The sequence below is a fragment of the Candidatus Pseudomonas phytovorans genome (assembly GCA_029202525.1).
In the GTDB taxonomy this organism is placed as follows: Bacteria; Pseudomonadota; Gammaproteobacteria; order Pseudomonadales; family Pseudomonadaceae; genus Aquipseudomonas; species Aquipseudomonas phytovorans.
This window is the reverse complement of the sequence record CP119325.1, coordinates 4,895,792-4,953,462: the sequence shown is the minus strand read 5'-3', so window position 1 is coordinate 4,953,462 and position 57,671 is coordinate 4,895,792. Positions and strand designations below refer to the sequence as shown.

Below are 57,671 nucleotides of genomic sequence, written 5' to 3'. Positions count from 1 at the left end.
ATGCTCAGCTCGTAAAGTGCCATCTGTTGCCGGGCGGCTAGCACCGGCAGTCGCGCCCGTACCTGTTCGCGCAACCCCAGCAGGCGCTCACCGTCGAGGGCAGTGGCCACGCCGGCCTGATGCTGGCGTTCGCTGAGCTGCACGCTGCGGTCGAGGGTTTGCAGCGACTGCTGTGCCTGGTCAAATCGTGCGGCATAGATGCATTGGTCGAGGTAGGCGCGGCTGGTCTGGGTAACCACGTGCAGGCGCACCAGGTCCCGTGCCGCAGCACTGGCGTCGGCTTGTGCCCGGGCACGCTCGATGGCAGCGCGCACCTGGCCCCACACGTCTACCTGATAGGCCAGCTCGATGCCCGGGCTGAATTGCCATTGCGACGGCGCGTGGGTGTCGGTTGCCTCGGCCAGGGTCTGGTCATCGGCGCTCTTGCCGTAGGTCGCAGCAACGTCCACTGACGTCGATGGCCAGCGGCGTGCGTCGAATTCGCCGATACCGGCCAGCATCGCCTGCACATTGGCCTCGGCCTGTGCCAGGTCCTGGTTGTGCGCCAAGGCTTGTTGTACCCAGCGGTTGAGTTGCGGGTCCTGGAACAGTGCCCACCATTGCTCGGGCAGAGCTTGCCGGCTGACGCCAGCCGGCACGCTCGCCAGCGGGTTTGTCTGCAGCGGTGCGGGTGGCTCGGCAGGCGCCGGTTGCCGGGCACACGCCGCCAGCACGGCGAGCATGCCAAGCGCGGCGCCAAGCCGGGCAGGGAAGGGGGTGGAGTACTTTAAAGGCATCACACATGTCGCTCAAAGGTGGTGATGCGAGGTTAACGAGGGTGGGGATAACGGCGCTGTCGCAAGCGGGACAACCCTGCGCGCAACCGGGACAACCTGCGGCTCAGTCGCCGCGTACCGCGCTGTTTTGCCAGTCGCTTGGCGCGTGGCCGAGGATGCGCTTGAACATGGCGGTAAACGCGCTGGCGCTCTGGTAGCCGTGCCCCAGCGCCACGTTGAGGATTGGCTGGCCATCTGCCAGGCATTGCTGGCTGAGCATCACCCGGGCCCGGGCGCGCCACTCGCCATACGACATGCCCACCTCGCGCTGGAACAGCCGAGCTACGCTGCGTGCACTCATGTTCAGCTGTGCGCCGCATTGCTCCAGGGTCAGGTCCTGGGCCGGGTCCTGCAGGAAACGCTCGCACCAGGCGCGCAGGCGCGGGTGTTGTGGCGTGGGCACGAAGGCATCGATGCGCCTGGCCGCGGCCAACTCGCCCAGGATCAGCGCCCGTGCATGCTCGCCGTCACGCAGGTCGAGCATGCGCGACGCAGCCAGGATCAGCTCACGCAGCAAGCCGGACACCACGATCACCTGGCAACGATCAATATGCGCATCGAGCAGCAGGGTACGCATGCACACCACGCCCTGCATGCGGATGGCATGGCTGACCCCGCCCGGCACCCATAACGCATGCCCGCCGGGAATCACCCAGTTGCCACCCTCGCTACTGACCCGCATTACGCCGCTGGCGGCGTAGATCAGCTGGTCTTCGGCGTGGCAGTGGCTGGCGACTTCATCGCCGTGGTCGTAATCCATTCCCAGTGCTTGCATGCAGACATCCTCGATATTGGATTCGATTATACGGCGGTGAATCTGTATCGAGTTTGCGAAGGGTGGCCCGGGAATGGATTGCCATGAAGAAAAATGGCTGTTTTCTGGATGAATAAGGCGAATTATTGCATTGTCAAACGCGGTAGCGACTGACAGCGGTCTTTTCGGATCAGATCCAGAGATCATTCACCGCCGTGCGCTCACCCCCTTCATGCCCGGTGTTCAGGATGCCCCGTGGCTCAATCATCATCAGTTTCGCTTGGCCTTGAGCGGCGGTGCGGTGTTCGACCCCGCGTGGTACGACATAGAGTTCCCCTGGGTGAATGTGCACGCAGCCCTCCGGCAGGTCGATGCGCAACGTGCCCTCCAGCACGAGAAATGCTTCGTCGGTTTCCGGGTGCGCGTGCCAGATGAACTCGCCTTCGATACGCACCACCTTGAACTGGTAATCGTTCATTTCGGCAACGACCCTGGGGCTCCATTGTTGTTCGATCAGCGACGCTTTGTGCAGCAGGTTCACAGGCTGGGATGGGGGACGGGCTTCAGGCATGACAAATCCTCGGTTAGTGGAGTGGTCAGCCTAGCGATCAGGAGTAGCGGGATTCTTGTACGATCCTGCAAGTCAGCGGGTGAGGCGCAGGCGTTCCAGCCAGCGCAAGGGCGGTACGCCGTAGCAGCGGGTGAAGTGGCGGGTCATGTGGCTTTGGTCATGAAAGCCGGCTGCGAGGGCGGCATCGACCAGGCTGAAGCCGTCGAGGATCATGCGGCGAAAACCGTCCAGGCGGCGCAGGGTGACGAAGCGATAGGGGCTGGTGCCGTACAGCGTGCGAAAGTCGCGCGACAAACTCCAGCGCTCGCGGCCACTGGCCTGTTCGAGCATGTCCAGGGTAATACCCAGGTGCAGGTGCTCCATGATGAAAATGCGGGCACGTTCGGCGGCCTGGTAGTCCAGGCGCTTGCGACCGCGCGGCTTGCCGCCGACTGCCAGCATGGCCATTGCCAGGTCGTACAGGGCGTCCTGTTCCTCTAGTGGCTCCAGTGCGTGGTCCACGGCCTGCACCAACGCTTCGCTGGCCTGGTACAGGCGTGGGTCGCTGGACAGCCCGCCAGCGATGAAGGGCAGCGGTTGGCCCCCCAGCACGTTCTGGATCAGTGCCGGGTCGATGTAGGCCATGCGATAGCGAAAGCCTGCGTCGGTACCGGCCATGCCGTCATGCAGTTCGTCAGGGTGCAGCACCAGCGTGTTTCCCGGTATGCCGTGGCGCAGTGAACCCTTGTAGTGAAAGCTCTGCACACCGGCCAAGGTGCGGCCGATCGAATAGGTGTCATGGCGATGCGGGTCGTAGCCGTGGCTACCGAACCAGGCCTCGATACGTTCGATGCCAACCGGCTGAGCACTGCGGATCACCCAGTCGGAAGGTGGTAGCGGTTTGGCTTTGCGGTGCATCGCGGTGTGCGCCTCGCGGTCCTGCCCTGGCGGGCAGGCTCATGTGCAGCTAGGGGACCAGTGAGTGGCCATCGTACGAGTGTCGGCATCATGAATGCAGGGTGTCACTGGCCAGCCCGACGGTGGTAAGCCGCCAGATAGGTGTCCCGCGACGGCTTCAGGTGATCGCTGCACACCTGTGCCAGTCTTTCCACATTGCCCTGCTGCAAGGCTTCGATGAGCTGCCAGTGTTCTCGGCGCGCCCGCTCCAATTGCTCTGCCACCACCAGCGACGATGAGCGAACCGAATGCGCACGTTGCGCATGATCCTGTATTGCCGCCAGCAGCACCGGGTTGTCGGAAAGGCCGAACAGCAACTCATGAAAACGCATGTTGGCGCGAAAGGCTCCACGCAGGTTGCCTGACTGGACCATGGCATCGTGCGTGTGTTGGGTGGCAATCAGGACTTCCAGGGCGCTACTGGCCACCGGGAATTTGATCAGACGTACGCACTGGCACTCCAGCAGCTCACGCACGGCGTACAGGTCTTCGACCTCCTTGGCGGTATAGGCCTTCACCAGTGCGCCGACGTTGCGCTTGCGCTCCACCAGCCCCATGCGCTCCAACTCGACCAATACCTGGCGCACCACATGCCGCTTGAGGCCGAAACGTTCGAGCAGGTCATCCTCGACCAAGCGCTCACGCGGGTGCAGAAAGCCCAGGACGATCTCTTCTTCAAGAATGCGCACGGCCTCTTCCAGGCCGATGGCGGGGGTGACGGGGTCAAGCAGCTGCATGGGTCGATGCCTTGGCGTTGCGGGCTGATCAAAGCCTGAGACTGCCACAAATTGCGCTGATTCGCAGCAGTGGCTGGCGCGAGTGGGGCGATGAAGCGTGCTTGCGCAACCATCGTGATCGTGTTTTCATTCGCTCAGACGGATTATCAATAATCATGTCGATGATAAATCCAATAATGTACTGGTAGGTGAGCCATGCCTGATAAATCCCCTGTCATCAAGCCGACCGGCATCCGTAAAGGGTTAACCAATTACGGAGATACCGGCTTTGCACTCTTCCTGCGCAAGGCCTTCATCAAAGGCGCCGGCTACAGCGACGATGCTCTTGACCGCACCATCATCGGTATCGCCAATACCGGCAGCGGCTACAACCCTTGCCACGGCAACGCGCCGCAACTGATTGAGGCGGTCAAGCGTGGGGTGATGATGGAAGGAGGGCTGGCCATAGACTTCCCGACCATTTCCATCGCTGAAAGCTTTTCGCAGCCCACCAGCATGTATCTGCGCAACCTGATGGCCATGGACACCGAAGAAATGATCAGGGCCCAGCCAATGGATGCTGTGGTGCTGATCGGTGGTTGCGACAAGACCGTGCCAGCGCAGCTGATGGGCGCGGCCTCGGCCAATGTGCCGATGATCCAGCTTGTTACCGGCTCCATGCTCACCGGCGGGCACCGCGGCGAACGGGTCGGCGCGTGTACCGATTGCCGGCGTTTCTGGGGCCGCTTCCGTGGCGAGGAAATCGACGAGCAGGAAATCAACGAAGTGAACAACAAGCTGGTGGCCAGCATCGGCACCTGCTCGGTGATGGGCACCGCCAGCACCATGGCCTGCATTGGCGAAGCGCTGGGTATCGTGCTGCCCGGCGGAGCCACACCACCGGCAGTCACCAGTGACCGTATCCGCATCGCCGAGGAAAGCGGGCGGCGGGCGGTGATCATGGCGCGCAATGGCCTGACGCCAGACAAGATACTGACCGAGAAGGCGTTCGAGAACGCCCTGCGGGTTTTGCTGGCAATCGGCGGCTCGACCAACGGCATTATCCACCTCACCGCCATTGCCGGGCGCATGGGTTATGAAATCGACCTGGAAGCATTCGACCGCATGAGCCGCGAAACCCCGGTGCTGGTCGACCTCAAACCATCGGGCCAGCACTATATGGAAGACCTTCACCGCGCCGGTGGCCTGCAAACGGTGTTGCGTGAGCTGAAGCCGCAGCTGCACTTGGACACCCTGACCGTCAGTGGTCGCACGCTGGGTGAGGAACTTGAAGATTTCCCGGAATACAAGCAGGACGTGGTCCGCAGTTTCGCCAACCCGATCTACCCGGCAGGCGGTATCGCCTTCCTCAAGGGCAACCTGGCACCGAACGGTGCGATCATCAAACAGTCGGCGGCAAACCCACAGTTGATGGAGCATGAAGGTCGCGCCGTGGTCTTCGAGAACTCCGAAGACATGGCCCAACGGATTGACGACCCTGAGCTGGACGTGAATGCCGATGACGTGTTGGTGCTGAAGAACATCGGCCCAATCGGTGCCCCAGGCATGCCCGAGGCGGGTTACCTGCCCATCCCGAAGAAACTGGCCAAGGCGGGCGTCAAGGACATGGTGCGTATCTCCGACGGCCGCATGAGCGGTACTGCTGCGGGCACTATCGTGCTGCATGTCACACCCGAAGCAGCCCTTGGCGGGCCGCTGGCGCTGGTACGCAGCGGTGATCGCATTCGCCTCAGTGTGCAACACCGTAGCATCGAGTTGCTGGTCAGCGAGGCGCAGCTGCAGTCACGCCGGAATGACCTGCAGTTGCCCAAACCGGTGGATGCAGAGCGCGGCTACCGCAAGCTGTTCTACGAGCAGATCACCCAGGCGGACAAGGGCTGCGATTTCGAGTTCCTGCGGCCACCGCACATGATCGCCCGCGTGCCGGTGAAGTAAGCCCCCCGATTCGCCCCGCTGGCAGCCGGGCACGGCCGCCAGCCTGACAATAACAAGAGGTCCCCGCCATGAATGCGCGTCCCACCCGTGTTCGTTATGTCATCCTGCTGTTGCTGTTCCTGGTCACCACCATCAACTATGCCGACCGGGCGATTCTGTCTATCGTCGGCTCGTCGATGCAGAAAGAACTGGGCATCACCCCGGTGCAAATGGGCCTGCTGTTCTCGGCCTTTGCCTGGGCCTATGTGCTTGGTCAGATCCCAGGTGGCTGGTTGCTTGATCGCTTCGGCACCAAGCGTGTGTATGCCTGGAGTATCTTTCTCTGGTCCACCTTCACCATCCTGCAAGCCACTGTTGGCTGGTACAGCATCCCGGTCGCGATAGTGGTGATGTTCGTGCTGCGCTTCATGGTCGGGCTTGCCGAGTCGCCATCGTTTCCTGGTAACAGCCGTATGGCAGCCGCCTGGTTCCCTTCAGCGGAACGCGGTACCGCCGCCGGTATCTTCACCTCGGCGCAGTATTTCGCCACAGTCCTGTTCGCCCCGTTCATGGGCTGGATCGTCTACCAGTTCGGCTGGCACTACGTGTTCGTGGTGATGGGTGGGCTGGGCGTGCTAGTGACCGGTGTGTGGCTGAAAACGGTGTATGCGCCCAAGCAGCACCCGCGCATCAACGAGGCTGAACTGCGCCATATTGCTGAAGGTGGTGGTCTGATCGACATGGATCAGGCCGGCAGCAAGCAGGATACGCCGAAGCCGACCTGGGCCAGTTTCCGGCAACTGCTCACCAACCGCATGATGATGGGGGTGTTCATTGGCCAGTACTGCATCAACACGCTGTCCTACTTCTTCCTGACCTGGTTCCCTGTGTATCTGGTGCAGGAGCGCGGCATGTCGATCCTCAAGGCCGGCTTCATTGCGTCGATCCCGGCCGTGTGCGGGTTCCTCGGAGGTGTGCTGGGAGGCATCATTTCCGATGCGCTGATCCGTAAGGGGCACTCGATTACCTTTGCCCGCAAGGCGCCGCTGGTGCTGGGCATGCTGATGTCGACTTGCATGGTGGCGTGCAACTACGTCGATGCCGAATGGATGATCGTCGCGATCATGGCATTGGCTTACTTCGGCAAGGGCTTTGGTGCGATCGGCTGGGCGGTTGTGGCTGACACGGCACCCAAGCCCATCGCCGGGCTGTGCGGGGGGGTGTTCAACGCCTTCGGCAATACGGCCGGCATCACCACGCCGATCATCATTGGGCTGATCCTGCAGGCCACCGGTTCGTTCGAAACCGCATTGGTGTTCGTGGCTGCGAATGCGTTGGTTGCGATGTTCTGCTACCTGGTGATCGTCGGCAAGATTCAACGCATGGACCTCAAGCAGGATGAGGCGCGGGTGCCGTTGTCCAGCAGCATGTCCTGACCCATACGCAGGGCTGTGAATGCGCTCAGGCTTGCAGGCTTTGACTGGGCCGGGATTCTTGTCGATGCTGGAATTGAATCCGCACAACAAGAACCCGGCCCGGGAGTGCCCATGAACCGCAACGAACTGCGCAAAGCCGATATCAACCTGATGGTGGTGTTTGAAGCCCTGATGCAGGAGCGCAACCTCACCCGTGCCGCAGAAAAACTGTTCGTCGCCCAACCCACGGTCAGCGCCGCGCTGGCCAGGTTACGGGCAATGTTCAACGACCCGTTGCTGATCCGTGTGGGTAACCGCATGGAGCCCTCGGCCCGCGCCGAGGAGGTCATCAAGTACCTCACTCCGGCACTGGACGCGATGTCCACTGCCCTCAGCCTGACCCACGATTTCGACCCGCTGACCAGCAAGATGACTTTCCGCATCGGCCTTTCCGATGATGTCGAGTCGGGGCTGTTGCCACCGCTGCTACGGGCGCTGCGAGTGGAGGCGCCGAATGTAGTGGTGGTCGTGCAGCATGTCGATTATTGGCGCATTCCAGACTTGCTGGCCGCAGGCGATGTAACGGTCGGCATCAGCCAGACCAAGGGGCTACCGGCCAACGCCAAGCGCAAGGTGTTGCGCACGATGCAGGGCAGGGTAGTGCGGGCCGACAAGTCAGCCACGCCGCTGACCCTGGATGAGTTCTGCGCCCGCCCGCATGTGCAGGTTTCACCCACCGCCAATACCCAAGGTGTGGTCGATGACTGGCTGAAAGAGATTGGCCGCGAACGCAAGGTGGTGTTGTCGGTGCCACAGTTCAGTTCGTTGCCGGCGATTCTGGCCGGCACCGACCTGCTAGCCTGCTGCCCGGACTATGCCGCACACGGCATGGAGCGCTGGGGCAACCTGCAGGCCGAGCCACTGCCGTTCGACACGGCCGCGCTTGAGTTGGCCATGGTCTGGTTGAGCACCACCGATAGCGACCCCGCCGAGCGCTGGTTGCGCAGCCGCCTTGAGCAATACATGAGTGGCGAGCGTGAAGTGGCGATCGGGCTCTAGCCGCGATCGCTTCTGCTGCGCATCGCGAGGTGTGCTTACTGCTTTCCCGGATCTGCGAGGCGCAATAACGCCAGAAATGTAGTTGAGAACCGTTAGCAACAAGTGCTACCGTGCCGCCAATTCCCCCGCCGCTGTGCAGGATGCTTGGCGAATGCCGCAAGACCGCGACCCGTTGACATCGACGTTCCTGGAGAACCGCGAAGCGCTGAAAGCCTATCTGGTGCGGCACTTCGGCAATGTCACCGTGGCTGAGGACCTGACCCAGGAAACCTGGTTGCGGGTGGCCAGCCGCAAGGTGGGCGAGCGCATCGGCAACCCACGTGCGTACATCTTCCGCATTGCACGTAACCTGGGCATGGACATACGCCGCCGCGAAGCCTTGGGTATTGAGGTGCAGGCCGACCCGGTAGTGGTCGAGATGATCCCCGATGGCAAACTAGACCCGGCCCGCAGAACCGAACTGAGCCGTGAGCTGCAACGGGTCATGCAGGTGATCGATGAACTGCCACCCCGCTGCCGCGAAGTGTTCATCCTGTGCCGTATCGATGGCCTGGACCACCAGCAGGTCGCCGAGCGCCTGGGCATTTCCAAGAGCACGGTGGTCTCGCAAATGGTCAAGGCCATGCAGCGCATCGAGAAGGCAATGTCATGAAAGGCTGGTTACACTGCGCACGTTTCCACTGCCCCCTGCCCGCGCTGTCATGATGAACGACCACGATTCGCATACCCCCCTGGACCAAGCGCTTGAATGGTGCGTGCGCCTGCAGGACGCGGGTGTGACACAGGCCGAGCAGGCAGTCTTTGCGCGCTGGCTTGAGGCCGACCCAAGCCACCCGGCAGCCTGGCAGCGGGCCCAGCAGGTGTGGCGTGTTTCCGGGGTGGCGGGCCACGCCCATGTGGCTGCCAGCCCGGCACCGCGTCAGCGCAGGCCCCGGCGTTTTTCGCTTGGCTTGGCCAGTGCTGCGGCAGTGTTGGTGGCAGTTTCGGTGCTTGCCCTTTCGCCAGCCCGCTGGGCAGATTACCGCACCGAGGTCGCGCAAGTGCGCAGCTGGACGCTGGAAGACGGCTCGACCGTGCAGCTGGCGCCGCAATCTGCACTGGATGTGCGTTATGGCGCGGGTGAGCGGCGCCTTGTTCTGCACAAGGGCGAGGCCTGGTTCAAGGTGGCGCCCAACCCTTCACGCCCCTTCGTCGTTGAGGCCGCAGGGGGTGATGTGCGCGCATTGGGCACTGCGTTCGACGTACAGGTACTAGACGATGGTGCGAACGTGACGGTGACCGAACACAGCGTAAGGGTGAGCCGCGCGGGCCAGCAGGCCGAAGCGGGGGAGGGCCAGGCCGTGCACTACGGCGCTGGCGGTATCGGCGCGTTACGCAGCGTCGATCTGCGCCAGCAACTGGCCTGGCGCGAACAACGGCTGGTGTTTCGCGATGAGTCATTGGCGCAGGTGCTGCAGCGCCTGCAACCGTATGCCCGTTCTCACCTGCTGCTGACAGACAGCAACATTGCCCAGCTGCGGGTAACGGCGGCGGTGCAGGCTAGCGAGGCCGATGCCGCGCTACAGAGCCTGCAGGTCATCCTGCCGATTCGCGTGACGACCGTGGGACCATGGTTGACGCTGGTACGCCCTGAATAGCACTGATCGAAAAAAATTCAAAACCCGCGTCGTTGTGTTTTGCCGGTGGTCCGTCTTAAGTCTTGATCGCAAACAAGAATGAGTTGCGAGTACTGCCATCAGGACGGACTGGAAATTCGAATGCCCACCCCTTGCCCAACCCTCAAACCCCTGTTGCTCGCCAGTGCCATGAGCTGCGTCTGTTCGTTTTTGCTCCTGCCGCACGCCCAGGCAGCCAGCACCACACAATCGCAAAGCCGCGCCTACTCGATTGCCGCCCAGCCGCTGGAAGGCGCGATTGCGCAATGGTCGGCCACCAGCGGCATCCAGCTGTTCGCTGACGGTGCGTTGACCCGTGGCAAGACCAGCACCGCCGTGAACGGCGAGTACACCGCCAGTGGCGCGCTGCAGCAGTTGCTGGCAGGTACCGGCCTGAGCTTCGTTCTGGCCGATGGCAACCGCGCCTATCTGCAGCAACGCAACGAAAGCGAAACGGCGGTGCAGTTGGGCGCGACAACCATTCAGGGGCAGGGGTTGGGCATGGTCAGCGAGCAGACCGGGTCTTACACCACCGGTGCCATGCAGACCGCGACCAAGCTGCCGATCTCGCTGCGCGAAACCCCGCAGTCGGTGTCGGTCATCACCCGCCAGCGCATTGAAGACCAGGGCATGACGACCCTCAATGATGTGGTCAGGAACGCGCCGGGGTTGACCTTGACCCAGTGGGGGGCAGAGCGGCCACGGTTCAATTCCCGCGGGTTCGGCATCGAAAACATCATGTTCGATGGCCTGCCCGTCGCGTATGAAGAGGCGTCGTTGTCCACGGGGGCACTGGCCATGTACGACCGTGTCGAGATCGTTCGCGGAGCGGCTGGCCTAATGGAGGGGGCCGGATTGCCCTCAGGCTCGATCAACCTGATCCGCAAGCGGCCGACTGTTCAGCCACAGGTCATGCTTACCGGTAGCCTTGGCAGTTGGGACAATCGCCGTTTGGAAATCGATGCGGGCTCCTCACTCAATACCGACGGCACGCTGCGAGGTCGAACGGTATTGAGCTACCAGAACAAGAACGCTTTCACCGAAGATTCGGGCAATGAACGCACCCTGCTGTACGGCATTGTCGAAGCCGACCTGAATGACGACACCACGGTCAGCCTGGGCCTGTCTTACAGCGATGAAAATAACCCGGGTGCCGACTGGAATGGCCTGGGTACCTACCCTGACGGCAGCTTCCTGCCGGTGTCTCGCTCAGACCGCATGAGCCCATCCTGGTCCTACTGGAACAAGGAAAGCAAAACGGTATTCGCCGATATCGAGCACCGCTTCGACAATGGCTGGAAGGCCAAAGGTGCCGCCACCTACATCACCAGCGAAATGAACATGATGGGTACCTTCCTGGCCAATCCATCGGTAGATGCCAGCGGCAACCCGAGCATGTCGTTGCGTGGCGGCAAATACGATTACGAGCGCGACCAGTCCAGCATCGATGGCTACCTCTCCGGCCCCTTCGAGCTTGGTGGGCGGTCCCACACCCTCGTGGTGGGTGCCAGCCATCGTGAAAGTGACTGGGACGATCGTGGCGGCCCGTTCGTGACGAACGGCAATTATGAGCTGGCGCTGTTCAACCCCATCACCTGGGACCCGGGCTCCGTGTCCAAACCGGTCGGTGTCGACATGAGCCTGTATAACCGTCAGACCGAAGTTGAGCAGAGCGGGGTCTACAGCACGGCGCGGTTCAGCCTTGCCGAGCCGTTGACGCTCATTGTCGGGGGGCGTGTCGACTGGTACGAACAGGAAATCAAGAACGCCTCACACTTCAAGGCAACCCGTGAAGTCACCCCGTATGCCGGCCTGGTGTATGACCTCAATGATACCTACTCGGTGTATGCCAGCTGGACACGGATCTTCCAGCCGCAGAATCTGGAAACCGCGAGCGGCACCCTGCTGGAGCCGATTCAGGGCACCAACTACGAAGTCGGTCTGAAAGGCGAGCATCTTGGTGGTCGTTTGAATACCAGCGTGGCACTGTTCCAGATCGACCTGGAGAACCTGCCCGATCAGTTGCAGGCCAGCCAGTGCCAGGGTGGTACCACCCTCTGTTACGAGTCGGCAGGGGAAATTCGCAGTCGTGGTGTCGAGTTTGAAGTAACGGGGGCATTGACCGAAAACTGGCAGATGTCTGCCAGCTACACCTACAACACCGCCGAGCGCATCAAGGACACCACCTACAGCCCGATTGGTTCGTTCACCAAAGGCAAACGCTACGGCACCAACCTGCCGGCCAACTTGTTCAAGCTGACGACGAGCTACCGGTTGCCGGGTGTGATGGACCAATGGCGAGTGGGGGGCGCGGTCCGCTCTCAGAGCCAGACGTACACCCAGTACGGTGTGCAACAAGGTGGCTACACGTTATATGACATGTTCACTCGCTATGACGTGAACGAAAACCTGCAACTCAACTTCAACCTCAATAACGTGTTCGACAAGCGCTACTACTCGTCGATCAGCTCCACGACAGGCAGCAATTTCTTTGGCGAACCGCGCAACTTCCTGGCGACGGCCCGCTACAAATTCTGATGGGTCAAATCAATGGCGTACGCGTTTTCAAGGCCTCGCACAAGAATGCCAAGGCTCGCTTAAAAACCGGGTGGCACTCGGCGTAGGGCAGGTCATCAAGCGAGGCCCAGAAGAACGTGAACAGGTGGCCATGATCATCCTGTGTCTGGTGGGACCAGTGCTCGGGCAGGGTACCCTCCACCTGGCACAGGTGAAACGACCAGACCTGCCCGAGGTGTTCGGCATCCCAGCAGCCCAGGTCTTGCTTGACCGTGGCCTTGGTGATTCCTGATTCCTCGCTCAATTCACGCAAGGCGGCTGCGTCCGGCGCCTCGCCTTCTTCGATTGTGCCTTTCACCAGTTGCACGCCAGCCAGTGGGTGGCGGAACAACAGTATTTTCGCAGGCAACGTGGATGAAAGGACTACGGGGCAGGCCTTGTTCGGGTGCATGGGCGAATTCCCTGTCGGCTAACAACTGTCTTGTTAGAAATCTAAAAATCTTGCGCGATCCCTGTGGGAGCGGGCATGCCCGCGAACATCGGCGCAGCCGGTGCCAGTCACCGAGTTGGATTCTTCGCGGGCATGCCCGCTCCCACAGAGGCCGCGGCGCGTATTCGAGCGAGTAACCGAAGCCGGTTTTCAGGCCAGCTTACAACAGTGACTGGTGCGAGGCATTCAGGGTTGACTGATGGCATTTTGCTGTTATTTTTGACGCCTTTTTGACGTCAAGGAATGTTGCAAATGGACCACGTAGGATTTGCCCTCACCATTGCGTCGCTGGTCATGGGTGCGCTGTGCGGGCTGTATCGACAATACGTCATCATGCTGGTTACAGCCTTCATCCTCGGCGCGCTGGTGGCACAGGGTGAAGCTGCCCACCATTGGATGAGCACCTTGTCTGGCACCTTGTTGCCAGCACTGGTCTGGAGCGTGCCGGCCGCCCACCTGGGCTTTTTCGTCACGCGCTGGATTCCCGCACTGTTGAGCCGCACACGGCAAAAGCCTGATACGGCTACGCCTGGCCAGGACCAATGGAAAACCCTTGGTTGAGCTCAGGCTGGAGTCGCTAGGCCGTTGAAGTAGATCCAGGCCCTTGCCCGGCGGGGCAGGGACCAGGCACGGGCGTTAAAAACTGTACTTGGCACTCAGGCTGAAGCTGCGCGGCTCCCCGTAAACGTCATACGGGCTCCAGGAGTTGTTCATCGCCAGCCCCGTGTAGTACGTGCGGTCGAACAGGTTGTTGATGTTCAACTGGGTGTCGAGGTTGGCACTGACCTGGTACCCCGCCATCAGGCCGACAACGGCGTAGGCCCCTTGGTCGATATGGTAGTTGCCGTAGGTTGAAGAACTGCCTTTGTTGAAGATGCTGCTCTGGCTATAAAGGTTGCCGCCTACACGCCAGCGGTTCAGCTCGCCGGGCAGGTGCCAGGTGGTGCTGAGCTTGAACATGTGCCGCGGGATGTCGGTATCGAACAGGCGGCCTTCCTTGTTCTTGTCGGCGTCGCTCTTGTACTTGGCCTGGGCAAAGGTGTAACCGGCAGCCACTTGCCAGTCGGGGGTGATGGCACCCGCCAGCTCCAGTTCGATGCCTTTGCTGCGTACCTTGCCAGCCGCTTCGTAGCATGTGGCGCCTGCCGGCTGGCCGGTGCATACGCCAATATCATCGACTTGCGCTGCCCGGTTGAGCTGGTCGGTCATGAACAGCGTGGCGCTGGCGGTCAGGGTCTTGTCGAAGTATTCGCCCTTGATGCCCAGTTCGTAGTTTTCGCCTTCGATAGGGTCGAGGGTGCCGGCATTGGTGCTTTTCTCGGTCTGCGGTTTGAAGATGTCGGTGTAACTGGCGTAGACCGAGTGATGCTTGTCCAGGTCATAGATGACCCCGGCGTAGCGGGTCAGGTTACGCGTGATCTTCACATCGGTGACTGCATCCGGGTTGTAGTACGAAGCGCCATCACTGTAGAGCGCATCGGACTTGTACCAGTCCAGGCGCCCGCCGATGATTACCTTGAGCGAGTCGGCCAGGTTCCAGCGCGTGGTGACATACAGGCCTTCCTGGGTGGTTTTTTCATCCTGGGTGTACAGTTGCGGTACGGCGGGGCGCGAAATGGCGCTCGCATTCCAGTTCTCGATGCTGGGCCCAACCTCCTTGAACAGCGTGCCGCCAGTGACGTTGTCGCGAACCTGGCGTTTGCTTGCCCCGAGCACCAGTTCGTGTTCACGGCCCAGCATGGCGAACGGGCCACTGGCGTTGACGTCCCAGGAATACTGGTCATAGTCGTGGCGCTGGTTGAAGATGCGTTGCTGATACACGGCGTAGTGCTCCAGCACGGCGCCCGTCAGCTTGTAGTCAGACCAGCTTTTGGAGGCCGCCAGGTGCAAGCGCCAGTCGTTGGCCAGGCGGTGGTCCAGCTCGGTGAACAGGGTAGTGGTGTCGATGTCCTGATAGCCCCAGCTGTAGCCCAGGTTGGTCGAGCGCGAGACATCCAGGTGGCTGCCATCGCGGTTTACCGGCAGCCCGCCCCAGTTGGTGTTGATGTTGTCGTTCTGGTTGCTGGCGCCCACTGTCCAAGTGGTGTTCTCACCCAGGTCCAATTCGCTGATGGCATAGAACACGCTGCGTTCCTTGCCGGTGTAGTCCTGGAAGCCCTGCTTGTCCTGGTAGGCCCCGACGAAGCGGCCGCGCCAGCTGCCACTCTGGTTCAGCGGGCCGGACAGGTCCAGCTCGCTGCGGTAGTCATCCCAACTGCCGACACTGCCTTTGACGCTGCCCTGAAATTCGCGGGTGGGGCGCTTGCGCACCATGTTGATGGCTGCCGAAGGCTCGCCTGAGCCTTGCATCATGCCCGTGGCGCCACGTACCACCTCGACGCGGTCGAACGGCGCCATGTCGGCATTGGTGACCCAGTCGGAGTTGTACGTGGTGGTCAGGCCGTCGTACATCAGGTTGGTGATGGGGAAACCACGCGAGAAGAATTCGCTGTTGCTTGGGCGCGAGCCGCTGCTGCGCAGGCCCGGGGTGGCTTGCACCACCTGGTCGAGCGTGCGCAGGTCCTGGTCTTCGAGGCGCTGGCGGGTGATGACCGTCACCGCCTGAGGTGTTTCACGAATCGACAGCGGCAACTTGGTGGCGGTTTGCATGGCCCCCGTGGTGTAAGAGCCCGAGCCTTCGGTGGTGGTGCCCAGTGCCAGACTGTTGATGCTGGTGGCACCGAGCAGCACGGCACCGCCGGCTTGCCCGCCAACCAGCACGTAAACGCCATTGGTCTGGCGCACCGCCTGCAGGCCGCTGCCCGCCAGCAAGGTGGCGAAACCGCTGTCGACGTTGAAGTTACCCTTCAGCCCAGGTGAGCGACGGCCTTCGGTATTGGCACCGTCGAACGATAGCGCCACCCCGGCGGCATTGGCGAAGCGGCCCAGGGTTTCGGTCAGTGGGCCGGGTGCAATGTCGTAGGCACGGGTCTGTTCGCTGGCGACAGGCGCGGCGACGGCAGTGCCGGCGCCGATGCAAAGCGCGCCAAGACCCAGGTGTACCGCCAGGGCCAATGCCGTGTGCGAACGTTGCGTGGTGGTCATGTTTCCCTCCCCAGGAACATTGAATTGAGCGTTTGGAAGGGAAAGCCGAACGAGCCTCGGTAAAAGTGCAAGGCGCCTGAAAATATTTTCCCTGGGGCGCCGGCCCGCGGGTCAATGGACGGGTAGCACAGTCACCCAGTAGCGGGTGCGACGCAGCACTTTCACCGGGAAGGCGCTCTCCAGCGCGGTTAGCGCCAGTTCGGTATCGGTGATCGGAAACGCTCCGGAAATTTTCATCCGCGCCACTGCCGGGTCGCAGGTCAGCAACCCGGGGCGATAACGGGAAAGCTCGGCCAGCAGCTCGGCCAGTGGCGTGTCGATGGCTACCACGCTGCCTTGCACCCATGCCGCCACTGAAGCGTCGTTGGCACGCAGCGGGCCAGTTTCTCGCGCACCGAACCGTACTCGCTGGCCGGCTTCAAGGCGCACAGGCGCGTGACGCAGCGCGGTAACTTCCACGGCTTTTTCCAGCACGGCCACTTCACTGCCGCGGTCGTCGACGCTGACGGTGAACCGCGTGCCCAACGCCAGCACACGGCCGTCGCGGGTGTCGACCATGAACGGCCGGGCAGCGGCATCGCGGGCCGTGGTCACCAACACCTGGCCTCTGTGCAGCGTCAGCCGTCGTTGGCCGGCAGCGTAAGCCACATCCACGGCAGAATCGGTGTCCAGCAGCAACTGGCTGCCATCGGCCAGTTTTACCGCGCGACGTTCGCCGATGCCGGTGCGGTAGTCGGCGGTCCAGGCGTGGCGGGTTTCGCTGCGCCAGCCCAGGGTACCGAACAGGCCGCCACCCAACAGCACGGCCAGCCCGTAAAGTACCTGCCGACGGGTATGCCCTGCGCCAAGCAAAGTAGAGGAAGCCAGCCGTGCTGGCAGGCCGGCGAGGCTGGCGCTGACAGCCTCCATGCGCTGCCAGGCCATACGGTGCAACGGGTCGCTGTCATGCCAGGCCTGCCAGCGGGCTTGCTCGTTGGCGCTGGCGGTGCCTGACGACAGCTGCGCATACCAGCGCGCCGCTTCACGGATGGCCTGGCGTTGCTCGGCGGTGGGCGCGCGGCTCACGCGTGTTGTTCCCACTGCATCAGGCACACATGCTCCATGGCTTTGGCCATGTGGTTGTTTACCGTGCGCAGGGAAATGCCCAGCCGCTCAGCGATCTGCGCATAGGGCAGGCCGTCGAGTTGCGCCAGCAGGAATACTTCGCGCACCTTGGCGCCGAGGCCGGCGAGCATGCGGTCCAGCTCTACCAGGGTTTCAAACACCATCGCCTGAGCCTCGGCGCTGGGCATGTATTCGGCGGGCAGGCTTGCAAGGGCTTCCAGGTAGGCCTGTTCCAGCGAGCGACGGCGGAACAGGTCGATCATCAGGCCCTTGGCGACTTTCGAAAGATAGTGACGGGGTTCGCGTATCTCGTCGGCGCTACGGGCCTTGAGCACCTTGACGAAGGTGTCTTGCACCAGGTCCGCTGCATCGCAGTGGCTGCCCATGCGCTTGCGCAGCCAGCCGTGCAGCCAGGTGCTGTGTTCGACGTAGAGCACGCCGACAGCGGCGGAAGATGCAGGCGACTCGGCCGACATGGGTACTATCTCAAATAGGAATTGCTCTTATTATTGTTTGGCGGCAGAGGGGATGGCAACAGCTGAAGGTACATTCATGAAGGTTTGCACAGCCGGTGTAGGAGCGGCCTTGCGCCGCGATCGGGCTGCGAAGCAGCCCTGGCAATATTTGCCGTGACGCGAAGATACTGGGGCCGCTTTGCGGCCCGATCGCGACGCAAGGCCGCTCCTCCAAGAGCCAGTGCTTTTGTTTAGAAAGCGCCCTGCAAGGTCACCATGAAGTTACGCGGCTCGCCATAGAAGTTACCCCACGCCGGCGCCCCGATGGTGGCGTAGTACTTTTTGTCGAACAGGTTGTTGCCGTTGAGGGCAACCGTCCAGTTCGGGTCGATGCGGTATTGCACGCGGCCGTTCCACACGGTGTAGCCCGCCTGCTCGACACGGGTAGTGCCAGTGGTACGGAAGTTTTCGCTCTGGCTGTTCAGGCCGGCACCGACGGTGAAGCGCTCCAGGGTACCGCCCAACTGGTAGTCACCCCACACCTTGAGCATGTGCCGTGGGATAAAGCTGGAGGTGAAGGTCAGTTCGGTCGGGTCGGTCTCTTCGATGGTGCTCAGGTACTTGGTCTGGGTGTAGGTGTAGCCCGCCAGCAGCTGCAGCCGCTCGATCGGCGAGCCACTGATCTCCGCTTCGAAGCCCTGCGCGCGCACCTTGCCGCTGTCGGTGTAGCAGTAGCCGTCGCCTGACGGGCAGGCATCGTTGTAGTCGGTTTCTGCGCGGTGTTTTTCGAGGGTGCGGAACAGGTTGAACGAGGTGTTCAGCGCGCCGCCAAGCAGCTCGCCCTTGATGCCGATCTCGTAGTTGGCGCCGGTCTTGGGCTGGAGTGACTGCCGCTCGGCGTTCACCTTGTCGCTCTGCGGCTGGAAGATGTCGGCGTAGCTGGCGTAGGCAGTCCACTGGTCGTTCAGGTCGTACAGCACGGCGGCGAAGGGCGTGACCTGGCCGTTTTCCTGGCTGCGGTTGTTCACCCAGTAGTCCCAGACCTGGGTGTAGGAGTCGCTCTTGTTGCGGTACCAACTGACCCGTGCACCCAGCACCAAGGTCAGCGGCTCTGCCAGCTTCAGGCGCAGGTTGGCGTAAGTGCCGTACTGGGTGGTGGTGGAGTCGGTTGGCACACTGCCACCGCGGGTCGGGTTGACCAGATAATCGCCCTTGGACGGATGTGGGAAGTTCGAGGATGGGTTGAACGGATCCTGCTTGCCGTCCAGCAGTATGAGTGCGAAATAGTCATGGGTTTTCTGCCGGCTGGCGTTGGCGCCGACTATGAGCTCGTGCTGCAGGCCGAACGCCTCGAACTTGCCATCGATATAACTATCGAAGCCATAGTCGTCCTGGTCGTAGTCGAAACGACCGGCCCGCACGTTCATGCTGGCGGTGCTGGCGCCGACCGGGACCGTACCTTCGGAGTAGGCGTACTCGATGTCCTGGGTGTTGTGGGTGTAGATCGAGGCGAAATTCAGCGACCAGTCATCGTTGAAGCGGTGCTTGAGGTCGGCAAAGCCGGTAATGCGCTGGCTTTGCATGTCGTTCCAGCTGGCCCCCAGGCAGGTGGAACGAGACAGCTTCAGGTCGCTGCCATCGGCGTAGCGTGGCACACCGGCATAGCACGGTGTGGCGTCGACATCCTCGTAGGCCAGGCCAACGCCAACGGTGGTGTCGGCGGTAACGTCCCAGTCGATGGCGCCGTACAGTATCTGGTCCTGGCGCTTGGCCGTGTCATAGAAGTACTGGCGGTCTTGCAGCGACGCCACGGCGCGACCGCGCACGGTTCCTGACTCGTTCAGCGGGCCGCCCACATCGACCTGGCCGCGGTAGTTGTCCCAGCTGCCGGCAGACAGGGTGACGGTGGTGGTGGCCTTTTCCTGGCCACGCTTGCGTACGAAGTTGACGCCGCCGGCGGAGGATCCCGAGCCTTTCATCATGCCGGCCGCGCCCTTGAGAATCTCGACCCGGTCATAGAACGCCATGTCGCTGGAAAAGCTGTTGGCCTGCACGTAGTTGCCGCCCACGTCCAGCGGTACGCCGTCGTACTGGTACTGGCCGTCGAGGTTGAAGCCACGGGAATAGAAATACTTGCCGCCCATGGGCGAGTCATACACGGTGATGCCCGGGGTTTTGTCCAGCACCTGCTCCAGGGTGTTGAGGTTCTGGTCATCGAGCATCTTGCGAGTCATTACAGTGACAGACTGCGGGGTTTCTTTCAGCGTGTGCACGCCCTTGCCGATGGTGACGGCATGGGGAGTGTACGACTGGGTACCTTCGCTGGTTGCATCCAGCCGGTCGGCGTCGATGTTCATCGGCCCCAGTTCCATGGCCGAACCGTTGTCTGCGGACACCAGCACATAGCCGCCATTGCCCTGGCGCTGCGCCTGCAAGCCAGTGCTGCCCAGCAGGCGGACCAGCCCTTCCTCGACGCTGTAGTTACCCTCCAGTCCCGCGCTGCTCAGGTTGCGCGTTTGTGCGGTGTCGAACGAAATGGTCACGCCCGCCTGTACGCCAAACTGGGTGATGGCATTGCCCAGTGGGCCAGCGGAGATATGGTAGGCGGCCTGGCTTTGCGCCATGGCGTGGGCAGGCAGCAACAGCAGGCTCGGCGCGCTGGCCAGGGACATGCCGAACAACACCAGGCGCACGGCCTGGCTCAGCTTGGTTGCAGGGGTGGGGTGCAGATGGGGCATTACGTGATCCTTCCGTGTCATGGCAGAAAGTCGCTGTCGTCGCGGCTTGTGTCAGGGACGGGCGAGAATCGAAATCAGCAAGGTGTGGGTGAAGTTTTTCTGCGGCTGTTGCTCAGGCGGGCTCCACGCTCACCCAGTAACGGCTGAGATATTGCACCTTCACAGGCAGGGTTTTCGGCAGGTTGGCCAGCGCAATATCGGTATCGTCGATGCGGAATGCACCGGAAATGCTCATGGCACGGATTGATGCAGCGCAGCGCAGCACGCCCTGCCGGTACCGCCCCAGTTCTTCGATAAAGTCGCCCAGGTGCCAGTCGTTCACGCTCAGCATGCCCTGCAGCCAGGCTGTCGAATCGGCGGGCAGGGCATGGGCGACGGCGAAGTCGTCGCGGTCAAAACTGACCTGCTGCCCGGCTTGCAGCTGCAGCACCCGATCGGGGTGGCGCTGCGGGCGTATATCGACAGCGGCTTGCAGCACGCCCACGCGTGTCCGCTGCGCAAGCTTGCGAATGCTGAACTCGGTACTGCGGGCGAGGATGCTGCCATCTTCGGTGTGCACGATGAACGGGCGTTGTTGCGTGTCGCTGACCGGCCTAATCAGAATTTCCCCCTGATATAGCTGGATCGCCCGCACCTTGGCGTCATAGCGCACGTCCAGCGCGGTACCTGCGTTCAGCTCCAGCTGCGAGCCGTCCGCAAGCAGCATGGCGCGTCGCTCACCCGTGCCGGTGCGTTGCTGTGCCAGCAGGGCGCGATAGGGCACCTGTTCGGCCGCCAGCCAGCTGCCACCACCCATGGCCACCAGCAGGCCCAGCACTTTCAGTACGTCGCGGCGCTGCGCGTGCGCGGCGCCAAGGCTGGACAGCGCCGCCTGCGCCGGCACCATGGCCCATTGCTGTTGCAGCTTTTCTACCCGCGCCCAGGCGGCAGCGTGTTGCGGGCTGGCCTGCAGCCATTGCCGCCAGGCCTGGGTGCGCGCGTCGTTGCTGGCGCCGTCGTTGAGCTGCACATACCAGGTGGCAGCGGCTTCGAGTGTCTTGAGATCCATCAGCCTTCAACTGCCAGCAGGCAGCGGGTCATCGCCTTGATCAGGTGGTTCTTCACGGTGGTGACCGACACGCCGAAGCGCTCGGCCGCAGCAGCGTAAGTCAGGCCTTCAAGTTGAACGGCGAGGAAGATGGCGCGGGTCTTGGCGCCCAGTTCGTCGAGCAGGGTGTCTACGGCCACCAGCATTTCGATGATCGACAAGCGCACCTCCGGCGATACCTCCACCGGCTCCGGGCGCAGGGCCAGGGCTTGCAGATACGCTTTTTCGATGGTGCGGCGGCGGGCTTTGTCGATCAGCAGTGCGCGGGCGATGGCGCTGAGGTAGCTGCGCGGCTCGCGGATCGGCAACGGGTTGCGTGCCGTCATTACCCGCAGGAACGTGTCGTGCGCCAGGTCGGAGGCATCGGCAGCGTTGCCCAGGCGGGCACGCAGCCAGCCCTTGAGCCAGCTGTTGTTTTCGCTGTACAGCTGGTGCAGGGCCTGGGGATCGAGCGTCGACATGGCGTCAAGACCGCAATATTAATGGGAATTGATCGCATTGTCGCGATGAGGCTGGCTGATTGCAAGCATGGTTTGTGTCATTGGGGCCGCCTTGCGGCCCATCGCCGGCAAGCCAGCTTCCACGGGGGCGTGCAACGCTTGAGGTATGCGCTGTACCTGTGGGAGCTGGCTTGCCGGCGATGGGCTGCAAGGCAGCCCTCATTGATGCGCTGTCTAGAAACCCGCCTCCAGGCTCAGCAGGTCCTGCACCGTCTGGCGCCGACGGATCATGCGCAGCGCGCCATCCTCGATGAGGAACTCCGGCAGCAACGGCCGGCTGTTGTAGTTCGACGACATCGACGCGCCATAGGCCCCGGCATCGTGAATCACCAGCAAATCGCCCACCTGAGCCTGGGGCAGGTCTTGCGGGGTCAGCTCCTGATCATCCTGGGTGAACACGTCACCCGATTCACACAACGGCCCGGCCACTACGGTCGGCTGGCGTGGGCGGTTTACCGGATGGCCGTTGGCGTCGAGCAGGGTCATGCCGTGATAGGCGCCGTACATGGCCGGGCGCATCAGGTCGTTGAAGCCGGCGTCGATCATGACGAAGGTATTGCGCCCCACCTGCTTCACGGCGCGCACTTCGGCCACGAGGTAGCCCGACTCGGCCACCAGGAAGCGCCCGGGCTCGATCTCCATGCGCACCGGGTGGCCCAGCATCGCTTCGATTTCCTTGCGTGCCACCGCCCAGGTCTGGGCGTAACGCTGCAGGTCGACCGGCTTGTCAGTGCTGCGGTAGGGGGTAGAAAGCCCGCCGCCGATGGAGAAGGCTTCGATATCCACGCCCAGGCGGCCGATCAGTTCGATCATCGAGCGGGCCACTTGCTCCAGGTGCTGGTAATCCACGCCTGAACCAATGTGCATGTGCACGCCCACCAGGTGCAGGCCATGGACCTTGATGACCGCCAGCGCCTCGTCCAGCTCTTCATGCCAGATACCGTGCTTGCTGTTTTCGCCGCCCGTGTTGGTCTTGCGGCTGTGGCCATGGCCGAAGCCCGGGTTGATGCGGATCCACACACGGTGGCCGGGTGAGCGCTCGCCCAACTGGCGCAGCATGTCGATGGAGCCTGCGTTGACTTCGATCTTTTCTGCCACCACCCGCTCCAGGGTCGGCCGGTCCAGCGCGTCGCAGGTCAGCACTACGCCGGCCGGGTCACCTTCAACGCTGGCACCTGCGGCGAAGGCCCGCTCCATCTCGCCCAGCGAAACGGCGTCCAGCACCAGGCCATGGGCGCGCATCAGGCGCAGCACATGCAGGTTTGGGTTGGCTTTCTGGGCGAAGCGCACGGTGTCGAACACCTTCAATTGCTCGACACGTTCGGCGATGGTGCTGGCGTCATACGCCCACAGCGGCGAGCCGTGCTGGCGGACCGCCTCGGCCAACAGGGTGAAGGGTGCAGTCATGGTGGCGCTACTCGTATAAGGAAGGCCACGAGGATGCGCCAAAGCCTGAATTCAGAAAAATAGCTTTTTTTCTGCTAGCCATTCATATCTGATATGCCTTATGTCGAGCCACCAGGTGTTGCCGTGAAACTGTCCAGCCGCCACATTGAAGTGTTCCGCGCCATCATGGCTGCCGGCAGTGTCACCGGGGCAGCACGGCTGCTGTTCACCTCGCAACCCACTGTCAGCCGGGAGCTGGCGCGCCTTGAGCAGGTGACCGGGTTGAACCTGTTCGAGCGCGAGGGTGGGCGCCTGGTGGCGACAGCCCAGGCGCTGCTGTTGATCGAAGAGGTCGAGCGCGCCTACATCGGGCTGGAGCGGATTGACCGCTTTGCCCAGGCCATCCGCAATTTCGAGCAGGGCCGGCTGGCCATCACCTGCTTGCCGCTGTTCTCCCAGACTTTGCTGCCCAGGGCCTGCCAGCGTTTTCACCAGCAACACCGGGGGGTAAGCGTAAGCATCCTGGCGCAGGAATCGCCGTTGCTGGAGGAGTCGCTGGTTGCCCAGCAGCATGACCTGGGCCTGACCGAGGTCGAGCAGATACCGCGCGGTGCCTATGGCGAGTTGCTGTTCAGCGCCAACATGGTCTGCGTGCTGCCCGAGCATCACCCGTTGCAGACCAAGACCGAGCTGGAATTGAGCGATTTCCACGAGGTCGATTTCATCAACCTGGCCAGTATGGATACCTACCGCCAGCGCCTGGACCAGCACTTTCGTGCGGCGGGGGTGAACCGCCGCACGGTGATCGAAACCACCAGTGCCGCCTCGGTGTGCGCCATGGTGCGCCAAGGCCTGGGTGTCGCGATCATCAACCCGCTGAGCGGGCTGGAGGCGGCGCAGGGCGGGTTGCCGATCCGCAGGTTACGGGTGTCGGTGCCGTATCAGGTGATGCTGATCAGGCCGGATCATAGGCCCGCTTCGGCGGCGGTGGAGCCGTTTTGTGAGGCGTTGCGGGAGCAGGCCCAGGCGATGCAGGCAGCGTTAGTCTAGCACCAGGGGTTTTGCAATGCCTGGACTGGCCTCATCGCCGGCAAGCCAGCTCCCACATTGACCGCGTTGGTCTGCAGCCTTGCGCGGTAACCTGTGGGAGCTGGCTTGCCGGCGATGAGGCCGGTACAGGCAGTACAGCAACCAAGCCAGAACGCGCTGCGATTCAAATCTCGCAGACGAAGGTGCCGGTCCCGGCCAGGATGTTCTCCAGGGTTTCTTTCACTTCTTCCAGGTCACTCAGGTCGCTGGTCAGGTTGATCTCCAGCACTTCATCGCCCTTCAGCGCATCCTGGTCACCGGCCGCCACTTCAATCAGCAGTCGCTTGGCACTCAGGGTCACTTTCAGCCCGTCCAGCGTCGATGGCTCGTCATCCAGGGTCAGGTCGACGGTGTCTTCGTCCGGGTAGCGGGTAAGCAGGAACATCTGACCCTTGTCGCTGTGGCAGCACAGGGTCGCCATGTTGTCTTCCTCGTCATCGCAAGGGGTGGCGAAGAGCAGGGCAGTGTTGATTTGCATGGACAAGGCTCGGATCAAAGGAAACGGAAGGGAATTCTGACAGTCTTGCGTACAGGCATAAACGTAAAGTTACCGCCCCTTGACCGAAATTGTCGCAGCGCTGCAAGCGTTGATGACCGATCAGTCGTTAAGCTTCGCCGAGCCCTGAGCGTGCCTGCGCACGTTCAACGCCTGGTTTTACCGTCCGCCTTGCCACGGGTTGGCTATCGTTGATCCGTACACGGCGCACGCAGCGACGCTTCAACTATTACAAAGCCCAAGCGGAGTACCACAGATGGCGTTCTTCACCGCAGCCAGCAAAGCCGACTTCCAGCATCAACTGCAAGCGGCCCTGGCGCAGCACATCAGCGAACAGTCCCTGCCACAAGTGGCACTGTTCGCCGAGCAGTTCTTCGGCATCATCTCTCTGGACGAACTCACCCAGCGCAGGCTTTCCGACCTGGCCGGCTGCACCCTCTCAGCCTGGCGCATCATCGAACGTTTCGACCCTGAATACCCGCAAGTGCGGGTGTACAACCCTGATTACGAGCGCAACGGCTGGCAGTCGACCCACACCGTGGTCGAAGTGCTGCACCACGACCTGCCGTTCCTGGTGGACTCGGTGCGCACCGAGCTCAACCGCCGCGGCTACAGCATCCACACCCTGCAGACCACCGTGCTGAGCGTGCGCCGTGGCGCCAAGGGCGAGCTGCTGGAACTGCTGCCCAAGGGTACCCAGGGCGAGGGCGTGCAGCATGAGTCGCTGATGTACCTGGAGATTGACCGTTGCGCGAATGCTGCCGAACTGACCGTGCTGACCCGCGAAATCGAGCAGGTGCTGGCTGAGGTGCGGGTGGCAGTGGCCGACTTCGAACCGATGAAGGCCAAGCTGCGTGAAGTGGTGGCGCTGGTGGAACAGACCGCCTTCGGCCCTGCGCAGAACGAGAAGGGCGAGGTCAAGGCCTTCCTCGAATGGCTGCTGGACAACCACTTCACGTTCCTGGGCTACGAAGAATTCACCGTCAACAGCGGCGCCGACGGCGGCCAGATGGTCTACGACGAGCCGTCGTTCCTCGGCCTGCCGCGCCGCTTGCGCGTGGGCCTGACGGCCGAAGAGCTACGCATCGAAGACTACGCCGTGGCTTACCTCAACGAGCCGCTGCTGCTGTCGTTCGCCAAGGCCGCGCTGCCTAGCCGCGTGCACCGCCCGGCCTACCCGGACTACGTGTCGATCCGCCAGCTGGATGCCGACGGCAAAGTCATCAAGGAACACCGCTTCATGGGCCTGTACACCTCGTCGGTGTATGGCGAAAGCGTGCATGCCATTCCGTATATCCGCGTGAAGGTGGCTGAAGTCGAGCGCCGCTCCGGCTTCGATGCCAAGGCTCACCTGGGCAAGGAGCTGGCCCAGGTACTGGAAGTGCTGCCGCGCGACGACCTGTTCCAGACGCCGGTCGAGGAGCTGTTCACCACCGTCATGGCGATCGTGCAGATCCAGGAACGCAACAAGATCCGCGTGTTCCTGCGCAAGGACCCATACGGCCGCTTCTGCTACTGCCTGGCCTACGTCCCGCGGGAAATCTACTCCACCGAAGTGCGGCAGAAAATCCAGCAAGTGCTGATGGAGCGCCTGAAGGCCAGCGACTGCGAGTTCTGGACCTTCTTCTCCGAGTCGGTGCTGGCGCGTGTGCAGCTGATTTTGCGGGTCGACCCGAAAAACCGCATCGACATCGACCCGCAGCAACTGGAACGCGAAGTGGTCCAGGCCTGCCGCTCGTGGCATGACGACTACTCGGCGCTGGTGGTGGAGAACTTCGGCGAAGCCCAGGGCACCAACATCCTGGCCGATTTCCCCAAAGGCTTCCCGGCCGGCTACCGTGAGCGCTTCGCCGCGCACTCGGCGGTGGTCGACCTGCAGCATGTGCTGGGCTTGTCGGAAAGCAAGCCGCTGGCAATGAGCTTCTACCAGCCGCTGACCCAGGTGGGCGAGCGCATCCTGCACTGCAAGCTGTACCACGCCGATACGCCACTGGCGCTGTCGGACGTGCTGCCGATCCTGGAAAACCTCGGCTTGCGTGTGCTCGGCGAATTCCCGTACCGCCTGCGCCACGCCAATGGCCGCGAATACTGGATTCATGACTTCGCCTTCACCTACAGCGAAGGCCTGAGCCTGGATATCCAGCAGCTCAACGACACCCTGCAGGATGCCTTCATCCACATAGTGCGCGGCGATGCCGAGAACGACGCCTTCAACCGCCTGGTGCTCACTGCCGGCCTGCCATGGCGTGACGTGGCGCTGCTGCGCGCCTACGCCCGTTACCTGAAGCAGATCCGCCTGGGCTTCGACCTGGGCTACATTGCCAGCACCCTGAACAACCACACCGACATCGCTCGCGAGCTGACCCGGTTGTTCAAGACCCGCTTCTACCTGGCCCGCAAGCTCACCCAGGACGACCTGGACGACAAGCAGCTGCGCCTGGAACAAGCGATCCTGACCGCGCTGGACGACGTGCAGGTACTCAACGAAGACCGCATCCTGCGCCGCTACCTGGACCTGATCAAGGCCACCCTGCGCACCAACTTCTACCAGCCGGACGCCAACGGCCAGAACAAGTCGTACTTCAGCTTCAAGTTCAACCCCAAGCTGATCCCCGAACTGCCCAAGCCGGTGCCCAAGTTCGAAATCTTCGTCTATTCGCCGCGCGTCGAGGGCGTGCACCTGCGCTTTGGCAACGTCGCCCGTGGCGGCCTGCGCTGGTCTGATCGCGAGGAAGACTTCCGCACCGAAGTACTGGGCCTGGTAAAAGCCCAGCAGGTGAAGAACTCGGTCATCGTGCCGGTCGGCGCCAAGGGTGGCTTCCTGCCGCGTCGCCTGCCGCTGGGTGGCGGCCGTGACGAGATTGCTGCTGAAGGCATTGCCTGCTATCGCATCTTCATTTCCGGCCTGCTCGACATCACCGACAACCTCAAGGACGGCGGCGTAGTGCCACCGGCCAACGTGGTGCGCCACGACGATGACGACCCGTACCTGGTGGTGGCGGCCGACAAGGGCACCGCGACCTTCTCCGACATCGCCAACGGCATCGCCATCGACTACGGCTTCTGGCTGGGCGACGCCTTTGCCTCGGGCGGCTCGGCCGGTTACGACCACAAGAAGATGGGCATTACCGCACGCGGCGCCTGGGTGGGCGTGCAGCGCCACTTCCGCGAGCGCGGCATCAACGTGCAGGAAGACCCGATCACCGTCATCGGTGTGGGCGACATGGCCGGCGATGTGTTCGGCAACGGCCTGCTGATGTCCGACAAGCTGCAACTGGTGGCCGCGTTCAACCACCTGCACATCTTCATTGACCCGAACCCGGAGCCTGCGTCCAGCTTTGCCGAGCGCCAACGCCTGTTCGACCTGCCGCGTTCGGCGTGGAGCGACTACGACACCAGCATCATGTCCGAAGGCGGCGGTATTTTCCCGCGCAGTGCCAAGAGCATCGCCATCAGCCCGCAGATGAAAGAGCGCTTCGCCATCGAAGCCGACCGGCTGACCCCGACCGAGCTGCTTAACGCACTGCTCAAGGCGCCAGTCGACCTGCTGTGGAACGGCGGTATCGGTACCTACGTCAAGGCCAGCAGCGAAAGCCACGCCGATGTCGGCGACAAGGCCAACGATGCCCTGCGGGTCAACGGCAACGAACTGCGCTGCAAGGTGGTGGGCGAGGGCGGTAACCTGGGCATGACCCAGCTCGGTCGGGTCGAGTTCGGCCTGAACGGCGGCGCCACCAACACCGACTTCATCGACAACGCCGGCGGCGTGGACTGCTCCGACCACGAGGTCAACATCAAGATCCTGCTCAACGAAGTGGTGCAGGGTGGCGACATGACCGAGAAGCAGCGCAACCAGCTGCTGGGCAGCATGACCGAAGAGGTTGGCGCGCTGGTGCTGGGCAACAACTACAAGCAGACCCAGGCGCTGTCGCTGGCTGCCCGCCGCGCCCGCGAGCGGATTGCCGAATACAAGCGCCTGATGGCCGACCTGGAAGCCCGCGGCAAGCTGGACCGCGCCATAGAGTTCCTGCCGTCCGAGGAACAGCTGGTCGAGCGCCTGGCCGCCGGGCAAGGCCTGACCCGGGCCGAGTTGTCGGTGCTGATCTCGTACAGCAAGATCGACCTCAAGGAGCAGTTGCTCAAGTCGCAAGTTCCGGACGACGACTACCTGACCCGCGACATGGAAACCGCTTTCCCGCCGTCGCTGGTCAGCAAATTTGCCGAGCCCATGCGCCGCCACCGCCTGAAGCGTGAAATCGTCAGCACCCAGATCGCCAACGACCTGGTCAACAACATGGGCATCACCTTCGTCCAGCGCCTGAAGGAGTCGACCGGCATGAGCCCGGCCAACGTGGCCGGGGCCTATGTGATCGTGCGTGACATCTTCCACCTGCCGCACTGGTTCCGCCAGATCGAGGCACTGGACTATCAGGTGCCGGCAGAAGTCCAGCTGACCCTGATGGACGAGCTGATGCGCCTGGGCCGCCGGGCTACCCGCTGGTTCCTGCGCAGCCGCCGCAACGAACAGGACGCCGGGCGTGATACCGCGCACTTCGGGCCGAAGATCGCGCAACTCGGGCTCAAACTCGATGAACTGCTTGAAGGCCCGACCCGTGAACGCTGGATGGTGCGCTATCAGGGCTTTGTCGACGCCGGTGTGCCAGAACTGCTGGCGCGGATGGTGGCGGGTACCAGCCACCTGTACACCCTGCTGCCGATCATCGAAGCGGCCGACGTCACAGGCCACAACCCCGCGCAGGTGGCAAAGGCGTTCTTCGCTGTGGGCAGCTCACTGGACCTGACCTGGTACCTGCAGGAAATCAGCAACCTGCCGGTGGAAAACAACTGGCAGGCGCTGGCCCGCGAAGCGTTCCGCGACGATATCGACCTGCAACAGCGGGCGATCACCATCTCGGTCTTGCAGATGGCCGATGCGCCGGAAGACATGGACGCCCGCGTGGCGCTGTGGGCCGAGCAGCACCGGGTGATGGTGGAGCGCTGGCGCGCCATGCTCGACGACCTGCGCAATGCCACGGGTACCGACTATGCGATGTACGCGGTAGCCAACCGCGAGCTGGTCGACCTGGCCATGAGCGGGCAGGCGACGGTGGTGCCGTCCTGAGCCATGTAGTGAGGTAAAACAAAGCCCCGGCAGTGATGCCGGGGCTTTTCTTTTGTCTGTACCGGCCTCTTCGCGGGGCAAGCCCGCTCCCACAGGTGCTCCACTCCCTTCGAGTTCAGTGGAGCACCTGTGGGAGCGGGCTTGCCCCGCGAAGAGGCCGGCACAGGCTTACTTGAACCGCCGCTCCACGCCTTTTTCCACCAGAATCTTCGCCGAAATCTCTTCCACCGAAAAATGCGTGGAGTTGATGTTGGGAATGTTCTCCCTACGGAACAGGCTCTCTACCTCGCGCACTTCGAACTCGCACTGGGCAAAGCTGGAATAGCGGCTGTTGGGCTTGCGCTCATGGCGGATGGCAGTCAGGCGGTCGGGGTCGATGGTCAGGCCGAACAGCTTGTTGTGGTGCTTTTTCAGCACCGCCGGCAGCTGCAGGCGTTCCATGTCGTCCTCGGTCAGCGGGTAGTTGGCAGCACGAATGCCGAACTGCATCGCCATGTACAGGCAGGTAGGGGTCTTGCCGCAACGCGAAACGCCCACCAGGATCAGGTCGGCCTTGTCGTAGTAGTGGGTGCGTGCGCCGTCGTCGTTATCCAGGGCGAAATTCACCGCCTCGATGCGTTCCATGTAGTTGGAATTGCCACCAATCGAATGCGATTTACCGACGGAATACGACGAATGGGCGGTCAATTCCTGCTCAAGGGGGGATAAAAACGAAGAAAAGATGTCGATCATGAAACCGTTCGAAGTTGCCAGGATCTCGCGGATGTCCTGGTTCACGATGGTGTCGAAGATGATCGGGCGTACCCCGTCACGCTCGGCGGCAGCATTGATTTGCTGGACCATGGTTCGCGCTTTGTCGGGCGAATCGATGTACGGGCGGGTGAATTTGTTGAACGGAATGCTCTCGAATTGCGCGAGCAAACTCTGGCCCAGGGTTTCGGCAGTGATACCGGTGCCGTCGGAGATGAAGAACGCGGTTCGTTTCATTTGCGATCTGGGCCTTAAGCTGATGACGATTCTTGGATATGATAAGTTCGGTTTGCCGAATGCGGCTGTCGGCATTCTGCCATAATTGCAGACCCTATTTTCCAGGTACAGGCCACAAACGCCCGGCCAAGTCACCAAAGACAGGCGGGCGCCTTTTTGAGCTTTTCCAACACAGTTAGTGGAGAGATCACCTTGGTAGAGTACGTAGTTTCCCTCGATAAGCTCGGCGTCCATGATGTGGAGCATGTGGGGGGCAAGAACGCATCCCTGGGCGAGATGATCAGCAACCTTGCCGGTGCTGGTGTATCGGTGCCGGGCGGCTTTGCCACTACGGCGCAGGCGTACCGCGATTTTCTCGAACAGAGTGGTCTGAACGACAAGATTCACGCCGCGCTCGACGCGCTCGACGTGGATGACATCAATGCCCTGACCAAAACCGGCGCGCAAATCCGCCAGTGGGTCATGGAAGCCGAATTCCCGGAACGTCTGAATAGCGAAATCCGTACGGCCTTTGCCGAAATGGCTGCCGGTAACGACAACATGGCCGTGGCCGTGCGCTCTTCGGCCACCGCCGAAGACCTGCCAGACGCCTCGTTCGCCGGCCAGCAGGAAACCTTCCTCAACATCCGTGGCGTCGACAACGTGATCCGCGCGGCCAAGGAAGTGTTCGCCTCGCTGTTCAACGACCGCGCCATCGCCTATCGCGTGCACCAGGGCTTCGACCACAAGCTGGTCGCCCTGTCGGCCGGCGTGCAGCGCATGGTCCGCTCCGAAACCGGCACTGCAGGCGTGATGTTCACCCTCGACACCGAGTCGGGCTTCCGCGATGTGGTATTCATCACCGGCGCTTACGGCCTGGGCGAAACCGTGGTGCAGGGTGCGGTCAACCCTGACGAATTCTACGTGCACAAGCACACCCTGCAGGCCGGCCGCCCGGCCATCCTGCGCCGTAACCTGGGCAGCAAGGCTATCAAGATGGTCTATGGCGAAGAAGCCAAGGCTGGCCGTTCGGTGAAAACTGTCGAAGTCGACCGCGCCGAACGCGCGCGTTTCTGCCTGTCCGACGAGGAAGTCAGCGAGCTGGCCAAGCAGGCCATGATCATCGAGCAGCACTACCAGCGCCCGATGGACATCGAGTGGGCCAAAGACGGTGATGACGGCAAGCTGTACATCGTCCAGGCGCGCCCGGAAACGGTGAAAAGCCGCTCCAGCGCCAACGTCATGGAACGTTACCTGCTGAAAGAAAAAGGCACCGTCCTGGTCGAAGGCCGCGCCATCGGCCAGCGCATCGGCGCCGGCAAGGTTCGCGTGATCAAGGATGTGTCGGAAATGGACAAGGTCCAGCCCGGCGACGTGCTGGTCTCGGACATGACCGACCCGGACTGGGAGCCGGTGATGAAGCGCGCCAGCGCCATCGTCACCAACCGCGGCGGGCGTACCTGCCACGCGGCGATCATCGCCCGTGAGCTGGGTATTCCGGCCGTGGTCGGTTGCGGCAACGCCACCCAGGTGCTGAAAGACGGCCAGGGCGTGACCGTATCCTGCGCCGAAGGCGACACCGGCTTCATCTTCGAAGGCGAACTGGGCTTCGACATCAAGCAGAACTCGGTCGACGCCATGCCGGACCTGCCGTTCAAGATCATGATGAACGTCGGTAACCCGGACCGCGCCTTCGATTTCGCCCAGCTGCCCAACGCCGGTGTTGGCCTGGCGCGCCTGGAATTCATCATCAACCGCATGATCGGCGTGCACCCCAAGGCGCTGCTGAACTATGCAGGCCTGCCGGCCGACCTGAAAGACAGCGTCGACAAGCGCATCGCTGGTTACAGCGACCCGGTCGGCTTCTACGTCGAGAAACTGGTCGAGGGCATCAGCACCCTGGCAGCAGCCTTCTACCCGAAAAAGGTCATCGTGCGCCTGTCGGACTTCAAGTCCAACGAGTACGCCAACCTGATCGGCGGCAAGCTGTACGAGCCGGAAGAAGAAAACCCGATGCTGGGCTTCCGCGGTGCTTCGCGTTACATCAGCGAATCGTTCCGTGACTGCTTCGAGCTCGAGTGCCGTGCGCTGAAGCGTGTGCGCAACGAGATGGGCCTGACCAACGTCGAGATCATGGTGCCGTTCGTGCGCACCCTGGGCGAAGCCAGCCAGGTCGTCGACCTGCTTGCTGAAAACGGCCTGGCCCGCGGCGACAATGGCCTGCGCGTGATCATGATGTGCGAGCTGCCGTCCAACGCCATCCTCGCCGAAGAGTTCCTTGAGTACTTCGACGGCTTCTCGATCGGCTCCAACGACCTGACCCAGCTGACCCTGGGCCTGGACCGTGACTCGGGCATCATTGCCCACCTGTTCGACGAGCGTAACCCTGCGGTGAAAAAGCTGCTGGCCAACGCCATTGCCGCGTGCAACAAGGCCGGCAAGTACATCGGCATTTGCGGCCAGGGCCCATCGGACCACCCGGACCTGGCCAAGTGGCTGATGGAGCAGGGCATCGAAAGCGTGTCGCTGAACCCGGACTCGGTACTCGAAACCTGGTTCTTCCTGGCCGAAGGCCAGGGCGCAGCCTGACGCAGTAAAACGCGGGGGGACGTCTGGCGTGCCCCCGCCTGGTTTTTTCCAGGGCGTGTTCCAGTAATGGTTCCCGCCCTTTTTTGTGCACCAAGCAACCTTATGCATAGCAGCAGCTCATTATTCCCCGTGGCCTTGCTCAGTGCCGAGCGCCGCGGCGACCTTAGCGAAGACGTTTACCGGATCAAGGCCGGCAACAGCCCTGATCCCAGCGTCGAGCTGGCCGTGACCCGCCTGGGGCTGGCCGATCACAACCGCGCCCACGGCGTGCCGGTCATTCTCCTGCACGGCAGTTTTTCCAACCGGCGTTTCTGGTATTCGCCCAAAGGGGTAGGCCTGGGCGCCTATCTTGCCCGCGCCGGCTTCGATGTATGGATCCCGGAAATGCGCGGCCACGGCCTGTCGCCGCGTAACCAGGCCTGGAAGCACAACAGCGTGGCCGCCTATGCCCGTGATGACCTGCCGCTGATCAATGCGTTTGTGCGTGAACAGTCGGGCCAGGCGCCGCATTGGGTCGGCCATTCGCTGGGCGGTACGACCTTGGCAGCGGCGCTGGGCGGTGGTTTTCTGGCTGCCGGAGAGGTAGCCGGCGTGGCACTTTTCGGGACCCAGATCAGCCGTGTGTATTGGCCGTTGAAGGTGCCGCCGCTGACATGGGGGGCGAAGTTGCTGCTCAAGCGTTGGGGGCAGATATCCGGGCCACGCTTCAAGCGCGGGCCGGAGGATGAACCTATTGGCCTGGCGCTGGAAAGCATGCGCTGGCATGGCCTGTTCGGGCGTTTTGGCGATAAGCAGAACGACTGGTGGGCCGGGTTGGCCGAAGTGGATGTGCCGCTGCTGGCGGTGGCCGGCGCCGGGGACTTCCAGGACCCGGTGTGGGCCTGCCGCAAGTTGTTCGAGCAGCTGGGGGGTGAGCGCAAGCAGTTCCTGCGGCTGGGGCGTGAGGAAGGCTTCGACGCTTTCGGGCATGTCGACATGCTGGTGAGCAAGGCCGCGCAGGTGCAGGTGTGGCCGCTGGTGGAGCGCTGGTTGCGTAACCCGCTGCTGCCGGTGCATGAGTCCACTGTGGCTGCAGAGCCTTTGCCAGCCAGCTGACTTTGTTTTGTCTGTACCGGCCTCTTCGCGGGCACGCCCGCTCCCACAGGGATCTCGAAGCACTCAAGTCTTGTGATATCTCTGTGGGAGCGGGCGTGCCCGCGAAGGGGCCGGTACAGGATGAATGCAAATGACCGCCCGGTCCCGGATGACTGCGACAGCCTCCAAGGTGTAGCCTTGGCCGATACCCGCTTTCGTTGTGACTGACAGGAGCTTCCCATGCAGCATTACGTAACGCCCGACCTGTGTGACGCCTACCCGGACCTGGTACAAGTGCTGGAACCGATGTTCAGCAATTTTGGCGGCCGTGATTCGTTCGGCGGGCAGATCGTCACCATCAAGTGCTTCGAAGACAACTCGCTGGTCAAGGAGCAGGTCGAACTCGACGGCAAGGGCAAGGTTCTGGTAGTTGATGGCGGTGGTTCGTTACGCCGTGCGCTGCTGGGCGACATGCTCGCCGAAAAGGCCGCCAAAAACGGCTGGGAAGGCCTGGTGATCTATGGCTGCGTGCGTGATGTTGACGCGCTGATCCAGACCGACGTCGGCGTACAGGCCCTGGCCAGCCACCCGATGAAAACCGACAAGCGCGGCATTGGCGACCTCAACGTGGCGGTGACCTTCGCCGGGGTGACCTTCCGCCCGGGCGAGTACGTGTATGCCGACAATAATGGCGTGCTGGTCTCGCCAAGCCCGTTGAAAATGCCGGAGTGATGCGCCGCACGCGCTGATGGAGCTTTGATGTTCGAGGAAGACAACGCGCAGTGGGGGCTGGTGCATGCCCTGGTGCTCGATGGTAGAGGCGGCGCGCGTTCGATTGCCCGTACCGAACTGGACGACTTGCAGCTGCAACCGGAGCAGAGCCTGTGGCTGCACTGGGACCGCAGCCACCCACAAACCCGCACCTGGCTGCTGCATGACAGCGGGCTTAGCGAGTTCGCCTGCGAGCTGCTGCTGGAAGAAAACACCCGGCCGCGCCTGCTGCCCATGGCTGACGAACAGCTATTGCTGTTTTTGCGTGGGGTCAACCTCAACCCGGGCGCAGAGCCCGAAGACATGGTTTCGGTGCGTATCTTCGCCGAGGCGCAGCGGGTCATTTCGCTGCGCCTGCGGCCATTGCGCGCCAGTGACGAGATTCTTCAGTTGCTGGAGCAGGGCAGGGGGCCGAAGTCGGCTTCCGAACTGTTGCTGCTGATGGGCGAGCTGCTGACCGAAAAGGTTCAGGGCCTTGTCAGCGACTTGTCAGAACTGGTCGACCTGGAAGAAGAAAAGGTCGAATCCGACGAGCGGTATACCCCAGAGCACGGCAGCCTTCAGCAGATCCGCCGACGTGCAGCGGGTCTGAGGCGATTCCTGGCCCCCCAGCGGGAGATCTACGCCCAGCTGTCGCGCAGCAAATGGAGCTGGTTCGCCGATGTCGATGCCGACTACTGGAACGAGCTGAACAACAGCCTGATCCGCTACCTCGAAGAGCTGGAACTGGCCCGCGAGCGAGCAGCGCTGGTGCTGGAGAGCGAAGACCGCCGGCGCAGTGAGCGGATGAACCGCACCATGTACCGCTTTGGCATCATTACCTGCATCTTCCTGCCCATGAGCTTCATTACCGGGCTGCTTGGCATCAATGTCGGCGGTATTCCGGGGGCGGAAAACCCCTATGGCTTCCTGTTCGCCTGCATCGTGGTGCTGGGGCTGGCGGTGGGGCAGTGGTGGATGTTCCGGCGGTTGCGATGGGTCTAGGTGTGCATTTTGAAACATTCGTCCCAATCGGATGTGTGACCCAGTGCCCGGCCATCTCGTCTCTTGCTGACACTGCGCGAGGTGCCCATGCACGATCCGTTTGAAGAATCCCTGCGTGACCTGCTCAAGGCGTCACCCTCCGGCAATGACCGGGATGACCTGGATGACGCCGCTTGCCTGGGTCGCGTGCTGAAAACCGCCAACCGCCAGGTTGGCGCGGGTGATCTGTTCAGCCTGCTTGGCCGCTGGAGCCAGGCGCTGCTGATTGCCGTCAATAATGGCTCGGCGCATGTCGCGCCGGTGCGTCGACACTCTTCCCGCAACGCTGCCCCCGGCAGCAAAGCAGATAAGGCCGATTGAATATGGAACTCGATCTCTGGACCCAGAGCCTGGTCGCCGCGATGACCGCCCTTTGGACCAAGGTAGCGAACTTCATCCCCAACCTGTTCGGCGCGCTGGTCGTGGTGCTGCTCGGTTTCGTGGTGGCCAAGCTGCTCGACACGCTGCTGTCCAAACTGCTGGCCAAGCTTGGCCTGGACCGCCTGATGGCCGGCACCGGACTCACCAAGATGCTCGCCCGGGTCGGCATCCAGGTGCCGATCTCGACCCTGATCGGCAAGATTGTCTATTGGTTCGTACTGCTCATCTTCCTCGTCTCGGCCGCTGAGTCGCTAGGCCTGGAGCGGGTTTCGGCCACGCTCGACATGCTCGCCCTGTACCTGCCGAAAGTATTCGGCGCGGCCTTGGTGTTGCTGGCCGGCGTGCTGCTGGCACAGGTGGCCAATGGCTTGGTGCGGGGCGCCGCAGAAGGTATCGGCCTGGAATATTCGGCAGGCCTTGGGCGTATCACCCAGGGCCTGGTGATCATCATCAGCATCTCGGTTGCCATCAGCCAGCTGGAGGTGAAAACCGACCTGCTGAACCACGTGATCGTCATCGGGCTGATTACCGTTGGTCTGGCGGTGGCGTTGGCCATGGGCCTTGGCAGCCGCGAAATTGCCGGGCAGATTCTGGCTGGCATATACGTGCGCGAGCTCTTCCAGGTCGGCCAGCAGGTGCGGATTGGAGAGGTCGAAGGGCATATCGAGGAAATCGGCACGGTCAAGACAACGCTTCTGACCGATGATGGCGAACTGGTGTCGCTGTCCAATCGCGAGCTGCTTGAGCAGCGCGTGAATAGCCGCTAACCGCACAAAAGCTGTTAATGTATGCCGCCGCGAAATTCGACCCACGGGGTCGCGCGGCGACATTGACCTGACTGTCGGCCAGATCCGTTTTGAATAAAGTTCATTCGCCGCCCATGCGTTATGACCCCCGCGAGCTCACCGATGAAGAGTTGGTGGCGCGTTCGCATGAGGAGCTGTACCACGTTACCCGCGCCTATGAGGAGCTCATGCGGCGCTATCAGCGGACCCTTTTCAACGTCTGTGCGCGTTATCTGGGGAACGACCGTGACGCGGATGATGTCTGTCAGGAGGTGATGCTGAAGGTGCTGTATGGTCTGAAGAACTTCGAGGGCAAATCCAAGTTCAAGACCTGGCTCTACAGCATCACCTACAACGAGTGCATCACCCAGTACCGTAAGGAGCGCCGTAAGCGCCGGTTGATGGATGCCTTGAGCCTGGACCCTGTAGAAGAGGCGTCCGAAGACAAGGCCCCGAAGCCGGAAGAAAAAGGCGGGCTGGACAAGTGGCTGGTGCATGTGAACCCGATTGACCGGGAAATTCTGGTGCTGCGATTTGTCGCAGAGCTGGAATTTCAGGAAATTGCCGACATCATGCACATGGGCCTGAGCGCAACGAAAATGCGCTACAAGCGTGCGCTAGACAAGCTTCGTGAGAAATTTGCCGGCCTTGATGAAACTTAGTGGCGAGCAAATATCTCTAACGAATCGGCGAGTTCTGCTAGACTTGCCGTCGAGTTGTCCCCCTTGTTTGTGGTGGGACTGCTTAACTATCACCAGATGGGGATTTAACGGATGAAATTGAAAAACACCTTGGGCTTGGCCATTGGTTCGCTCGTAGCCGCTACCTCGATTGGCGCTATGGCACAAGGCACAGGCGCTGTGGAAGTCGAAGGCTTCTACAAGAAAGAATTCTTCGACAGCCAGCGTGACTTCAAGAACGACGGCAACCTGTTCGGCGGTTCGATCGGTTACTTCCTGACCGACGACGTTGAACTGCGCCTTGGTTACGACGAAGTTCACAACGCTCGTGGCGAAGACGGCAAGAACATCAAGGGCTCGAACACCGCCCTGGACGCCGTTTACCACTTCAACAATCCGTATGACGCCATCCGTCCGTACGTTTCCGCTGGTTTCTCGCACCAGTCGCTGGGCCAGACCGGCCGTGGCGGTCGTGACCACTCCACCTTCGCCAACGTTGGCGCTGGCGCCAAGTGGTACATCACCGACATGTTCTACGCCCGTGCCGGCGTAGAAGCTCAGTACAACATCGACCAGGGCGACACCGAGTGGGCCCCAAGCGTTGGTGTTGGCCTGAACTTCGGCGGTAGCCCGAAGCAAGCCGAAGCCGCTCCGGCTCCAGTTGCTGAAGTCTGCTCCGACTCCGACAACGACGGCGTTTGCGACAACGTCGACAAGTGCCCAGACACCCCGGCCAACGTTACCGTTGACGCCGACGGCTGCCCGGCTGTTGCCGAAGTCGTTCGTGTTGAGCTGGACGTCAAGTTCGACTTCGACAAGTCGGTCGTCAAGCCAAACAGCTACGGCGACATCAAGAACCTGGCTGACTTCATGAAGCAGTACCCACAAACCACCACCGTGGTTGAAGGTCACACTGACTCCGTGGGTCCAGACGCTTACAACCAGAAGCTGTCCGAGCGTCGTGCCAACGCCGTCAAGCAAGTTCTGACCCAGCAGTACGGCGTAGAATCTACCCGTGTTGACTCGGTAGGCTACGGCGAAACCCGTCCGGTTGCCGACAACGCCACCGAAGAAGGCCGTGCTGTCAACCGTCGCGTTGAAGCTCAGGTAGAAGCTCAGTCCAAGTAATTGGCCTGATGTTTCACGAAAAACCCGGCCTCGGCCGGGTTTTTCTTTGCCTGAAATTTGTCGGTGTAGCGCGCACCCTGTGGGAGCGGGCAAGCCCGCGAAGAACCCAGCGCGGGAGATGGCACCGGCTTCGCCGGCAAGCTGCGTTCAGCCCTTGAGCAGAATAAGCAGCAATACAAGATTGATCAGCAGCGCCAGCAGAGCCAGGGTGCGCCACACCTTCAGCGGCTCGCGTTCCAGCAACGGCCGTGGCCGGCTGGGCAGTTCCTGGCGGTCGCCGCGTTCCAGCAGCAGCAACCAGTGTTCGGCAGTTTCGAAGCGTTGCGCCGGGTCGGGTGCCACCGCCTGTTGCAGGTTGTGCTGCAGCCATTCCGGCAGGTCTGGACGGTAGCGTGCCGCGTTGACGGGCTGCCCGAAGCGCGGGCGCTGGAAGGCTTCCACCTCGCCATACGGGTAATGCCCGGTCAGCAGGTGGTATAGCGTCACGCCCACGGAATACAGGTCCTGGCGCGGGCTGGGCGGTTGGCCATCGAACGCTTCCGGGGCGATGTACGAGGGCGTGCCGGGCACGTCGTGCAACGGGTCTTCGGACAGGCCTGGGCAGTAGGCCAGGCCGAAATCCAGCAGGCGCAGCTGGCCATCGCTGCCCAGGTGCAGGTTCTCTGGCTTGATATCGCGGTGCAGCAGATTACGCCGGTGCAGCACGCCCACCGCCTGCAGCAGTTGCCGGGCCATCTCCAGCCACTGCGGCAAAGGCAGCGGGCCATGCTCGGCCAGCAGCGCGGCAAGGGTTTGGCCGGGGTATTCGCGCATCACGTAGTACAGGTGCTGGCGCTGGCTGGCAGCATGCAGCTCGGGGAAATGGCGGCCAGCGACCCGGCGCAGGAACCACTCCTCCAGCAACAGCCCTTGCGCTGCCTTCGGCTCCTGCTCGCGTTCCGCAGGCAGGGTCTTGAGCAGCCAGGCTTGACCTTGACTGTCGCGCACCCGGTACAGCAGCGACTGGCGGCTGTGCGACAGCAGTTGTTCGGTGCGCCAGCCATCGATCACCTGGCCCTCGCGTAGCGGGCCGGGTACCGACCATTGCTGCAACTGGGCCAGGGTGTCGCCCAGGTTGGCCGTGCCGAGTTGCTCGACCTGTACCAGCAAGGCACTGGCGTTGTCCTGGCTGCCATTGAGGTGCGCACTGGCAACCAGCGTGTCGACGGCCAGTTGCAGGTCGGGTTGATCGCGCAGTACCGCCTGGATGTGCTGGTCGCCCAGGCTGGCCCAGACCCCGTCGCTGAGCAGCAGGAAGCATTCACCCGCCTGCAGCTCACCCTCCAGGTAATCCACCAGCAGGTGCTGGTCCAGGCCCAGCGCGCGTTTCAGCACATGCTGCATGCCTGGTTGGTCCCACACATGGTCTTCGCTCAGGCACTGCAGGTGCCCGGCGTGCCAGCGGTACACACGGCAGTCGCCGACATGGGCCAGGGTAAAGCGCCGGCCCCGTAGCACCAATGCGCTGAGTGTGGTCAACAACGGCTGGCCGCTGCCTTGGGCGCGCAACCAGCGGTTCTGTGCCAGCAGCAGGCGGTCGAGGGCCTGGGCCACGCTCCAGGTGGCGGGGGTGGCGTAGTAGTCCAGGGTCAGCGCCTGCAAGCTGGCGCGTGCCGCCAGGCCGCCATCGGCACATTGGCTGACGCCGTCGGCAAGGGCGAACAGGTAGCCCTTGCTGGCGGCCAGCTCTGGCGCGGGGGTAACCAGGCGCAGGGCGTCCTGGTTTTCCTCGCGCGGCCCGGTGGCGCTGGCTTGGGCAAAGCGCAGTTGCAGGCTCATCGACGTACCTCAGACCCGCGCCGCAGTGACTGCCGCCGAGCCCCAGGTGGTGCGCCAGCGCTGTTTCACGCTGTGCAGGCCGAACCAGGCCAGCAGACCCAGGCTGGCGAACAGCCACAGGCCCCACTGGTAATCGCCAGTGTGTTGCTTGATAGTGCCAAGCCCTGCAGCCAGCAGGAAGCCACCGATACCACCGGCCATGCCGATCAGCCCGGTCATCACGCCGATTTCCTGGCGAAAGCGCTGTGGTACCAGCTGGAACACCGCGCCGTTGCCTGCGCCCAGGCCAAGCATGGCACTGATGAACAGCGCCAGTGCAGCCGCCGCAGACGGCAGGTTGAAACCGACGGCGGCAATGCAGATGGCTGCAACGCTGTACATGCCCAGCAAGGTGCGGATGCCGCCGAAGCGGTCGGCCAGGGCGCCGCCGAGCGGGCGCATCATGCTGCCGGCGAACACGCAGGCCGCAGTGTAGTAGCCGGCGGTGACCGGGCTCAGGCCGTACTGGTCGCTGAAGTAGCCTGGCAGGGCGCTGGCCAGGCCGATAAAGCCGCCGAAGGTGACGGCGTAGAAAAACATGAACCACCAGCTGTCCCGGTCGCCGAGGGCCTTGAGGTAGTCGGCCATGTCTTTCGGCTTGGGGCGCTGCGGGGCGTTGCGTGCCAGCAGGGCGAACACCACCAGCGCCAGGGTCAACGGAATCAGCGCGAAGCCGAATACATTGTTCCAGCCAAAGCCTGCGGCCAGTGCCGGGGCCAGCAGTGCGGCGAACACCGTGCCGGAGTTGCCGGCGCCGGCGATGCCCATGGCCTTGCCCTGGTGTTGCGGCGGGTACCACTGCGACGCCAATGGTAGCGACACGGCGAATGAAGCGCCGGCAAAGCCGAGGAACATGCCCAGCAGCAGTACCTGTTCATAGCTGTGTACGCCGAAGTGCCAGGCTGCCGCCAGTGCGACGATCACCACCACCTGGCCGATCAGTCCGGCGGTCTTGGGTGACAGGCGGTCAACCAGCACGCCCATGGCAAAGCGCAGGATCGCCCCGGCCAGGATCGGCATGGCAACCATCAGGCCCCGTTGTTGTGCACTCAGTTGCAGGTCGCCGGCAATCTGCACCGCCATCGGGCCCAGCAGGTACCAGACCATGAAGCTCAGGTCGAAGTACAGGAACGCAGCGAACAGCGTGGGCACATGCCCGGATTTCCAGAAGCTGGTACTCATCGAACACCTCACTCGGCAAAGCAACGGAACGAAAAAGACGCCGCCACCCGCTCCACGCAGGTGGAGGGGAAAGCGACGTCTTTGTCGGGATTCAAGTGGGGCAACCGCCGTTGGCTACCGGTGCAAATACGTCAGCAAGAGCCGGGCCAATTCGGAGTGTCGGGCAGCGCGGAGTTTGTGGGGGCAACTGTCTTGTTGAAAATCTGAAAGGTTGCGCAATCTCTGTGGGAGCGGGCGAGCCCGCGAACACCGGCAGTGCCGGTGCCATCCACCGCGTCGCCTGTTTCGCGGGCACGCCCGCTCCCACAAGGTCCGCGCTGCTATCCGAGCATTTCGTGCATGGCGATAATCTGCTCGGCCACCTGAATCAGCTTCTGCTGGCGGCTCATGGCCTGGCGGCGCATCAGGGTGTAGGCCTGTTCTTCGTTGCAGTCTTTCATCTTCATCAGCAAACCCTTGGCCTGCTCGATGCGTTTGCGTTCGGCGAGTTGCTGGTCGCGCGCCACCAGTTGTGCCTTCAGTGCCTGGTCACTTTCGAAACGGGCCATGGCCACATCCAGAATCGGCTGCAGCCGGGCGGCATGGATGCCTTCGACAATATAAGCACTAACACCCGCCTGGATCGCCTGGCGCATCACTCCTGGGTCGTGCTCGTCAGTGAACAGCACGATGGGGCGCGGCTGGTCACGGCTGACCATCACCACTTGTTCCATGACATCGCGGTCAGGTGAGTCGGTGTCGATCAGCACCACATCCGGGCGCACTGTTTCGACGCAGGCAGGCAGGTCGATGGTCAGGCCTGGGGCTTCGGTGACCTCGAAGCCGGCTTCGATCAATGCCGCCTTCAGGCGGCCGAGTTTGTTCTGGGTGTCGTCGATCAGCAGGATGCGCAACATGTTGGTCCCCCTCACGCGCCGACACGCGCACCGGGCAGGTCGCCCAGTGCATGCAGGCTGAAACTGCGGGCATAGCCGTAGGGGTCGCTGCCGTCCCAGCGGATGCCGTCGATCAGCAGGCTGCTGCGCATCGGCAGTGAAGGGCACGCTACGCCAAGGCTTTGCGCCGCTTCGCTGTACAACGCCAGCTGTTGTACCTGGCGGGCGACGCCGAGGTAGTCGGGGTCTTCGCGCAGCAGGCCCCAGCGGCGGAACTGGGTCATGAACCACATGCCGTCGGACAGGTACGGCAGGTTGGCCCGGCCGTGGTCGAACAGACGCAGGGCATGCGGGTCTTGCCAGTGGTTGCCCAGCCCATCCTGGTAGTTGCCAAGCAGGCGTGGCTCAATGCTCTCCAGCGGCGTATCCAGATAAGCGCTGCCACTGAGCAGTTGCGCAGTGCTCCGGCGGTTTTCCGGGCTTTGCTCGATGAACCTGCTGGCGGCGAGGATTGCCTTGATCAGGGCGCGGGCGCTGTTGGGATACTGTTCGGCGAAGGTGCGGGCACAGGCCAGGACTTTTTCCGGGTGGTCCGGCCAGATCGACTGGCTGGTGGCCAGGGTGAAGCCTTGGCCGCTGGCCACCGCATCGGCAGCCCAGGGCTCACCCGCGCAGAAGCCGTCGATGCGCCCGGCCTGGATATGTGCAGCCATCTGTGCCGGCGGCACCACCACGCTGTCGACATCTCGCAGTGGGTGGATGCCTTGGCTGGCCAGCCAGTAATACAGCCACATGGCGTGGGTGCCGGTGGGGAAGGTCTGGGCGAAGGTCAGGCGTGCGCCATGCTGGTGCACCAGTCGCGCCAGTGCTTCAGGGTTGGTCACGCCTTTGCGCTGCAGGGCCGGGGAGAGGTTGATGGCCTGGGCGTTCTGGTTCAGCCCCATGAGCACCGCCATATCACTGGCCGGTACGCCGCCAATGCCCAGATGCACGGCGTAGATCAGGCCATACAGGCAGTGCGCGGCGTCCAGTTCGCCACTGACCAGCTTGTCGCGCAGCCCCGCCCAGGAACCCTGGCGCTTGAGGTTCAGGGTAAGGCCATGTTGCTGGGCGAACCCCTGGGTGGCTGCGACCACCACCGAGGCGCAGTCGGTCAAGGCCATGTAGCCGATATTCAGGCAGGGCTTCTCGGGCGCATCGCTGCCGTTGACCCAGGCCAGGGGCGTTGCTCGGGGTACAGTGTTCACAAGGTTCCTCGCCTGTACTGATTAGGCTGTGGGCCAAACCGGTGCAACCGATGTGCCAGGGCAGCAGTGGCCCCATGATTTGCTGTCCTGCCAGCGCCACGGTGGCTATAATCGCCCCCTCACTTACCCCGAGCCTTGCCCGCCCATGTATACCCTGGCCCGCCAGCTGCTGTTCAAGCTTTCTCCGGAAACCTCCCACGACCTGTCCCTGGACCTGATCGGTGCCGGTGGCCGCCTTGGCCTCAACGGCATGCTGTGCAAGCAGCCTTCGGCATTGCCGGTTTCGGTGATGGGCTTGAACTTCGCCAACCCGGTGGGCCTGGCTGCCGGCCTGGACAAGAACGGCGCGGCCATCGATGGCTTTGCCCAGTTGGGTTTCGGTTTTGTCGAAATCGGCACCGTCACCCCGCGCCCGCAGCCGGGTAACCCAAAGCCACGGCTGTTCCGTCTGCCGGAGGCCACGGCCATCATCAACCGCATGGGCTTCAACAACCTGGGTGTCGATAACCTGCTCGACCGGGTACGTGCTTCGCGCTACAGCGGCGTGCTGGGCATCAACATTGGCAAGAATTTCGACACCCCGGTCGAGCGTGCTGTCGATGACTACCTGATCTGCCTGGACAAGGTGTACACCGCCGCCAGCTATATCACGGTCAACGTCAGCTCGCCGAACACCCCGGGCCTGCGCAGCCTGCAGTTCGGCGATTCGCTCAAGCAGTTGCTCGATGCCCTGGCCGTGCGCCGTGAGCAACTGGCTGCCACCCATGGCAAGCGCGTGCCACTGGCCATCAAGATTGCCCCGGACATGAGCGACGAAGAAACCGCACTGGTCGCAGCCGCGCTGATGGAATCGGGCATGGATGCGGTGATCGCCACCAACACCACGCTGGGCCGTGAAGGTGTCGAGGGGTTGCCGTATGGTGGCGAGGCGGGCGGCCTGTCGGGCGCGCCGGTGCTGGAAAAGAGCACCCACATCGTCAAGGTGCTGGCCGGTGAGCTGGCGGGCAAGCTGCCGATCATTGCTGCTGGCGGCATTACCGAAGGCCGCCACGCTGCCGAGAAAATCGCCGCCGGGGCGAGCCTGGTGCAGATCTACTCGGGCTTCATTTATAAGGGGCCAGCGCTGATTCGCGAAGCGGTGGACGCTATCGCAGCAATGCCACGGGCATAACGGGCAGGCATAAAAAAGGGCCCCATCAAGGGGCCCCTGGGCCTTCGCCCGCCGCCCGGATGGGGCGTGCATGGTAAATCGAATTCAGTGTCCTCGATCAGCCAACGGCGTGATTTTCGTTGAGTCTATGGATGCCAGCGGTGCCAGTCATTCCGTCCCAGTTATCACCGCGACCTTCGCGCCAGCCGTTGATCCAGGCTTGGCGAACAGAAGGAAGATTGAAAGGGCAAAGTTCGCGGGATTTGCCGGTGACCCCGTATTGGTAGCCACGTGAATATGCTCTTTCCAACGGATCACGCTTAAGTCTTCTCATAGGGTGTTGCCCTCACTTGTTGACTGTAATGTCCCGTCGGCCTCTCTGAGGCCGGGCAGAGTCTTTCTGCCGGTTTGCGCTCGCTGCCGGCGTGGCGAGCTGAAAGTGCCGCCTCGTTGCGAAGCGGCCTGAGACCAGTTCTAACGAATGCGAGTCACGCTGTGAATGATCGATTTGTCATAAGGACGTAACCTTTCATAGGGTCAGGGGATAAGTAAATAAATGCGACTGAACCTTGTTTGAGGTTTGGCCCGCTATGGTCGGGGTTTGCCGATCATTGACGTCATTTCGCCAGCGTTGATCGCGGGTGAAATAAATAGTCTGTAATGCGACGAAGGGTCACATCGGCCCCGGCATCGCCAGAATTTTTTGTACTGCCTGATGATCTAAGCTGTCTTTGCCACTGGGCCGAGCGCAGATCGGTCAGGTGGCCCGGCTTGTCGCGTCACGCTGTCGTGTCGCAAAGGCCACCCGCATGCCTGCTGGAAAGGCATGCGGGCAAACATCGCGGGGCGATGCGTCGCCTCGTCAGTCAAATAGCCCAAGGCTCTGGAATACTCATGTCGGACCGTTTCGAACTCTACCTCACCTGCCCCAAAGGCCTCGAAAGCCTGCTTGCCGAGGAGGCCAAAGGCCTTGGCCTTGACGAGGTGCGTGAGCACACCTCGGCCATTCGCGGCGAAGCCGACATGGAAACCGCCTACCGCCTGTGCGTCTGGTCGCGCCTGGCCAACCGGGTGCTGCTGGTGCTCAAGCGCTTCTCCATGAAGAACGCCGACGACCTTTACGACGGTGTGAACGCGGTTGACTGGGCTGACCACCTGGCCGCCGACGGCACCTTGGCGGTGGAGTTCAGCGGCCATGGCTCGGGCATCGACAACACGCACTTCGGTGCGCTGAAGGTCAAGGACGCGATCGTCGACAAGCTGCGCAACCGCGAAGGCCTGCGCCCGTCGGTGGAAAAGATCGACCCGGACGTGCGTGTGCACCTGCGCCTGGACCGTGGCGAGGCGATCCTCTCCCTCGACCTGTCCGGCCACAGCCTGCACCAGCGCGGTTACCGTCTGCAGCAAGGCGCTGCACCGCTGAAGGAAAACCTGGCGGCAGCGGTGCTGATCCGCTCGGGCTGGCCGCGCATTGCCGCCGAAGGTGGCGCGCTGGCTGACCCGATGTGCGGTGTGGGTACCTTCCTGGTCGAAGCGGCAATGATCGCGGCCGATATTGCGCCCAACCTCAAGCGTGAGCGTTGGGGCTTCAGTGCCTGGCTGGGCCACGTGCCGGCGCTGTGGCGCAAGGTGCATGACGAGGCGCAAGCGCGGGCGCAGGCCGGCCTGGCCAAGCCACCGCTGTGGATCCGCGGTTACGAGGCCGACCCGCGGCTGATCCAGCCGGGCCGCAACAACGTCGAGCGCGCCGGCCTGGGCGACTGGGTGAAAATCTATCAGGGCGAGGTCAGCACCTTCGAGCCACGCCCGGACCAGAATCAGAAAGGCCTGGTCATCAGCAACCCGCCCTATGGCGAGCGGCTGGGTGACGAAGCCAGCCTGCTCTACCTCTACCAGAACCTCGGCGAGCGCTTGCGTCAGGCCTGCATGGGCTGGGAGGCAGCAGTGTTCACCGGCGCGCCTCAGTTGGGCAAGCGCATGGGTATTCGCAGCCACAAGCAGTACGCGTTCTGGAACGGCGCCTTGCCATGCAAGCTGCTGCTCTTCAAGGTGCAGCCCGACCAGTTCGTGACGGGCGAGCGGCGCGAGGCACAGGCTGAAGAGTCCGACGTTCGCCAGCAGGCCCCGGTGGCCAGCGAGCCGGCGCGGCTGTCGGAGGGGGCGCAGATGTTTGCCAACCGCCTGCAGAAGAACCTCAAGCAACTGGGCAAGTGGGCCCGCCGCGAGCAGATTGACTGCTACCGCCTGTACGATGCCGACATGCCCGAGTACGCCGTGGCAGTAGACCTGTACCACGACTGGGTGCATGTGCAGGAGTACGCTGCGCCACGTTCGATCGACCCGGAGAAGGCTCAGTCGCGCCTGCTCGATGCCCTGGCTGCCATCCCCCAGGCACTGGGCATTTCGCCGCAGCGCGTGGTGCTCAAGCGCCGCGAGCGCCAGAGTGGCACCCGCCAGTACGAGCGTCAGGCAACCGAAGGCCGCTTCCAGGAAGTGAACGAAGGCGGCGTCAAGCTGCTGGTCAACCTCACTGACTACCTCGACACCGGGCTGTTCCTTGATCACCGCCCGATGCGCATGCGCATTCAGCGCGAGGCCGCTGGCAAGCGTTTCCTCAACCTGTTCTGCTACACCGCCACGGCTTCCGTGCATGCGGCCAAAGGCGGCGCACGCAGCACCACCAGCGTCGACCTGTCGAAAACCTACCTGGACTGGGCGCGCCGCAACCTGGCGCTGAATGGCTTCTCCGAGCGCAACCGCCTGGAGCAGGGCGATGTGATGGCCTGGCTGGAAAGCAACCGTGACAGCTACGACATGATCTTCATCGACCCGCCAACCTTCTCCAACTCCAAACGCATGGAAGGCGTGTTCGACGTGCAGCGTGACCACGTGCAACTGCTGGACCTGGCCATGGCTCGCCTGGCACCGGATGGCGTGCTGTATTTCTCCAACAACTTCCGCAAGTTCCAGCTCGACGAGCACCTGATGGCGCGTTATGCCGTGGAGGAAATCACCGCGCAAACGCTGGACCCGGACTTTGCCCGTAACAACCGGATCCACCGCGCCTGGCGCCTGCAATTGCGCTGAGCCGACGAGGTACATTGCGCGGCTAATGGCCAATAGCTATAAATGAGGGCAGGGCAAGATAATCCGCAGGACGCTGACGTGACGAGATGGGTGTATGTCAAAGTGTGGCGTGCGTGCGCGGTTATCCGGCCTGTGCACAGAAGCGGTGTCCGCCTGGGCGGTGGCGCTGGTGGCGTTGGTGTTGGGCGGCCTGTTGACGGCCGCCCTGGCGCTTGCCGCGCAGACGTTCTACAAGCAGCAGTTGCGCCAGCGTTTCGAGTTGCTGGCCAGCGAGCGCTTCAGCCGCATTGCCGAGCGCTTTGATGAGCAACAACAACGCCTGGACGGTTTGCGGCGGTTCTTCAGCTTTTCCAACGAGGTCACCTCGCTCGAATTTGACGGTTACGCCCGGCCGTTGCTGCAGCGCACCTTGGCCTACGCTTGGGCGCCGCGCGTAGAAGCCGCGCAACGCGCCGAGTTCGAGCACCAAGCCAGTGAGCATTCAGGCTCGGGCTATGTGATCCGTGACCAGGATGCACAAGGCCAGTGGCGCCCTGCGCCGCCGCGCGATCACTACTTCCCTGTGTTGTATACCCAATCCGGTGAAATGCCCGGGCTGCCCTATGGGCTGGATCTTGCCGGCCAAGGTGCGGCCCAGGCAGCCTTGGCGCGGGCGCTGGAGCCTGGCAGCATGGCAGTGTCCGAGCCCTTGGCCATGTACGATATTCCGTCGTACGCGCGTGGCCTGCTGCTGGTGGCGCCGGTGTTTTCCGACGCCAGCCCGCATGGCGCGGCAGTGGGCTATGTAATGGCATTGCTGAGCATGCGCGAGCTGGTCAGCGATGGGCGGCCAGTGGCGGCGGATGACAACCTGGTGGTGCGCATCGTTGATCCGTCCGGCTTGCAAGGGCCGCAAGTGTTGTTCGACTCGCTGAACCAGGTCGCCCCCTTGTCGCTGGCCAGCAACCAGCTGTTGCACCTGGCCGACCACCACTTCCAGTTGAGCATCCTGCCGAGCCAGGCGTTCGTGCAGGCCAATCGTTCGTCGGCCGTGCAGGCGATCGTCCTGCTGGGTGGGTTGCTGAGCCTGCTGCTCAGCGCCTTGCTCTACAGTTTGTTCACCCAGCGCCAGCGCGCCCTGGCACTGGTCGAGCAGCGCACCGCCGAGCTGCGGGTCAGCGAGCAGTCGCTAAGAGGTACCCACAACCAGCTACGCAGCGTGCTGGACGCGGCGACCCAGGTGGCGATCATTGCCACCAACCTCAAGGGTGTGGTCAGTACCTTCAACGCCGGTGCAGAGCGCATGCTCGGCTACCCGGCCAGCGAGGCGATCGGCCAGTTGCACCTTGAGCACCTGGTGCTTCCAGAGGAGCTGAGCCTGCGCGCCCATGCGATGAGCCTGCGCTATGGCCGCCCGATTGCCGGTGGCCAGGCCATGTTCGCCGAAACGGTTCAAGAGCATGGAGCCGAGCCTGGGGAATGGACTTTGCTGCGCGCCGATGGTAGCCAGCTGGTGGCCAACATGCTGGTTACCGCCATGCTGGATGAACAGGGTTTGTGGGTGGGTTACCTGGCCATCTGCATAGACGTCACCGAGCGGCGTCGGGTGCACGAGGCGCTGGCGGCGCGCGACCGGCTGCTGGAGAAGCTCAGTGCCGAGGTGCCGGGTGGCATCTACCAGTACCGCCTGGATGCCAACGGCCATTCGTGCTTTCCCTACGCCAGCCAAGGCCTGTACGACATCTACGAAGTCGACCTGCAGCAGTTGCGCGAAGATGCCATGTTGGTGTTCGAGCGCATTCACCCCGATGACCTGGACCGCGTGCGCCGCTCGGTACGTTACTCGGCCGAGCACCTGGCGCCCTGGCGCGAGGAGTACCGGGTGTGCCTGCCGCGTGCCGGGCTGCGCTGGGTGCGTGGCGAAGCGACGCCGGAAGAGGGAGAACAAGGCTGTACCCTGTGGCATGGCTACCTGACGGACATCTCCGACCTCAAGGGGGTGGAGGAAGAGTTGAGGGCGTTATCGGTGACCGACTCGCTGACGGGCATCCACAACCGCCGTTATTTCCAGGACCGGCTCAAGGTAGAACTGGAACGCGCCCAGCGTGACGGCCTGGCGTTGGCTGTGATCATGCTCGACATCGATCACTTCAAAGGCATCAACGACCGCTTCGGCCATGCCATGGGCGACCGCGTGCTGCGCAGCTTGTGCCAGCGTATTGGCCAGCGCTTGCGGCGCACAGATGTGTTCTGCCGGCTGGGCGGGGAAGAATTCATGGTGTTGTGCCCGGGCAGTGATGCCGAACAGGCGCGGTTGCTCGCGCTTGAGTTGTGGCAAGGGTTGCGCACTGTCCCGGTGGAGGGTGTGGGGCAGGTGACCGCGAGTTTTGGTGTGGCGGGCTGGCGGCCGGGGGAGGGCGCAGATGCCTTGCTGCTAAGGGCTGATGCGGGTGTCTATACCGCCAAGCAGGCCGGGCGCGACCGGGTGGAAGGCGAGTCGGTCTGACAGCTATCAGTTGCCTGTGCTGGCCCCTTCGCGGCTACAGTCGCTCCCACAGGTATGGCGCAGGCTTCTGACGTTGCGCTGTACCTGTGGGAGCGGCTTTAGCCGCGAAAGGGCCGGTGCTGGCTGACCGATCAGTTTGCCGCTGTGCTACCGGCCAGCTTCGGCTGGCGGTACAGGTCCAGCAGGACCTGGTCGAGCACCTGTGAAGCACCCCACGGTCTCGGGTCGTTGAGAATCGCCGCCACCGCCCAGGTATGGCCGTTGCTATCGCGGCTGAAGCCGGCAATTGCCCGCACGGTGTTCAGCGTGCCGGTCTTGATGTGCCCTTCACCGGTCATGGCGGTGCGCTTCAGGCGCTTGCGCATGGTGCCGTCCATGCCCACCAGCGGCATCGAGCTCATGAACTCGGCAGCGTAGGGGCTCTTCCAGGCAGCCTGCAGCATTTCGGCCATTTCCCGGGTGCTGACCCGCTCTGCACGTGACAGGCCAGAGCCGTTTTCCATGACCAGGTGCGGCGCGGTAATGCCCTTTTTCGCCAGCCATTGGCGCACTACGCGCTGGGCGGCGCGGGCATCGTCCCCATCGGCATCGGTGCGGAACTGCGCGCCAAGGCTCAGGAAAAGCTGTTGGGCCATGGTGTTGTTGCTGTACTTGTTGATGTCGCGGATCACTTCTACCAAGTCTGGCGAGAAGGCGCGGGCCAGCAGGCGAGCACTCTTCGGCACGTTCTCGATGCGGTCGCCACCCTGGATGCTGCCACCCAGCTCGTTCCAGATCGCGCGCACGGCACCGGCGGCATAAGTGGCGTGGTCGAGCAGCGACAGGTATGTCTGCGAGTTGCAGCCATCACCCAACTGGCCGCTGACGGTCACGCTGATGCCATCGGCCTGGGGCACCGGGTTGTAGCGCACATCGCCTGTGCACTGCTTGGATGCCACCGCCTTGACCTGGTTGTCGATGCGGATGCTGGCAATCGGTGGCTCGACCGCGATGGTGACCTTGCCACCATCGTTGCGGGCCACGAAGCGCAGGGCCTTGAGGTTGACCAGTAGCGAGTCGGGCTTGACCAGGAACGGTTTGTTCTCATCGCCGCCGTCATCGTTGAACTGCGGCAGGTTGGGCTGCACGAAGTGGCTGCGGTCCAGCACCAGGTCTCCGGTGATGGTGCGCACGCCATTGGCGCGCAGGTCACGCATCAGCAGCCACAGCTTTTCCATGTTCAGTTTCGGGTCGCCGCCACCTTTGAGGTACAGGTTGCCATTGAGCACACCGTTGCTCAGGGTGCCATCGGTATAAAACTCGGTTTTCCACTGAAAGGTCGGGCCGAGCAGTTCGAGGGCCGCGTAGGTAGTGACCAGTTTCATGGTCGAGGCCGGGTTTACCGAAACATCGGCATTGAACACGGTCGGCGTGCCGGGGCCGTCCAGGGGCAGCATGACCAGCGACAGGGCGGTGTCTTGCAGCTTGTTGGCTTTGAGCGCCTGCTGCACTTTGGCCGGCAGGGTGGTGTTGACGGTAGCGGCCTGGCTGGGCAATGCGAGTGGCAACAGCAGGCTGGCAAGAACGAATGGACGAAGCGTTTTGATCATAATGGATAAATACCCTGCGGCGAGGGAAAAGGGCATTGGGGCTGTAAGAGGTGGTGGCCCCACGACGAAAGCGTACGCATTATGCCCCAAGCGTAGCGACGATGCGCCACGTTCGACGGAAAAGCACCGCCAATAAAAAAGGCCACCCGCAAGGGCAGCCTTTTCAGCGATCAAGCCGGGCGAGTATTACTCAGCCTTGTTGATCGGCTTTTCCGGGTACCAGGCGTCCAGCAGCGGGCTGACTTCGATCTTGGTCAGTTCGCTACGGCCCTTGAGCCAGGCTTCAACGGCTGCGCGCTGTTCTTCGCTGGCCGAGCCGCGTTTGACCGAGCACACCAGGCCGTAATCGTCACCGCCTACATAATCCAGGCCGTTGGCGTCCATCGCTTCTTCCAGGAACGCATCGAGGAAAGCATCGATAGCCTGGTCATCCAGATCTTCCTTGAATTCCAGGTTCAGCTCGAAGCCCAATTCCTGAAACTCGTCTACACACAGCTTTTTGCGCAGACGACGGGAGCGGTTTGTGGCCATGAAACAATCCTCTTAGGTAATAACGCCGCGCAGTCTACCAGTTAACACGTCTCGCTGCCTGCCTGAGTGCATGCGCAGGCGGCCAGTTCCTTGGCCAAGACCCGTTCCACACGGCACATGTGCCGCGCCAGCGCCTGGCGCCGCAAGCGCAGCTGTGCTGTCGGAAAATCGCTGGCCTCCAGCGCTTCGCAGGCTGCCATCAGGCCGGGGGCTTGCAGCATGCGTGCGGCGCTTAGCACCTTGTGGGCCTGCTCGTAGATGGCTCGGCTGTCCTGCTTCGGGTCCAACGCCATCAAGGTGGCCAGGTCTGCGTGCAGGCTCTGCTGCAAGGCCAGCAGGAAGCGCTGGCGGTCGGCGGGGTCGGGCCCGACGACTGCGGCCAGGCCGTCCAGATGGTAAGGTTTGTGCCGATTTTGTTGCTGGCGGCGCGGGCGAATGCTGGCAAGGCGCTGGCTGAGGGTGCTGAGGCTGATGGGCTTGAGCAGGCAGTCGTCCATGCCGGCACTGAGGCACTTGCGGTGGACTTCCGGCTGCGCGTTTGCGGTATAGCCCAGGATGGTGCAGCGCGGCCGCTTGCCATGGCGTTCTTCGGTGCGCACGGCGGTTGCCAGTTGGTAACCGTTCATGTACGGCATGTTGCAGTCGAGCACCAGCACATCGAAGTCTCCCGCCCGCCAGGTGGCCAGGCCCTCGCGGCCATCGCGGGCGCTGGCGTGCTCCAGGCCAAGGTAGCCAAGCTGTTGTGCCATGAGTTGCAGGTTGGCGGGGTGGTCATCAATCACCAGCACGTTCAGCCGTGGGTCGGGTACGTGAAGGTCTTCCGGCAGAGGGGCCGGCAAGGCAGTGGCATCAACCCGCTGCAGCGGCATCTTCAGGCGTACCTGGGTGCCTACATCTTCCAGGCTTTTGATGGTCAGGCTGCCACCCATCATTTCGCACAGGCTGCGGCAGATGGCCAGGCCCAGTCCCGTTCCCGCTCGGGCACCCTGGCTATGCGGGTTGGCCTGGATGAACGGATTGAACAGGCGTTGCAAGTCGTCTGCATGGATGCCGATGCCACTGTCGCGCACTTCCAGTTCCAGTACTGCGGGCGTGGTATTGCCGTCATTCAGCAGACCGACGCCGATGCGAACCTGGCCATGCTCGGTGAACTTGATGGCGTTGCTCACCAGGTTGGACAACACCTGTTTGAAACGCAGAGGGTCGAGCCGTGCGTGACAGCGCGCTGCGGGTGTAATCATCACCTCCAGGGCCAGGCCCTTCTGCCGCGCCTGCCCCTCGAAAATACGCCCGACCGACTCGACCAGCGCTGCGAGGTCGACCGCTTGCGGGGCCAGCGACAGGTGCCCTGACTCGATGCGCGCGATGTCGAGAATATCGCCGATCAGGCCCAGCAAATCGTTGGCCGAATGGTGGGCCAACTCCAGTGCGCTGCGGTCTACCCGGCCTTGGTCGGCGCGCTTGACCGCCAGTTCGAGCATGCCGATGACGGCGTTCATCGGGGTACGGATTTCATGGCTGATGGTGGCCAGGAAGGTACTCTTGGCGCGGTTGGCATCGTCGGCTTGCTGCTTGGCCTGACGCAACTCAATGACCAGCTGACGGCGCTCGCTGATGTTGATCCAGCCGCCGATGATGCCCTGCACCTCTCCCAGCGAGTCGCGGTACGGCAGTATCCAGTGATAGATGGTCATTTCGCGGCCCTTGATCCGCAGTGGCCGGTCCATGATCAACGGCGAGCCGGCGGCCATGACTTTCAGGTAGTCGGCCTGGATCTGCCGGGTCTGCTCGACGTCGGCAAACAGGCTGCCTTCCAGCTGTTTGCCGATGACTTCTTCGGAGCGGGCCTGCACGGCTTCCAGATAGCTGTAGTTGCAGCTTTGCAGGCAGCCTTCGCGATCACGCACGTACATGGGGTGGGGCGTGCCGTTGAGCAGGGCGCGCGTGAACGCCAGTTGATCGTTCAGGGCGCGTTCGGCGCGTTGGCGCTGGCGAATCTGCAGGCGCAGGCGTGCGTTCCAGAGCAAGGCCAGCAGCAGGAGAGCGACCATGGCCAGCACCACTTGGAGCGCTACCCGGCTGTAGCCCTTGCCGTTGCCATCATCATGCTGCCCGAAGCCACGCCAGCGATTGTTGATCACCCCCAGCTCTTCGGGCGAGATGCTCAGCAGGGCCTTGTCGAGGATCGACACCATTGCCTGTGACGGGGTGCTGGTGGCCATGGCGAAGCTGGCGGATTCGCTGCCGACTGTGGTGCGAATGACCAGCCCGGGGTTGCTGGGCAAGGCATGGTTGGCGTCGATCAGCGTGGTGATCACCGCATCGACGGCACCGCTGTTGAGCAAAGCCATGGAGTAGAACGCGCTTTCAGTCTCGACCCAGCCGATTTGCGGATAGTGCCGGGGCAGCATGGCGTCCATGGCGCTGTAGCGGGTAACGGCGACCCGATGCCCCTGCAACTGCTCAAGCGTGTTCAGCTCCTTGTCGTCCTTGCGGCCGACCAGCACGAAGGCGCTCTCCAGGTAGGGCCGGCTGATTTGCAGGTCGACTTCGGTCACTCCGCCAGTGGCCAGTGCGGCAATGACATCTGCGCGGCCATCCTTGAGGCGGGCGATCATGTCGGCAATGCCGCTGGCACGCTGCACTTCAAAACGCAAGCCGGTGCGCAGGCTGATGAGCTCCAGCAGGTCGGCGGTGATGCCGCGAAAATGCCCCGAGCCATTAAAATAGGATAGCGGTGCAGCTGTATCATCGATCGTCACGCGCATCACCGGGTGTTCCTGCAGCCACTGTTCCTCGGCGTCGGTCAGTTGCAGCTTGCGGTCGGTCAGCAGCAGATCGCTGCCGGCGCTCCAGCGTTTGAAGATGCTGGCGCGCAGGGCCGGTGTCTGGCTGTCCAGAGTGGCGTTCACCAGCGCCAGCAACTGCGTGTCCTGCTTGCGCAAGGCAAAGCCGAAGCCGATGGCTTCGTGTTGGCCGAAATTGGCCATGCGCAGGCGCGGCAGGTGGCCGCGGTTGAGCAGGTAATGGGTGGAGATGGTGTCGCCGATATACACATCGGCCTGACCGAACGCGACGGCGTTCAAGGCTTGGCTGGAGGAGGCAAAAGCCAGCAGTTCGGCCGTGGGGTAGGTGCTACGTACTTCCTGCTTGGGCAGGTAATGGTAGAGCATACCCAGGCGCATGCCGCCCAGGCCCATGTCGAGCACCCGGCTTTCGTCTTCGCGTGTGACCAGTACGGGTTGGTCAATGGCATACGGGTGTGACAGCGCCAGGCCGTCGCTGGCTGCTTCGTAGCCGTTGGCGCTGCCAAGCAGGTCAATATCGCCGTGCCTGAGCGCCTCCACCGCCGCCTGCCGGCTGGGGAAACGCAGCACCCGCACAGGTAACTGCAGGGCCGTGCCGATAAGGCTCGCGTACTCGGCGGTGAGGCCCTGATAGTCGCGGCCGCCACTGGTGATGTCGAACGGCGGGTAGTCCGGCGCCGACGTGCCCAGTACCAGTTCCTGCCGGCCCTCGAGCCATTGCCGTTGTTCGGCCGTGAGTTCGGGTTGCGTCGGCTTGGCCGATGACCGAGCCAGTAACATATAAGACGAGGCTTCATGATAGGTGGCCTGTGCTACGCCGCTGAACAGGAGCAGGGCTAGCAGCAGGCGAGCGATAGGTTGCGTCATGAACACCTTCAGACCAGCGCGTTGCGTTTGGCCATTTCGATCAGATCAACCAGTGTACTGACCTGAAGTTTGTGCATGAGGCGCTTCTTGTAGGTACTGACTGTCTTGCTGCTGAGGAACATGCCCTTGGCAATTTCCTTGTTGCTGCGGCCTTGGGCGAAGAGTTGCAGCACCATCAATTCGCGGTCATTGACCTGGCGGAAAAGTTGCAGGTCGGTATCGGTTGTCTGGTTATGCTTTATGGCCTGGCTGGGGAAGTAGTTGTAACCGGCCAGTACTGCCTTGATTGCACTGAGCAGTTCGCTCAGGTCTTCCTGCTTGCACACATAGCCGGCGGCACCGGAGTGCATGCAACGCACGGCAAACAGTGCGGGAGACTGCGCGGTCAATACCAGAACCTTCAATGGCAGGGCCATGGCCTGGAAGCGCGAAAGCACCTCCAGCCCGTCTAGCTTGGGGATGCTGATGTCGAGGATGACCAGGTCGGGTGCGGCTTCACGAATCATCTGCATGGCGTCCACGCCATTGTCCGACTCGCCGACAATCTTGTAATTCTGGTTTTCCAGCAGCATACGGACGGCCAGGCGGATGACAGGATGGTCGTCGACAATAAATATGGAGTGCATGTTCAACTTCCCTGCGGGCGATTGAGGGGGACAACCGGCACCATATC

44 protein-coding genes (1 of these 44 cut by a window edge) are annotated in these 57,671 nt (G+C 62.6%); 20 read left to right on the top strand and 24 right to left on the bottom strand.

From position 1 onward, the window contains the following. The 5 genes from P0Y58_21730 to P0Y58_21710 all read right to left on the bottom strand — a co-directional run. A protein-coding gene (locus P0Y58_21730) for a TolC family protein (GenBank protein ID WEK29501.1) crosses the window boundary here: on the bottom strand, positions 1 to 776 show its 5' portion. 643 nt of this gene lie to the left of the window's left edge; 776 of the gene's 1,419 nt are visible here — the first part of the coding sequence; it begins with the start codon at positions 774 to 776; the stop codon falls past the left edge of the window. 103 nt (positions 777 to 879) lie between these two features. Then, entirely contained in the window at positions 880 to 1,590 is a 711-nt protein-coding gene (locus tag P0Y58_21725) for a helix-turn-helix transcriptional regulator (GenBank protein ID WEK29500.1), read from the bottom strand. Positions 1,591 to 1,759: 169 nt separating this feature from the next. Then, positions 1,760 to 2,140: a cupin domain-containing protein gene (locus P0Y58_21720; GenBank protein ID WEK29499.1), complete on the bottom strand. Its 381-nt coding sequence runs from the start codon at positions 2,138 to 2,140 to the stop codon at positions 1,760 to 1,762. A 72-nt stretch (positions 2,141 to 2,212) separates the two neighbouring features. Beyond that, positions 2,213 to 3,037: an AraC family transcriptional regulator gene (locus P0Y58_21715; protein WEK29498.1), complete on the bottom strand. Its 825-nt coding sequence runs from the start codon at positions 3,035 to 3,037 to the stop codon at positions 2,213 to 2,215. Between the two features lie 104 nt (positions 3,038 to 3,141). After that, positions 3,142 to 3,813, bottom strand: a complete 672-nt coding sequence (locus P0Y58_21710) for a GntR family transcriptional regulator (protein ID WEK29497.1) — start codon at positions 3,811 to 3,813, stop codon at positions 3,142 to 3,144. Positions 3,814 to 4,008: 195 nt separating this feature from the next. Between P0Y58_21710 and P0Y58_21705 the strand changes: the two genes are divergently transcribed. The 6 genes from P0Y58_21705 to P0Y58_21680 all read left to right on the top strand — a co-directional run bounded on the left by P0Y58_21705 (position 4,009) and on the right by P0Y58_21680 (position 12,394). Next, on the top strand, positions 4,009 to 5,748 hold the full coding sequence (locus P0Y58_21705; GenBank protein ID WEK29496.1) for a dihydroxy-acid dehydratase: 1,740 nt from the start codon (positions 4,009 to 4,011) through the stop codon (positions 5,746 to 5,748). A 68-nt stretch (positions 5,749 to 5,816) separates the two neighbouring features. Continuing rightward, entirely contained in the window at positions 5,817 to 7,163 is a 1,347-nt protein-coding gene (locus P0Y58_21700) for an MFS transporter (GenBank protein ID WEK29495.1), read from the top strand. A 111-nt stretch (positions 7,164 to 7,274) separates the two neighbouring features. Then, positions 7,275 to 8,201, top strand: coding sequence for a LysR substrate-binding domain-containing protein (locus P0Y58_21695; protein WEK29494.1), 927 nt, complete (start codon positions 7,275 to 7,277; stop codon positions 8,199 to 8,201). 151 nt (positions 8,202 to 8,352) lie between these two features. After that, complete coding sequence (locus P0Y58_21690; protein WEK29493.1) at positions 8,353 to 8,853, top strand: RNA polymerase sigma factor; 501 nt, start codon at positions 8,353 to 8,355, stop codon at positions 8,851 to 8,853. A gap of 49 nt (positions 8,854 to 8,902) precedes the next feature. Beyond that, on the top strand, positions 8,903 to 9,838 hold the full coding sequence (locus tag P0Y58_21685; GenBank protein WEK29492.1) for a FecR domain-containing protein: 936 nt from the start codon (positions 8,903 to 8,905) through the stop codon (positions 9,836 to 9,838). A 120-nt stretch (positions 9,839 to 9,958) separates the two neighbouring features. After that, on the top strand, positions 9,959 to 12,394 hold the full coding sequence (locus P0Y58_21680; protein ID WEK29491.1) for a TonB-dependent siderophore receptor: 2,436 nt from the start codon (positions 9,959 to 9,961) through the stop codon (positions 12,392 to 12,394). 4 nt (positions 12,395 to 12,398) lie between these two features. On the opposite strand, the gene P0Y58_21675 is transcribed toward P0Y58_21680, so the two are convergent. Then, positions 12,399 to 12,824: an NUDIX domain-containing protein gene (locus P0Y58_21675; protein WEK29490.1), complete on the bottom strand. Its 426-nt coding sequence runs from the start codon at positions 12,822 to 12,824 to the stop codon at positions 12,399 to 12,401. Positions 12,825 to 13,115: 291 nt separating this feature from the next. Between P0Y58_21675 and P0Y58_21670 the strand changes: the two genes are divergently transcribed. Next, positions 13,116 to 13,424 (top strand): hypothetical protein, encoded by a 309-nt coding sequence (locus tag P0Y58_21670; protein ID WEK29489.1) that lies wholly within the window; start codon positions 13,116 to 13,118, stop codon positions 13,422 to 13,424. 75 nt (positions 13,425 to 13,499) lie between these two features. Here P0Y58_21670 and P0Y58_21665 read toward each other — a convergent pair whose 3' ends face one another. The 7 genes from P0Y58_21665 to lysA form a co-directional block, all read right to left on the bottom strand. Continuing rightward, positions 13,500 to 15,947: a TonB-dependent siderophore receptor gene (locus tag P0Y58_21665; GenBank protein WEK29488.1), complete on the bottom strand. Its 2,448-nt coding sequence runs from the start codon at positions 15,945 to 15,947 to the stop codon at positions 13,500 to 13,502. 111 nt (positions 15,948 to 16,058) lie between these two features. Beyond that, a complete protein-coding gene (locus tag P0Y58_21660; GenBank protein ID WEK29487.1) occupies positions 16,059 to 17,012 on the bottom strand; it encodes a FecR domain-containing protein in 954 nt (317 codons plus the stop codon). Then, positions 17,009 to 17,527, bottom strand: a complete 519-nt coding sequence (locus P0Y58_21655) for a sigma-70 family RNA polymerase sigma factor (protein ID WEK29486.1) — start codon at positions 17,525 to 17,527, stop codon at positions 17,009 to 17,011. Before P0Y58_21655 ends, P0Y58_21660 begins: the two co-directional genes overlap by 4 nt. Positions 17,528 to 17,757: 230 nt before the next feature. Next, positions 17,758 to 20,244, bottom strand: a complete 2,487-nt coding sequence (locus P0Y58_21650) for a TonB-dependent siderophore receptor (protein WEK29485.1) — start codon at positions 20,242 to 20,244, stop codon at positions 17,758 to 17,760. Between the two features lie 112 nt (positions 20,245 to 20,356). Further along, the gene (locus P0Y58_21645) at positions 20,357 to 21,292 is read right to left on the bottom strand and encodes a FecR domain-containing protein (GenBank protein WEK29484.1); all 936 of its coding nucleotides are present in this window, start codon (positions 21,290 to 21,292) and stop codon (positions 20,357 to 20,359) included. Beyond that, on the bottom strand, positions 21,292 to 21,792 hold the full coding sequence (locus tag P0Y58_21640; GenBank protein ID WEK29483.1) for a sigma-70 family RNA polymerase sigma factor: 501 nt from the start codon (positions 21,790 to 21,792) through the stop codon (positions 21,292 to 21,294). Before P0Y58_21640 ends, P0Y58_21645 begins: the two co-directional genes overlap by 1 nt. Positions 21,793 to 22,005: 213 nt before the next feature. Continuing rightward, positions 22,006 to 23,238: a diaminopimelate decarboxylase gene (lysA, locus tag P0Y58_21635; protein ID WEK29482.1), complete on the bottom strand. Its 1,233-nt coding sequence runs from the start codon at positions 23,236 to 23,238 to the stop codon at positions 22,006 to 22,008. A 123-nt stretch (positions 23,239 to 23,361) separates the two neighbouring features. On the opposite strand from lysA, the gene P0Y58_21630 reads away from it, so the two are divergent. Then, on the top strand, positions 23,362 to 24,267 hold the full coding sequence (locus P0Y58_21630; GenBank protein ID WEK29481.1) for a LysR family transcriptional regulator: 906 nt from the start codon (positions 23,362 to 23,364) through the stop codon (positions 24,265 to 24,267). A gap of 163 nt (positions 24,268 to 24,430) precedes the next feature. Here P0Y58_21630 and P0Y58_21625 read toward each other — a convergent pair whose 3' ends face one another. Further along, positions 24,431 to 24,784, bottom strand: a complete 354-nt coding sequence (locus tag P0Y58_21625) for a hypothetical protein (GenBank protein WEK29480.1) — start codon at positions 24,782 to 24,784, stop codon at positions 24,431 to 24,433. 274 nt (positions 24,785 to 25,058) lie between these two features. Between P0Y58_21625 and P0Y58_21620 the strand changes: the two genes are divergently transcribed. Then, positions 25,059 to 29,924, top strand: coding sequence for an NAD-glutamate dehydrogenase (locus P0Y58_21620; GenBank protein ID WEK29479.1), 4,866 nt, complete (start codon positions 25,059 to 25,061; stop codon positions 29,922 to 29,924). A gap of 168 nt (positions 29,925 to 30,092) precedes the next feature. On the opposite strand, the gene P0Y58_21615 is transcribed toward P0Y58_21620, so the two are convergent. After that, the gene (locus P0Y58_21615; GenBank protein WEK29478.1) at positions 30,093 to 30,911 is read right to left on the bottom strand and encodes a kinase/pyrophosphorylase; all 819 of its coding nucleotides are present in this window, start codon (positions 30,909 to 30,911) and stop codon (positions 30,093 to 30,095) included. Between the two features lie 192 nt (positions 30,912 to 31,103). Between P0Y58_21615 and ppsA the strand changes: the two genes are divergently transcribed. The 8 genes from ppsA to P0Y58_21575 all read left to right on the top strand — a co-directional run bounded on the left by ppsA (position 31,104) and on the right by P0Y58_21575 (position 39,321). Continuing rightward, positions 31,104 to 33,479, top strand: a complete 2,376-nt coding sequence (ppsA, locus tag P0Y58_21610) for a phosphoenolpyruvate synthase (GenBank protein ID WEK29477.1) — start codon at positions 31,104 to 31,106, stop codon at positions 33,477 to 33,479. 102 nt (positions 33,480 to 33,581) lie between these two features. Further along, positions 33,582 to 34,574, top strand: a complete 993-nt coding sequence (locus P0Y58_21605; GenBank protein ID WEK29476.1) for an alpha/beta fold hydrolase — start codon at positions 33,582 to 33,584, stop codon at positions 34,572 to 34,574. Positions 34,575 to 34,793: 219 nt separating this feature from the next. Continuing rightward, the gene (gene rraA / locus P0Y58_21600; protein WEK29475.1) at positions 34,794 to 35,285 is read left to right on the top strand and encodes a ribonuclease E activity regulator RraA; all 492 of its coding nucleotides are present in this window, start codon (positions 34,794 to 34,796) and stop codon (positions 35,283 to 35,285) included. A gap of 27 nt (positions 35,286 to 35,312) precedes the next feature. Beyond that, positions 35,313 to 36,308 (top strand): zinc transporter ZntB, encoded by a 996-nt coding sequence (locus P0Y58_21595; protein ID WEK29474.1) that lies wholly within the window; start codon positions 35,313 to 35,315, stop codon positions 36,306 to 36,308. A gap of 87 nt (positions 36,309 to 36,395) precedes the next feature. Then, positions 36,396 to 36,668, top strand: coding sequence for a CrfX protein (locus tag P0Y58_21590; GenBank protein ID WEK29473.1), 273 nt, complete (start codon positions 36,396 to 36,398; stop codon positions 36,666 to 36,668). Between the two features lie 2 nt (positions 36,669 to 36,670). Continuing rightward, positions 36,671 to 37,495: a mechanosensitive ion channel gene (locus P0Y58_21585; GenBank protein ID WEK29472.1), complete on the top strand. Its 825-nt coding sequence runs from the start codon at positions 36,671 to 36,673 to the stop codon at positions 37,493 to 37,495. A 113-nt stretch (positions 37,496 to 37,608) separates the two neighbouring features. Then, a complete protein-coding gene (sigX, locus tag P0Y58_21580) occupies positions 37,609 to 38,175 on the top strand; it encodes an RNA polymerase sigma factor SigX (GenBank protein WEK29471.1) in 567 nt (188 codons plus the stop codon). Positions 38,176 to 38,286: 111 nt separating this feature from the next. Then, entirely contained in the window at positions 38,287 to 39,321 is a 1,035-nt protein-coding gene (locus tag P0Y58_21575) for an OmpA family protein (GenBank protein ID WEK29470.1), read from the top strand. A 147-nt stretch (positions 39,322 to 39,468) separates the two neighbouring features. Here P0Y58_21575 and P0Y58_21570 read toward each other — a convergent pair whose 3' ends face one another. From P0Y58_21570 to P0Y58_21555, 4 genes are all read right to left on the bottom strand, one after another. After that, a complete protein-coding gene (locus P0Y58_21570; GenBank protein ID WEK29469.1) occupies positions 39,469 to 41,139 on the bottom strand; it encodes a bifunctional protein-serine/threonine kinase/phosphatase in 1,671 nt (556 codons plus the stop codon). Between the two features lie 9 nt (positions 41,140 to 41,148). Further along, complete coding sequence (locus tag P0Y58_21565) at positions 41,149 to 42,360, bottom strand: NarK/NasA family nitrate transporter (GenBank protein WEK29468.1); 1,212 nt, start codon at positions 42,358 to 42,360, stop codon at positions 41,149 to 41,151. A gap of 320 nt (positions 42,361 to 42,680) precedes the next feature. Beyond that, positions 42,681 to 43,256 carry an ANTAR domain-containing protein gene (locus P0Y58_21560; GenBank protein WEK29467.1) on the bottom strand — a complete coding sequence of 192 codons (576 nt, stop codon included), beginning with the start codon at positions 43,254 to 43,256 and terminating at the stop codon, positions 42,681 to 42,683. Positions 43,257 to 43,267: 11 nt separating this feature from the next. Next, positions 43,268 to 44,482 carry a CmpA/NrtA family ABC transporter substrate-binding protein gene (locus tag P0Y58_21555; GenBank protein WEK29466.1) on the bottom strand — a complete coding sequence of 405 codons (1,215 nt, stop codon included), beginning with the start codon at positions 44,480 to 44,482 and terminating at the stop codon, positions 43,268 to 43,270. Positions 44,483 to 44,627: 145 nt separating this feature from the next. Between P0Y58_21555 and P0Y58_21550 the strand changes: the two genes are divergently transcribed. Continuing rightward, positions 44,628 to 45,653, top strand: a complete 1,026-nt coding sequence (locus P0Y58_21550; protein ID WEK29465.1) for a quinone-dependent dihydroorotate dehydrogenase — start codon at positions 44,628 to 44,630, stop codon at positions 45,651 to 45,653. A gap of 97 nt (positions 45,654 to 45,750) precedes the next feature. Here the strand turns inward: P0Y58_21550 and P0Y58_21545 are convergent, their stop codons facing one another. Next, positions 45,751 to 45,966, bottom strand: a complete 216-nt coding sequence (locus tag P0Y58_21545; GenBank protein ID WEK29464.1) for a ribosome modulation factor — start codon at positions 45,964 to 45,966, stop codon at positions 45,751 to 45,753. A gap of 560 nt (positions 45,967 to 46,526) precedes the next feature. Between P0Y58_21545 and rlmKL the strand changes: the two genes are divergently transcribed. Next, positions 46,527 to 48,719, top strand: coding sequence for a bifunctional 23S rRNA (guanine(2069)-N(7))-methyltransferase RlmK/23S rRNA (guanine(2445)-N(2))-methyltransferase RlmL (gene rlmKL, locus P0Y58_21540; GenBank protein ID WEK29463.1), 2,193 nt, complete (start codon positions 46,527 to 46,529; stop codon positions 48,717 to 48,719). A gap of 94 nt (positions 48,720 to 48,813) precedes the next feature. Continuing rightward, positions 48,814 to 51,204, top strand: coding sequence for a diguanylate cyclase (locus P0Y58_21535; protein ID WEK29462.1), 2,391 nt, complete (start codon positions 48,814 to 48,816; stop codon positions 51,202 to 51,204). 131 nt (positions 51,205 to 51,335) lie between these two features. Here the strand turns inward: P0Y58_21535 and dacB are convergent, their stop codons facing one another. The 4 genes from dacB to P0Y58_21515 all read right to left on the bottom strand — a co-directional run bounded on the left by dacB (position 51,336) and on the right by P0Y58_21515 (position 57,624). Further along, positions 51,336 to 52,793, bottom strand: coding sequence for a D-alanyl-D-alanine carboxypeptidase/D-alanyl-D-alanine-endopeptidase (gene dacB, locus P0Y58_21530; protein WEK29461.1), 1,458 nt, complete (start codon positions 52,791 to 52,793; stop codon positions 51,336 to 51,338). 186 nt (positions 52,794 to 52,979) lie between these two features. Next, positions 52,980 to 53,324 carry a YggL family protein gene (locus tag P0Y58_21525; GenBank protein WEK29460.1) on the bottom strand — a complete coding sequence of 115 codons (345 nt, stop codon included), beginning with the start codon at positions 53,322 to 53,324 and terminating at the stop codon, positions 52,980 to 52,982. A 41-nt stretch (positions 53,325 to 53,365) separates the two neighbouring features. Then, entirely contained in the window at positions 53,366 to 56,998 is a 3,633-nt protein-coding gene (locus P0Y58_21520; protein WEK29459.1) for a transporter substrate-binding domain-containing protein, read from the bottom strand. An 8-nt stretch (positions 56,999 to 57,006) separates the two neighbouring features. Beyond that, complete coding sequence (locus P0Y58_21515) at positions 57,007 to 57,624, bottom strand: response regulator transcription factor (GenBank protein ID WEK29458.1); 618 nt, start codon at positions 57,622 to 57,624, stop codon at positions 57,007 to 57,009. Positions 57,625 to 57,671: the final 47 nt, after the last annotated feature.

Excerpts from the sequence above, each read along its gene's own strand:
- P0Y58_21725 (WEK29500.1), bottom strand. The coding sequence starts at position 1,590 with ATGCAAGCACTGGGAATGGATTACGACCACGGCGATGAAGTCGCCAGC.
- P0Y58_21720 (WEK29499.1), bottom strand. The coding sequence starts at position 2,140 with ATGCCTGAAGCCCGTCCCCCATCCCAGCCTGTGAACCTGCTGCACAAA.
- P0Y58_21715 (WEK29498.1), bottom strand. The coding sequence starts at position 3,037 with ATGCACCGCAAAGCCAAACCGCTACCACCTTCCGACTGGGTGATCCGC.
- P0Y58_21710 (WEK29497.1), bottom strand. The coding sequence starts at position 3,813 with ATGCAGCTGCTTGACCCCGTCACCCCCGCCATCGGCCTGGAAGAGGCC.
- P0Y58_21705 (WEK29496.1), top strand. The coding sequence starts at position 4,009 with ATGCCTGATAAATCCCCTGTCATCAAGCCGACCGGCATCCGTAAAGGG.
- P0Y58_21700 (WEK29495.1), top strand. The coding sequence starts at position 5,817 with ATGAATGCGCGTCCCACCCGTGTTCGTTATGTCATCCTGCTGTTGCTG.
- P0Y58_21695 (WEK29494.1), top strand. The coding sequence starts at position 7,275 with ATGAACCGCAACGAACTGCGCAAAGCCGATATCAACCTGATGGTGGTG.
- P0Y58_21690 (WEK29493.1), top strand. The coding sequence starts at position 8,353 with ATGCCGCAAGACCGCGACCCGTTGACATCGACGTTCCTGGAGAACCGC.
- P0Y58_21685 (WEK29492.1), top strand. The coding sequence starts at position 8,903 with ATGATGAACGACCACGATTCGCATACCCCCCTGGACCAAGCGCTTGAA.
- P0Y58_21680 (WEK29491.1), top strand. The coding sequence starts at position 9,959 with ATGCCCACCCCTTGCCCAACCCTCAAACCCCTGTTGCTCGCCAGTGCC.
- P0Y58_21675 (WEK29490.1), bottom strand. The coding sequence starts at position 12,824 with ATGCACCCGAACAAGGCCTGCCCCGTAGTCCTTTCATCCACGTTGCCT.
- P0Y58_21670 (WEK29489.1), top strand. The coding sequence starts at position 13,116 with ATGGACCACGTAGGATTTGCCCTCACCATTGCGTCGCTGGTCATGGGT.
- P0Y58_21665 (WEK29488.1), bottom strand. The coding sequence starts at position 15,947 with ATGACCACCACGCAACGTTCGCACACGGCATTGGCCCTGGCGGTACAC.
- P0Y58_21655 (WEK29486.1), bottom strand. The coding sequence starts at position 17,527 with ATGTCGGCCGAGTCGCCTGCATCTTCCGCCGCTGTCGGCGTGCTCTAC.
- P0Y58_21650 (WEK29485.1), bottom strand. The coding sequence starts at position 20,244 with ATGCCCCATCTGCACCCCACCCCTGCAACCAAGCTGAGCCAGGCCGTG.
- P0Y58_21645 (WEK29484.1), bottom strand. The coding sequence starts at position 21,292 with ATGGATCTCAAGACACTCGAAGCCGCTGCCACCTGGTATGTGCAGCTC.
- P0Y58_21640 (WEK29483.1), bottom strand. The coding sequence starts at position 21,792 with ATGTCGACGCTCGATCCCCAGGCCCTGCACCAGCTGTACAGCGAAAAC.
- lysA (WEK29482.1), bottom strand. The coding sequence starts at position 23,238 with ATGACTGCACCCTTCACCCTGTTGGCCGAGGCGGTCCGCCAGCACGGC.
- P0Y58_21625 (WEK29480.1), bottom strand. The coding sequence starts at position 24,784 with ATGCAAATCAACACTGCCCTGCTCTTCGCCACCCCTTGCGATGACGAG.
- P0Y58_21620 (WEK29479.1), top strand. The coding sequence starts at position 25,059 with ATGGCGTTCTTCACCGCAGCCAGCAAAGCCGACTTCCAGCATCAACTG.
- P0Y58_21615 (WEK29478.1), bottom strand. The coding sequence starts at position 30,911 with ATGAAACGAACCGCGTTCTTCATCTCCGACGGCACCGGTATCACTGCC.
- P0Y58_21605 (WEK29476.1), top strand. The coding sequence starts at position 33,582 with ATGCATAGCAGCAGCTCATTATTCCCCGTGGCCTTGCTCAGTGCCGAG.
- rraA (WEK29475.1), top strand. The coding sequence starts at position 34,794 with ATGCAGCATTACGTAACGCCCGACCTGTGTGACGCCTACCCGGACCTG.
- P0Y58_21595 (WEK29474.1), top strand. The coding sequence starts at position 35,313 with ATGTTCGAGGAAGACAACGCGCAGTGGGGGCTGGTGCATGCCCTGGTG.
- P0Y58_21590 (WEK29473.1), top strand. The coding sequence starts at position 36,396 with ATGCACGATCCGTTTGAAGAATCCCTGCGTGACCTGCTCAAGGCGTCA.
- P0Y58_21585 (WEK29472.1), top strand. The coding sequence starts at position 36,671 with ATGGAACTCGATCTCTGGACCCAGAGCCTGGTCGCCGCGATGACCGCC.
- sigX (WEK29471.1), top strand. The coding sequence starts at position 37,609 with ATGCGTTATGACCCCCGCGAGCTCACCGATGAAGAGTTGGTGGCGCGT.
- P0Y58_21575 (WEK29470.1), top strand. The coding sequence starts at position 38,287 with ATGAAATTGAAAAACACCTTGGGCTTGGCCATTGGTTCGCTCGTAGCC.
- P0Y58_21570 (WEK29469.1), bottom strand. The coding sequence starts at position 41,139 with ATGAGCCTGCAACTGCGCTTTGCCCAAGCCAGCGCCACCGGGCCGCGC.
- P0Y58_21565 (WEK29468.1), bottom strand. The coding sequence starts at position 42,360 with ATGAGTACCAGCTTCTGGAAATCCGGGCATGTGCCCACGCTGTTCGCT.
- P0Y58_21560 (WEK29467.1), bottom strand. The coding sequence starts at position 43,256 with ATGTTGCGCATCCTGCTGATCGACGACACCCAGAACAAACTCGGCCGC.
- P0Y58_21550 (WEK29465.1), top strand. The coding sequence starts at position 44,628 with ATGTATACCCTGGCCCGCCAGCTGCTGTTCAAGCTTTCTCCGGAAACC.
- P0Y58_21545 (WEK29464.1), bottom strand. The coding sequence starts at position 45,966 with ATGAGAAGACTTAAGCGTGATCCGTTGGAAAGAGCATATTCACGTGGC.
- rlmKL (WEK29463.1), top strand. The coding sequence starts at position 46,527 with ATGTCGGACCGTTTCGAACTCTACCTCACCTGCCCCAAAGGCCTCGAA.
- P0Y58_21535 (WEK29462.1), top strand. The coding sequence starts at position 48,814 with ATGTCAAAGTGTGGCGTGCGTGCGCGGTTATCCGGCCTGTGCACAGAA.
- dacB (WEK29461.1), bottom strand. The coding sequence starts at position 52,793 with ATGATCAAAACGCTTCGTCCATTCGTTCTTGCCAGCCTGCTGTTGCCA.
- P0Y58_21525 (WEK29460.1), bottom strand. The coding sequence starts at position 53,324 with ATGGCCACAAACCGCTCCCGTCGTCTGCGCAAAAAGCTGTGTGTAGAC.
- P0Y58_21520 (WEK29459.1), bottom strand. The coding sequence starts at position 56,998 with ATGACGCAACCTATCGCTCGCCTGCTGCTAGCCCTGCTCCTGTTCAGC.
- P0Y58_21515 (WEK29458.1), bottom strand. The coding sequence starts at position 57,624 with ATGCACTCCATATTTATTGTCGACGACCATCCTGTCATCCGCCTGGCC.